The organism is Bacillus altaicus (genome assembly GCF_042136375.2).
Lineage (GTDB): Bacteria > Bacillota > Bacilli > Bacillales > Bacillaceae_G > Bacillus_A > Bacillus_A cereus_U.
The window spans coordinates 352,672-410,342 of the sequence record NZ_CM143394.1 but is presented as its reverse complement, the minus strand read 5'-3'; the positions used below and the strand labels follow the sequence as shown (position 1 = coordinate 410,342).

The window sequence follows — 57,671 nt, the reverse complement described above, 5'->3', positions numbered from 1 at the left end:
CATCTTAATTCCCCTTTTTTACCTTTATCATAAGCAATTTTTACATATAAGCCAAACGATTTTACTTTTAAAAGTCAAATAAAGATTTACCGTTTGCATCCTTTTCTTTTATATATACTTTTTCTCCAGAAACCGGCATAACTGGTTGAACTGTCGTCATAGGCTGAGACCCAATTACTTGTGTTTGAACTTGTGGTTCTCTATACGTAGAAAGCTCCACTTGTTCATCCAATAATAAATCACATAAAGCACGTACAACTAATAAGTGTTCTTTTGATTGTTGTCCTTCACTACTTTTTGCCTTTGCAATTTCATTCGCCATTTTATTTAAAATCTTATCACTAGATACTTGCATTCCTTGTCACCTCTTACTTTGTAGTTCTTTCTCAAATTGCCCCAGTTTCTCCACCGAACCAAATACTATTATCATATCATGTTCTTGTAGTTTTTCCTGCCCCGTTGGATTATGGATAATATCTCCATCCCTTAAAAACGCTAAAATTGTTACATCAAATTGATTTCTCACATTACTCTCTAGTAACGATTTACTAGCTAAGGTAGAATCTTTACCTACTTTAATTTCTTCAATTACAAAGGATTGTTCTATTCCATACAATACTGTATCAATATAATGAACTGTTAGTGGATTCGCAATACCCAAACGTTAATACAGTAATCATCGTCATCCAAAATGCTTGAAACAAGCTAATTTCTTCAATTGTCATAAATCCTAGCGTTCCTAGAATTACAACAAAGGTCATACATATAACTGCTATCCATAATTGCTTACGTGCATTCATATTATATTTCAACTCTTTTCTCTATCTACAATCTTTGCCAAAGGAAATGAAATACCTATATACTAGAAATGGAATCTATGAAAGAGGTTGATATAATGAAGCTATTTCTTTCTGCCTTACAATGGGCACTATTTATTTTAGCTGGAAGTCTTATTGTACCAATTAGTGTCGCAACTAGTTACGGCCTCGACGGCGCTGAGGCTATCGCGTTTGTACAAAGGACACTATTTGTTCTCGGTTTTGCCGGCCTACTGCAAGCTATATTCGGTCATAAACTTCCTATTCAAGAAGGTCCCGCAGGCCTTTGGTGGGGAATTTTCTCCCTGTATGCAAGTTTAGGCGTCGTATTATTTGGATCAAGCAATGAAACACTTAAGGTCCTTCAGTACGCTTTCCTACTAAGCGGAATTATTTGTATTATTCTTAGTGTTTTTGGACTAATCGATAAACTAGTTCGCTACTTTACACCTACAGTAATTGGAACGTATTTATTCCTTCTTGTCGCACAACTGAGTGGCTCCTTCTTAAAAGGCATGTTTGGCCTTGATGGACAACATACAGAAGTACAGCCAAAGGTATTTATTCTTTCACTCATTGTTATTTTACTATCTTTTTTCATTATGAAGCTACCTATTATTGGACAATATTCCGTTCTTTTCAGTATCGTCTGCGGCTGGATATTATTCGCGTGCTTCGGATTATCTAAACCAGTAACACCTGTGACAGATATAATTCGTCTTCCATCTCTATTTGTTTTCGGAATGCCCCGCATTGAATGGAACATGGCAATTACGGTAGTTTTCGTCACACTATTACTTCTAACAAATATGTTAGCAAGTATTCGCGTTGTACAAAAGGTTGTTTCTAAGTATGAAGAAGGTGCCGCGGAGAATCGCTTCAAACAAGCTGGCATTATAACAGGAATAAATCAATTGCTAGGCGGTCTATTTTCAGCCATTGGTCCTGTTGCCATTTCTGGATCAGCAGGATTCATTGCAACGACAAATATTTATAAGCGCCTTCCATTTATGTTAGGGTCAAGCTTTATCATTCTTGTTAGTATATTCCCAAAGATTACTTCATTCTTTGCAGCAATCCCCGTTGCAGTTGGGTATGCTGCGATTTATCCTGTATTTGCAAGCATGATTGGCCTCGCTTTTCGTGAATATGACACTGTACAAAATAAAGAACAATTATTTAAAGTAGCAGGTCTTTCAATCTTTACAGGAGTCGGAGTTATGTTCGTTCCAGCCGGAGCATTTTCTACGCTGCCGCCATTTTTAGCATCATTTTTAAGTAACGGTCTCGTTCTTGGATCTGTCATGGCTATCTTGCTGGAAATACTATTTTCTCGTTCGCACGAAAAACCACTATCGTAAATTGGAAAACTTCCATTATTGCACTCTACCTTTAGAGTTGTTACGATAATGATAAAGTGAAACTTTAATCAGTGGGGGTTTTGTTCATCCCCACCGATTATTAGCCCACACCAATCGGGCGGTTACAGGCAGCAGGGCTCCCACCTAACTTCTTTGCTCTAGCTAAATTTTGAGGTGGGAGTCTTACTGCCCGCAAATAGCGGGATAAATTGTCATGGGCAACACGCTCATGATAATTTATACTAACAATGCAGAACTTCTCCTAATTTCACATAAAGAGGTTCGATGTCTTACTATATATTCCCTCAATATCTTCATAAAAATTTATTTCTATTCCAACAAAGAAAGGAATTTTCTATATGACTTATAAAATGATTGTTTTAGATTTAGATGATACTTTATTACGCGATGACCATACAATTTCACCTCGTACGAAAGAGGCTTTAATGACCGCACAAGAGCAAGGAGTTAAAGTTGTACTTGCTTCTGGGCGCCCAACGTTTGGTATGCGCAATGTTGCAAAAGAACTTCGTTTAGAAGAATACGGTAGCTTCATTCTATCTTTTAACGGTGCAAAAATTATTAACTGTAAAACAAATGAAGAAATCTTCAGTAGCACGCTATCTCCTGAAATCGTTCACAACCTATTTGAAATTAGTAAAACTGAAGATGTATGGATTCATACTTATATTGGCGATGATATCGTAACAGAAGAAAATAATCCTTATACTAAAATTGAGGGCGAAATTACTGGTATGCCGATTATTGAAGTAGATGATTTTAAAACTGCTGTTAAAGAGCCTGTAGTAAAAGTATTAATGAATAAAGAAGCTGAACGCCTTGTTGAAGTAGAAAAGAAACTACAAAAACAGCTAGAAGGTCAATTAAGCGTTATGCGCTCTAAACCATTCTTCTTAGAATTTACTGAACATGGTGTTACAAAAGGAACGAGCTTAAACCAATTAATCCAAAAACTTGGTATTAAACGCGAAGAAGTTATCGCAATGGGCGATAGCTATAACGATCAAGCGATGATTGAATTTGCCGGTCTTGGCGTTGCGATGGGCAATGCACCAGATGATATTAAAGAAATTGCAAACTATGTAACAGATACAAATATGAACGATGGTGTTGCTAAAGTTGTAGAGAAATTTGTACTAAAAAGCGAAGTGCTTGTTTAATATTTTCATTCATAAAACCTATTTGAAGTCAAATACTTCAAATAGGTTTTTATTTAAATTGCATTGCTTTTGTGACCATATTTTGAACTTTGCACTATTCTCGTAGTGTAAAGTTTCTTTTTGTATATAATGAAACAAAATAGACTATTTTATTTTGAAAAAGAATACAAATTTACTATATACAAGCATACATTAAAGGAGGCTACTTCATGTTATCTACACCAATCGGACGATTAAGAGCAATCGGCTTAGTTGAGGGTATTTCTTTCCTATTACTATTATTTGTAGCAATGCCGTTAAAATATTTTGCAGGGTTTGCAACAGCTGTTAAAATTACAGGTATGGCTCATGGCGTTTTATTCGTACTATTCATCTTTGCGGTAATTCAAGTAACAATCGTACACCGTAAAACAATTTTATGGGCACTTGGTGCACTTGGTGCATCAGTTATTCCATTTGGTACTTTTGTACTAGATGCAAAACTAAAAAATGAACAGTAATAGTAAAAAGGTAGTTAACAATTGTTAGCTACCTTTTTTGCGTTTATATATTCGAAATTTGCCAATCGATTTCTTTTTCATCCATGTTAGATAAAATCTCATTTACTTTAGAGTACGGCTTACTTCCAAAGAAACCACGTCTTGCTGATAATGGGCTTGGATGTACGGACTCGATAATATGATGATTCGTATTCGTAATTAACTTTTTCTTCGCTTGAGCATGGCGTCCCCATAATATGAAAATAACTGGCTTTTCACGTTCATTTAATAGCTCAATCGCGCGATCTGTGAAATGCTCCCATCCTTTTCCTTTATGAGAATTTGCTTCAGCTTGACGAACCGTCAATACAGCGTTTAATAATAAGACTCCTTGCTCCGCCCATTTTACTAAATAACCGTTATTCGGAATTTCATAACCGTATTCATCTCGCAGTTCTTTATACATATTTAACAAAGATGGCGGCGTTTTAATACCCGGTTGTACCGAAAAACTTAAACCATGTGCTTGATTCGGTCCATGATATGGGTCTTGTCCTAAAATAACGACCTTTGTATTTTCATAACTTGTATACTGAAGAGCGTTAAAAATATCTTCTTTCTTTGGATAAATCACATGCTCCTCATACTCTTCTTTTAAAAAGTTAGCTAAAGCTTGATAGTATTCTTTCTCAAATTCTGGCCCCAGTAATGGTCCCCAATCATTCTGCAAAATGTTTTCCATGCCTTCACTTCCTATCCAATTAATTCACCATATCCTGCCTTGTAAATACTAAAAATGAAATGATAAGAGATACTACTGCCCAAACCGTTAAATTCATTAAAGAAAATCCCATTGATAATCCTTGCAATGCAGGCAGTTTTCCTGATAAATAATCCGTTAACGATAAGTTGACACTAAAAATGTATTTCGCACCTTCCCAAGACGTTGCGAATGAACTTAAAATGCCGCCTGCGATTAACGCAGCTAACATAACGCCCATTCCAGCTGGTGTATTTCGAATTAAAACAGAAACCATAAATGATATAGTTCCAACCACAATGGCAACAAACCAAGCTAGTCCGTACGCCATTAAAATGTATTGCCACTGCGGGATAAGATGAACAAAGTTCGTATTTAATGTTTCCTTATCAGTAACAAATCCAGTTAAAACAGGTAAATTCCATCCAGAGTATCCAAATACAAGCCCTGATAACGCGTAAGCAAACAAACCGACAAGAAGCAATATGAGCGAAATGAAAAATAACATCGTCACATATTTACTAAGGAGTATTTTCCAGCGCCGAATTGGCCTCGTCAGAAGCATTTTCATCGTACCATCGCTTCGTTCTCCTGAAACAATATCAATGGCGACAATCATAACGAGCAATGGAATAAATAATGTTATTCCTTGTTCAATAAATGCCCTCACAAATGTTGGTGCCCCTGGCGCAGTCGGATTAATATTATGATCTAAATAATATTGTTGCTGTTCCACTCTTACTTTTAACCAATCACGCCATTCTTCTGGCAATCTAGAATTGTTCAAGCGGTTTTGTGAATCAACAATTTGTTGCTGTAATGATACTTTCCAATCGGTCGTACCAAGCCTTTTTTGCGTTGTTTCTATTTCACGATACTGAGCATACACAAAAAGCGGAATCAAGATTGCTAAAATAAGCATGACAACAACAATCCGTTTCTTACGATAAATCTTTTCTGATTCATTTAAAACTAGATTCGCAAATTCACGCATGTTGCTCACCCCTTGTGAGTTCAATAAATAAATCTTCTAGCGTAAATACAAGCTCTTTGACGCTATGTACATCTATCTCGTTTTCTACAAAGTGCTTATTCCAAACATTAATAGACGCAACATCCATACGACATAGTAACCGCTCATCTTCTATACTAACTTCCTCTACCTCTTCAGCAGCGTCTAACATGTCTTTCGCTTTGGAAATCGGTGTAACGACCCATTCCACACGATCACTCGCTGTTTTGATCAAATCTTCAATAGGTGCAACTGTTATCATTTTTCCTTTATGGATAATAGCAACACGGTCACATATCAGTTGCACTTCACTTAATAAGTGACTCGAAATAAATACACTCATATTTTCTTCTTTTACAAGCTTATGTATAAATTCCCTAAGTTCTCTAATCCCAGCTGGATCTAAACCATTCGTCGGTTCATCTAATATGAGCAATTTCGGGTTTCCAAGTAGCGCCTGTGCAATTCCAAGGCGCTGCTTCATACCAAGGGAATATGTTTTTACCTTATCGTGAATACGCTCATCTAAATGAACCATTTTTGCAATTTCAATAATACGTTCATCTGATATATCACCAAGCATGCGCGCAAATTGCTTTAAGTTTTCCCATCCCGTTAAATATGTATAAAGCTCTGGGTTTTCAACGATACTTCCAATTTGACGCATCGCTTCTCTGAAATTTTCCTTAATAGAATAACCACCAATAGAAATAGTACCTTCTGTCGCTTTAATCAGTCCGACTAACATTCGAATTGTTGTCGTTTTCCCGGCTCCGTTCGGCCCTAAGAAGCCGAATACTTCTCCTTGTTCTACATCAAATGAAATGTCTTCTACAAGTGTCTTCTTTCCAATTACCTTCTTCACGTCTCGTACGGAAAGTATCATCGTCATTTTATCCCTCCTTGTTCTAGTTTTAGTTTACTTACGACGTTTTGGACTAATCGCTCTGCCATATATGTGTAGCCTACTTCATTCGGATGAAAATGATCGGAGTATAATAAATCTTTTCCGCGATTTTGGAATAAATCAAATGTCGGTGTAATATATACATTTTTATCATTTAATGCTAACTTCTCTAAAGAAGCATTCCAATCAACAACAATATTTGATGAACCTCTTAAATCTTCCACATCCTCAAAAGGATTGTATAAACCTAGCCAAAAAATAGGGCTATCTGTATTTAATTTACGAATTTCTTCTATAATTTTCTTTGCCTCATTTTGAAATGTTTCCGTATCAGGACGATATGTCTCTAAATCTATTTTTCCGAGCGATTCCCATCCTGGGAATAAATCATTTCCTCCAATTGTTAAAACAATTACATCTGCTTGCTTAATTGAATATTGAGCTCCGCTACCCTCTAGTTGTTTTAATAAATCCGGCATTTTTGCGCCACTAACTGCCAAATTGGTTAGTGCAACTTTTTGTTTATAATCTTTTTGTAAATCCTCTTTCATTCGTCCAATATAGCCAATTCCTTCTTTATCACCAACGCCGCGCGTTAATGAATCACCTAAACTAACTATTTGTAACGTTCCCGTTTTCTTTTTCCCTTTTTCCACTACGTCAGTCTTCGTAATTAATTTTGAAGCTTTCGGATTTAATACATCATTCACACCCGAAACAAAGCCGTATGCAAATAAACAGAAAGATGCAATTGTAATGAGTAGAATTACTTTTACTAATTTTGATCTCATATCAAAACCCCTTTTAGCCCCTATAGATTGTCCATAATTATACCAAACGAATTTTCGAAAAGCGATTTTCACACCTTCTCTATTATGTCGTTTCCCTATCTACCAAATTTGGTAATAATTCTACATGTTTCACATCTATTTCCTCATCATTAATCTTTTCATATAATAATTCAAATGCCTTTACACCAACATTTTTACTAGAATGCGAAATCGTCGTAATACCTAATATATTTGCCACTTCTTGATCATCACATCCGATAATCGTAATATCCTCCGGGATACGAATTCCTTGTTTTTTCGCCTCCGTTACCATTCCTGCAGCAATATGATTGCAAGATACAAGAAACGCCGTCGGTTTTACAGACATACTAGCCCATTCCCTGACTACATTACGCCCATCTTCCACCGTAAAACAGCCTTTAAACTTCCAGGCATCTAAAGGTGTTACAACAATCTGTTGAAGTGAATCCTCATACGCCTTTTTTCGCCTTTGGCTATTAATACTATTACTTCTTCCAATGCAATATCCGATACGTGTATGACCAGCATCTATTAAGCTTTTCATCCCGCGCAAAAATACTTTGTAGTAATCAATATGTACACTCGAAATGAAATTCGAATCTATTTCTTCACACATCACAATTGGACCAAACTTCGTATACTCTTCAAGTTTTTCCTTACTATTTGCCCGTGAACATATAATTACTCCATCAAGCTTTTTCATTTTTAACATATGTAAAATTTCAAGCTCTTTTTCTTCGCTATAATTTGTCTGGCAAAGCATCATATTATAATTGTTCTTTGCGGTTTCCTTTGATATCCCTCCAATAATGGCACTGTAATATTGATCATTTACGTGCGGCAATAAAACGCCAATTACATTCGTCTTTCCTTTCACTAAATGAATCGCATTCACATTTTGCGTATAATTTAATTCTTCTATAATCGCTAAAATCTCTTTTCGTTTCTGTTCATTCACGTACGGATGATTATTGAGTACACGCGAAACAGTTGAAACAGATACCCCAGCAAGTTCAGCAATCTTTCTTATATTCGTCATCTCATTCTCCCTTTCCCCTCAAAAATTCTCACTTGACCTGGTAAGCTTTCCACAATATATCCTTTCCTAGCAAATACATTTTGAAAGGATATACAACTATGCTTCGATTCAAACTAGAATATATATTTTTCATTGGTGGTTTACTCATTCTCTCCATCGGTATTAATATGATGACGACAATTACTTCCTTTGGACTTAGCCCTTATGATTCCTTCTTTATTGCACTATATCAAAATTTTGGGATAAGTATTGGTTTTTGGATTTTCATGATTAACCTTGTTTTTACCCTAATCGTACTCTTTTGGGACAAAAAACAAATTACAATCGGCACAATTGTCACAATGATTCTTATTTCTCTTTTTGTTGATTGGATTGGTTCTATTACAACTATTATGGACGCTATCCGCTCTCTTCCAAAATATATAACACTTATTTGCGGAAATCTATTCGTCGGAGCTGGAATTGGTCTTTACGTTTCTACAAACCTTTGCGCAGCACCTCAAGAGGCTTTTGTTTTAACGGTTGCTGAGAAAAAGAAATGGACATTTAGAAGAACAGAAATTTCATTAGCTTTTTTATTTTTAACATTAAGCTTCTTGTTAGATGGACCAATCTATTTTGGAACAATTATCTTATCCTTTACAACAGGTTGGATTATTCAAGCTTTTATTCAAGTTGGTACGCAGATTTTAAATAGAAAAAACCCTATTAAGCAAGCCGCTTAATAGGGTTTTTCGTTTTATTAGAAAAGATACTACTTAGCATCTCCTTCAATTCGATAATTTGCTTTCACACAATCTATTTCTTCATACGATTGCAATGTATGTAGAATGTACTCGTAATCTGCAAGAGAAGCACGATGCGTTACAATTACGATTTCTGCTTTCCCTTTCTCTTCAAGTGGCATTTGAATAATCTTTTCAAAACTAACACCGCGTTCAGAGAACAATGATGTAATTTTTGCAAATACACCAATTTCGTCTTTCACATGAAGTCTTAAAAACTTTTTCACAATAATTTCATCTGGCTCTTTTAGTACCTTTTGATATTGCGGGACTACAGCACTCTTTCCTGTTACACCTAACCTAATATTTTGCATTACAGCAACTAGGTCAGAAACAACAGCTGTCGCTGTCGGTAAGCTTCCTGCTCCCGGACCATAAAACATCGTTTCTCCTACCGCTTCACCATACACATAGACAGCATTATATTCATTTTGCACCGCCGCAAGAGGGTGTGCATTTGGAAGTAAAGTCGGCTCAACTGTAACCTCTAATTTCTCGCCATCTCGCTTTGCAAGACCAATTAATTTAATTGTATAACCTAAGCTCTTACTATATTCAATATCTTCTGCTGTAATAGAAGTAATTCCTTTTACCTTCACATCTCCAAGCTCTACATTTGTAGAGAAACCGAGAGTAGCCAAAATCGTCATTTTTCTTGCTGCATCTAAACCTTCTACGTCTGATGTTGGATCTGCTTCTGCAAATCCAAGCTGCTGAGCTTCTTTTAACACGTCGTTATATGCTCTCCCTTCGTCTGACATTTTCGTCAAAATAAAATTTGTCGTTCCATTTACAATTCCCATTACTTTCGTAATAAGATCTGAAGAAAGTCCTTCTACGATGCTTCGTAAAATTGGAATTCCTCCAGCTACACTTGCTTCATAAAATAAATCAGCCTTGTTATCTTTTGCCACCGCTAAGAGTTCCGCTCCGTGTAACGCCATTAAATCTTTATTTGCAGTCACAACGTGCTTCCCTCCTTTTAAAGCTTGTAAAATATATGCTTTCGCATCATCAATGCCGCCCATTACTTCGATGACAACATCAATATTAGGATTATCTAAAATTTCATTCACATCTTGTGTTAATAGAGTAGAAGGTACCTCTACCTCTCTCTCTTTCTCAATATTTTGCACCAACACTTTCGTTACTTTCACCGGACAACCGACTTGATGTATAAGTCGTTCTTGATGATCTGTAATAATACGAACTACACCACTACCAACTGTCCCAAGACCTAATAAGCCCACTTGAATTTCTTTCATAATACTGTCCACCCCTCAAAAATTGTGTTTAGATGCCATTATATAGACAAAAAATCTGAAAAACAATGTATTTTGAACATTCTGAAAAATAAGGGTTAATCTTTACAAATAAAACGCTACCACGTGTTACACAATCATTATTTACAATATATAAGGGGTTTCTTGATACACGTAATAATTCAGCCAATTAGAGAATAATAAATTCCCATGACTCTTCCACCTAACAAGTGGCTTCTCATCTGGATTATTATGTTTAAAATAATTTTTTGGCACATCAATATTTAACCCTTTTTGGCGGTCCCGTTCGTATTCTTGCTTTAACGTATCACAACTATATTCACTGTGTCCGAGTGCGAAAACTTGCCTTCCCTCTTGCCCAATAACAAGATGAACACCCGCTTCTTCAGAATTGGCTAATAACGTTAATTCTTTCACTTTTTCAATATCGTTCTCTCGTACTTCTGTATGACGAGAATGCGGAGCAAAAAACACGTCATCAAACCCTTGTAACAATTTCACATGTTGCTCGCGAACCTCATGTTCAAATACACCAAACATTTTTTCAGCAAGAGGATACTTCGGCACACCATAGTGATAATACAAACCTGCTTGTGCCCCCCAGCAAATATGAAGCGTAGATGTTACATTCGTTTTTGAATACTCCATAATACGTTCAAGCTCTTCCCAATAATCTACTTCTTCAAAAGAAAGAGTTTCAACTGGTGCTCCTGTAATAATGAGTCCATCAAATTTTTCATTCTCAATATCACGGAATGTTTTATAGAAGCTCATTAAATGGTCCTGCGCTACATTGCGAGACAGATGCGATTCCATATGAAGTAAATGAACATCTAATTGCAACGGTGTATTTCCAATTAAACGAAGTAATTGCGCCTCTGTTTCTTGTTTTGTAGGCATTAAATTTAATATAGCAATTTTCAAAGCGCGTATATCTTGTGTTGCTGCTCGCTCCTTCGTCATTACAAAAATATTTTCCTTCTGCAATACTTTGCGAGCTGGTAAATCTTTATCAATTATGATCGGCATGTTGTTTGCCTCCGACTAGCGCCGCTTCTAAATCTGCAATAATATCAGAAACATCTTCTATACCGACCGATAAACGGATTAAATCAGATGTAACGCCAGCTAAACGCTGATTTTCTGCGCTTAATTGTCTGTGCGTCGTACTAGCAGGATGTATTACACAAGTTCTTGCATCAGCTACATGTGTTACAAGAGTTGCAAGTTTTACATTTGCGATAAATTCTTTTGCTGCTTCTAATCCGCCCTTAATACCAAATGTTAAAACTCCACTAGCACCTTTTTTCAAATACTTTTGTGCTAACGAGTAATTTTCATTACTATCTAACCCTGGATAATTCACCCATTCAATGCGATCATGATTAGCAAGCCACTTAGCAACTTCGAGAGCATTTTCACTATGACGCTCCATTCGTAAATGCAATGTTTCCAGGCCAATGTTGCTAATATATGCATTGAATGGGCTCATACAGTTTCCGTAGTCTCTTAATAACTGAACTCGTGCCTTCACAATATACGCTGCTGCTCCAAAATTTTGAACATAGCTTACACCGTGATAACTCGGATCAGGTTCGACAAGCTCAGGGTATTTTCCACTTGTCCAATCGAAGTTCCCTCCGTCTATTACAATGCCGCCTAGAGAACTTGCATGGCCATCAATATACTTCGTTGTGGAATGGACAATGATATTTGCCCCATATTCAAATGCCTGGCATAAATAAGGCGTCGCCAATGTATTATCAACGATAAAAGGTACTTCTAATTCTTTTGCTGCCGCTGAAAGTTCTTTGAAATTCAAAACGTTCATTGCTGGATTTCCTAACGATTCTGCATAAACGAGTTTTGTCTTATCATTAGCAAGTGCCGCAATTTCATCTGCCGTTAAATTAGGATTAAAGAACGTAACATCGATGCCAAGCTTACGCAAACTCACCCCGAATAAATTAAACGTTCCTCCGTAAACAGTTGAAGAACAAAGTAAATGGTCTCCACTACTGCAAATATTTAAAACTGCAAGCATAATAGCTGCCTGCCCAGAAGCTGTTGCAACAGCCCCTACACCGCCTTCTAAATCTGATAACTTCTGCTCAAATGCAGCTAGAGTAGGATTTCCAATACGCGTATATATATATCCTTCTGCCTCTAAATTAAATAGTGCTGCTAAATCATCTGACGTATCGTATTTATACGTTGTACTTTGATAAAGTGGCAAAACACGCGGCTCACCATTTTTTGGCGTATAGCCACCTTGCACACAAATCGTTCCTTTCCCCCATGATTCTCCCATCTCTCATTCTCCTTTCTTTTAATGCAAAATAAAAAACTGCCCCTTCCCTGAAAACAAGAAAGGAGCAGTTTGAAAACACGCTCTAAAGGATCTTTCTTATCTCTCAGGATTATTACCTGCAGGATTTGGCACAATTCCGTTATACGGCTGTTGCCAAGGTTTCATCGGGCCTGTCCCTCCACCTTTTCTTGATAAGACTATGCAATTACCGTTGATTTTATAGCAATAATTTCCTAATGTCAAATAGTTTTTCTGAATGTTCTAAATTAATTGTAAGGAATTTAATTTAAACAATAAAAGAAATATATTCCATATTCATTTGAAAAAGACCTTTTAAAAACTCCGATCAATATATAGAATTAAATAAGTGGTTTAACCGCGTGGGTTTCAAATTTTTATGAGACCCTAATATATTGAATAAGCCAACCACTCAAAAAGATACTATATATATTCAATTCATTTCACACTAGCATATTTAATCCTTTCTACATTAAAACTTACATAACGGAGGTACAACATGACAAATAAAAAGGACATGCACTATATACTCGTCCTATATGGCATTCTTTTAGGCGCTATGGTAGGAGCTACAGTCTGGTTATTTTTAGTTACAATAAATATTGGAATTCACTTTATTTGGGGATACTTACCTACTATTTTCTCTTCTCCTCCTTATTACACCATTTGTGTAACAATCATCGGTGGTATCCTCGTTGGTTTAACACAAAAATACTTCGGTACATATCCACGTCTTATGCCGGAAGTGATGGCTGAATATAAAAAAACAGGTAGAATTGAATACAGTTTTGTACATAAAGCTACTTTAACTGCGATTATCGTTTTAATATTTGGAGCTAGTTTAGGACCAGAAGCTGCACTTGTTGGAATTATCGGTGGACTTTGTACATGGGTAGGAGATCGCTTTAAATTTGCTTTAAAGGGAATGAATGAACTAACAGAGGTTGGAATTGGTGCTACTTTAAGTGTCATTTTTAATGCACCATTATTCGGTTACTTAGCTCCGAATGAAAATGAGGGTGAACAAATTAATGAATTTTCGAAAGGAAAAAAGGCAATTGTATATTTAGCTACCACTTTTGCCGGTTTTTCAGTTTACTTATTACTTAGTAAACTCGATAATCGTGGATCCTTTATTGTTGATTTCGGGGAAGGGTCTCTTGCTCTTAATGAATGGATCGCCTTTCTACCACTTGCTAGCATTGGTGCTATAGTTGGTTTCTTTTATTTCAAATTAGAATTCGCATTAGAAAAATTAATCTACCCCTTCAGGGAATACAAAGTATCACTTGGAATTATAGGTGGTATTTTACTCGGGGTTACTGGAACTTTTCTTCCGTACACGTTATTTTCAGGGGAACATCAATTAAAAGATTTAGTCGTTGAATGGAGCCATTTATCTTTCTGGGTACTACTTCTTTCAGGAGTTTTAAAATTATGTATTACTGCCGTTTGTTTAAATACGGGTTGGCGCGGCGGACATATTTTCCCCATTATATTTGCTGGATCAAGTATCGGATATGCTATAGCTTCTATTCTGCCTATAGATCCAATATCTTCTGTAGCCATCGTCACGACAGCTATTTCAAGCTATGCATTAAGAAAACCAATAGCTATAACATTACTATTACTCATGTTTTTCCCGCTCAATTTATTATTACCGATGCTCGGGGCTGCTGCAATTGGCAATGCATTTCCGCTTCCTAAACATAACGAAACTACAAATTAATATAAAAAAAGCAGCATTAACATGTAAATGTTAATGCTGTTTTTTCGAGTGACGATTATGTTTTTAATTAAAATTCACTTGCTACTTTAGCCGCTTCTTCAAGACCTGCTGCAATGATTTCTTCTGCTTTATCTGGGAATTGGTTATGTCCTTCGATAACTACTGTTTCCATGTTTGTTGCGCCGAAGAAGCCCATCATGCTTGCTACGTATTTAACAGCCATTTCTACTTCAGCTGCTGGTCCTTCAGAATATACGCCGCCGCGTGCATTTAATAACGCAATCTTCTTATCTCCAATAAGTCCAACCGGACCTTCTGGTGTATATTTAAACGTTTTACCAGCACGGTTTAAATAATCAATATACGTGTGTAATACAGCTGGAATCGTTAAGTTCCATAATGGGAAACCGAAAATTACTTTATCCGCTTCTAGGAATTGATTTAAGTACTTATCAGCAACTGCTACCACTTTTGCTTCTTCTTCTGTTAAATCAAATCCTCTACTTGCTTTGAATGTACCATTAATCATATCTACGCCTACATATGGTAATTCTTCTTTATATAAATCAAGTTCTACTACTGTATCATTTAGATGTGCTTCTTTATAGTTTGCTAAAAATGCCTCGTATAATTTCACACTAACTGCTTGTTCCGCTGGGCGGTTGTTTGCTTTTACAAATAAAACTGTTGCCATTGTTTTTCCTCCTACTACTCACTCTTATGTTGTTATATATCACTTACGAAAAAGGGTACTCCCTTGTAATTGTTGTTGCTTACAAATATATTCTATCTTTATATCAAGACAATTACGTCCTCACATAGACGTATTTTTCCATAAAAAAAGTCCACCTTCTAAAGGCGAACTAGGTCTTACGACTTTTGTCTTATACAATTCCATTTTTCACTGCATATAATGCTGCTTGTGTGCGATCGGATAAATGTAACTTACTCAAAATACTACTCATATGAGCTTTTACCGTTTTTTCTGTAATAACTAAAACAGAAGCGATTTGTTTATTACTCATCCCTTTCGCCAATAGCTGCAATACTTCATTTTCTCTCGCTGTTAACACATCCACTTGAACGGAAGGTTCTTCTTCTTTTTCTTCCTGTGGTAAAGTTTGAGAAAGAAGGGCATTTGCTATATCTGGATGTAATTGAATATTACCTTTATACGCGCTTCGAATAGCTTCAACAAGCTGATCTGGTTCTATATCTTTTAAAATATAACCGCTCGCCCCAGCTTTTAGTGCCGGCAATACATGAGCTTGATCAGAAAAACTAGTTAATACAATTACTTTCACGTTTGGATATTCTTTTTTGATACAAGCTGTTGCCTCAATTCCATCCATCTCAGGCATATATAAATCCATTAATACGACATCTGGACTCGTTTCGCCTACTTTCACCAACGCTTCTTTCCCATTGTTTGCTTCCCCAACTAATTCAAAATCTTCCTGTGTGCTTAGAAAAAATGCCAATCCTTTTAAAACAACTGTATGATCATCAACTAACAATACTTTTATTTTCACAAACTTCCCTCATTTTCACATCATAATGGTACATTTACTTTTATACTCGTCCGTTTCTTTCTACTTACAATTTTAATTGTTCCACCAACTAATTCTACTCTTTCACGCATCGTAGTCATACCGAGTGATTTCTTCCCTTTTATATCCTTTTCTACAAACCCATTTCCTTGATCAACTATTTCTAATGATACATTTTTCTCCGTCACTTTGAAATAAATCGTCGCTTCTCCTACATTCGCATGCTTACTTACGTTATTTAAAGCTTCTTGTCCAATTCGCCATAGCGCTTCTTCTACTACGCGCGGCAAATCACGCACACCTGTAACTTGTTCCCGAATTTTCAACCCTAAACTTTCACCATATTGCTTTAAAGCTGGTAATAACCCTTTCTCTAATCCAGCCGGACGGAGCTGCCAAATTAATGTCCTCATTTCTTTTAAGGCACCTTGTGCTAATTCACGCATCTCATACAAAGGCTGATCTACCTTTTCATTTTGCCCCTTTAAGACAGCTTCAGCGCCTTTCGTCATAAACGTTAATGAAAACAACTTTTGTGAAACAGAATCATGTAAATCTCTAGCTAAACGATTACGCTCTTCCATTCGTACAAGTTCGCGGCGTTTTTCATTTAATCTTAAGTTCTCTATCATTAATGAAATATGATTTGCTAACGCTTGTACTACATCTATCGTATTTATATCAAATTCTCCATTATTAGAACTTACACTTAATACTCCAAATATATGATCTTGAATATGTATCGGAATAGCGATAACTGCCCTATTGGGATGCTCTATATTACCAACCTGACGCTTCAACAAGACAGACTCTTCTTTTTCCAACGCTTCCTGTGCTGCTGCCCTCAGATCATCTTGTAGTTCACCCTTCTTATAAGAAGCTCTCACAGCTAGTTCATTTTCTTCTCTAATAAAGAATGCAACTTGCTCCCATAGAAATAAGCTCCCTATTTGCTTTACAATCTCTTCTGGTAATGCATTAAATTTATGAATTGTCCTTAAAGCTTGAATAAAGCGTTCTAGCTTTACATAATAATAAGCTCTTCTCTTTTCATTTTCATACAGTTTTGTACGCTTTAATGCCGTTCCAATTTGAAAGGCAACTGATTGTAATAGTACTAATTCTTCTTCAGAAAAATGCGTTTTACCTGGGCTAGCTACATTTAATACGCCAAATTCGTCTCCACCCGCTTTGAGCGGTACTGTCGCATGATGTACAATCCCTTCTGTATCTCCCCAGTTGTATTCAATTGCATTATTAATTCTCTTACATTCAATAATATTAACTGCTCGCTCTAATTTACCTTCCACAAAGCTGTGTAGGCACCAGCAATTCCCTTCACACATCGGTCGTTTATTTTCGAATCTCAATCCCTCTGGTAATTGGTAATCAATTAATTTCGTATACCTACCATTTTCATCCGCAAGGAAAATCCATCCTGTCGTTAAACCAGTTACATTCAATAGCTTTTCCAGCACAGCTTGAAGTACGTGATATGTATCATTTGAGGTATTCAACGTTTCTGCAATCTCTTTTAATATAACTAATTCATTTGTACGATTCTCTTGAAACATAATTCGTCTCCTACATACAAGATTTTAAATAGTACTTAACATAAATCATCTACTTTTCACTTTGTACTTATTCGTAACATTGATATAATGGTGAAAACATAGTTTTCATTATATCACTTGAGGGGGCTTTCATAATGACATTAAATAAGGCACTTACAATCGCTGGTTCTGACACAAGTGGCGGTGCTGGTATACAAGCAGATTTAAAAACATTCCAAGAACTTGGCGTATATGGAATGACATCTCTTACAACAATCGTAACAATGGACCCACATAACGGTTGGGCGCATAACGTATTCCCAATTGCGGCTTCTACATTAAAACCACAATTAGAAACAACAATTGAAGGCGTTGGCGTAGATGCTTTAAAAACGGGTATGCTTGGATCAGTAGAAATTATCGAAATGGTTGCGGAAACAATTGAAAAGCACAATTTCGAAAATGTAGTAGTTGATCCTGTTATGGTATGTAAAGGAGCAGACGAAGCATTACATCCTGAAACAAATGATTGCTTACGTGACGTTCTTGTTCCAAAAGCATTAGTTGTAACGCCAAACCTATTTGAAGCATATCAATTAAGTGGTGTGAAAATTAATTCTCCTGAGGACATGAAAGAAGCTGCAAAAAAAATTCACGCTTTAGGTGCTAAATACGTACTGATTAAAGGTGGTAGCAAACTAGGCACAGAAACCGCTATTGATGTATTATATGACGGAGAAACATTCGATCTTCTAGAATCAGAAAAGATCGATACGACAAATACACACGGTGCAGGTTGTACATATTCTGCTGCAATTACAGCAGAACTTGCAAAAGGAAAAACGGTGAAAGAAGCAGTACAAACTGCGAAAGAATTCATCACAGCTGCAATTCGTCATTCATTTAAGATTAACGAATATGTAGGACCAACACATCACGGTGCATACCGTAAATTCGTTGCACCGAAAGAACTTGTCTAACATAAAGCTTTTTATTAATACATTTAAAAATAGATTAAAACCCACAGAACATTTATTGTTCTGTGGGTTTTAATTACTTTGCAGAAATGTTTTAAAGTACTCCTCGAATTCCTATGATGCTGAACTAACCTTGTTTCTACCATTTCTTTTTGAATAATATAACGCATCATCCGCTGATTGAATAAATTGCTCAGGTGATTTTTTATACTCTGAAAGCCCCACAGAAACTGTAATTTTAATTTTTTTCCCATTTTGCAGTTGGAATGAATGCTTTTCAACAGCTAGTCGAATTTGTTCCCCTATGCGAGTTCCAAATGCTACTCTCTTTTTTGGTAACAACAGAGCAAACTCTTCGCCACCCTTTCGAAAGACTAGATTTGGGAATGGTGCATTCTCTAACAAAATACGCCCTAGTTGTTTTAACACTTCATCTCCAGCAGGATGACCATACGTATCATTTACATACTTAAAGTGATCAATATCGATAAGTAATAAACAAAGTGAATCATTTTTCATATGCTTGCTACCAATATGACGATTCATCTCGAAATCAAACTGTCTTACATTTCCTAGATTCGTTAATGCATCTATCGTTGCATAATGCTTCATCGTTTGAAATAATTCATTAGATTGCAATACGTAACTTGCACTTACAAATGTAATGTATGCCGCTACAATACAACAAACTAAATATAATACCACTACATATATATCCTTAAATAAAATATAAATTGGTAGTATTAAAATAGACAAACTGTACACATTAAACCATATCCATTTTGTAAATATAGAAATCTTCATCCGCCAAATGAGAGTAATGCCAATCCCTATTGCCACGATAGTATAGCAGGCCAATTCAGAGGCTAAAGAATACTCAGTAAAAAATACCCGTGTTATTAAAATGATCATAACTGTTATACTACTAGCTATTGGACCACCAACTATAATCGCCAAAACAACAGCTAAATAACGTAAATCCAACATACTATCTTCAATATGCACACCAAAATGCATCAATAATATACTTAATATTCCAGTTAAAATACCGACCAAACATTTCTGCCAAAAAGAGAATCCTTCTTTTAATGGCTTATCTCTTAAAATCTGAGCACCTACAAAGATAAAGGACAGAATGATTGTCATATTTACAAATAGATCTCTAAACATAAAATAATCTCCCTACTTTTTCTTTTCCATCTATCCCTTTCTATATGTTATTGTATTATGAAATACCTATAATTCCCAAACTTTTTTATTTTATTGTTCCACGTGGAACAGCAAAAAGCAAAATAAAAAAGGAGACGAAATTTCGTCCCCTCCATTAACAACATCGCGATATCTTTCCGCCTTTTGCATTAAATCTAGCTTCTTGTGCCTCAGCAAAAAATTGCTTTTGACATAGAATTTTCTCTTCTGGATGATGTACTTTCATGTGATTTACATACGTTTCATAACTTGGAACTCCGACAAGTAAACTAATAAATTGCTTTCTCTTTCCCCATACGTTCCGTAAAATTTTAAGCATAGTTCCTCGACTCACTTTCATCTCTTGGAATATATGGTGCCTCTTTTAACGGCATCGGCTTATTTCTTAATACTTGAATCCAAATTCGAAGTGCAGAAATTAATACAGCAATTACAACTATCATAAAAATTCCACAAAGCGCCGCATCAATATAGTCATTCAAAATAATTTGTTTCATTTGTGTAATATTTTTAGCCGGAGCTAATACCTTCCCATCATCTAATGCTCCCTGGAATACTTTCGCATGTGATAGAAATCCTATTTTGGGATTTTCATGAAATAGCTTTTGATAACCTGCTGTCATTGTTACAATAAGCAATCCGACAGTTGGAATAAGTGTTACCCAAACGTATGCCTTTTTTCCCATTTTGAACAAGATTGTCGTTCCAAGTAATAATGCAATACCTGCTAACATTTGGTTTGCAATACCGAAAAGTGGCCATAATGTATTAATTCCACCAAGCGGATCTATTACCCCTTGGTATAAGAAATACCCCCATCCTAGTACACATAGTGTTGTAGCTATCACATTTGCTAATGTTGAATCTGTTTTCGCAAACGGCTTATATACATGACCTAAAATGTCTTGAATCATAAATCGCCCTACGCGTGTTCCCGCATCAATCGTTGTTAAAATAAATAGTGCTTCAAAAAGAATAGCAAAATGGTACCAAAATGCCATCATCGCCGTTCCGCCCATTACTTGCGAAAATATATACGCCATACCAATTGCTAATGTTGGTGCACCACCTGTACGTGATAAAATGGTCTGTTCTCCGACATTAACAGCAAGATCTTTTAATTCATTCGGTGTAATAGCAAATCCCCATGAAGAAATAACTTGAGCTGCCTGCGATACATCCGTACCGATAAGTGCTGCAGGACTATTAATTGCAAAATAAGTTCCTGGTGTTAATACACAAGCCGCAATCATTGCCATCGCTGCTACAAACGATTCCATTAACATTGCTCCATAACCGATTGGCTTTGCGTGGCCTTCTTCCTCAATCATTTTCGGCGTCGTGCCTGATGAAACGAGAGCGTGGAATCCTGACACAGCACCACAAGCTATTGTAATAAATAAGAACGGGAATAAGTTACCGGAGAAAACAGGACCTGTCCCATCGATAAATTGTGAAACTGCTGGCATTTTTAAATCTGGTGCTACAACTAAAATACCGATTGCTAACCCAAGTATCGTCCCTATTTTTAAAAATGTACTTAAATAATCACGTGGCGCAAGAAGCATCCAAACCGGTAATGCCGATGCAATAAATCCATATACGATAAGCATAATAGCAATTGTCTCACCACTAAAAGTAAACATACTTGCAAGTGTCGGATTTTCCGCCACATATTGTCCTCCAATAAGAGATAAGATTAGTAGAACAATACCGATTACTGATCCTTCTCCTACTCGCCCTGGCCTAATGTAACGCATGTAAACTCCCATTAAAATAGCAATTGGAATCGTTGCTGCGATTGTAAACATTCCCCATGGGCTTCCAACAAGCGCCTTCACAACTACTAAAGCTAATACCGCTAATAAAATGATCATAATACCTAAAATACCAATCATTGCAATTAATCCTGTAACAGGACCAATCTCATCTTTAATCATTTCTCCTAATGATTTACCATTACGTCTCATTGAAGCAAATAAAATTACAAAATCCTGTACAGCTCCAGCAATAACTACCCCAACAATAATCCAAATTGTCCCAGGTAAATACCCCATCTGCGCCGCCAAAATCGGTCCCACTAAAGGACCTGCCCCTGCAATCGCTGCAAAGTGATGTCCGAATAAAACCCATTTATTTGTCGGAACATAATCCTTGCCATCATTTAACGTATGAGCAGGTGTTTGTCTATTATTATCTAGGCCAAAAACTTTCCTCGCTATAAATCTACTATAAAAACGATACGCAATCGCATACACTGATACAGCAGCAACTAATAGCCATACAGCATTAATTGTCTCACCTTGCGATAACGCTATTACACCAAAAGCAGATGCTCCTAGCGCTGCAATAACTCCCCAAAGTAAAATTGACTTCAATGTTTTCACATACAATCCCCCCATTACTACTTCTTAGTGGAGATTGTACTAAATCTTCTGAATACTTTACTTAAATCCTCCTTATCATGAAGGATTTTTAGATTATCATGTTAAAATTCTCTCATTACTTGTCACAGTTCAATTTTATTTCGAAGTCGTTTTACATAATTCCGGCTTACTGGAATCGGTTGCTCATCGTACCTGTCTAAATGCAAATTATACGTGCCATTATAATAAGGTTTAAGTTCTTGTACATATGACATATTAATTAAATAGCTTTTATGTACACGTAAAAAATCATATGCATTTAGTTTATTTTCTAATTCCTGGAGTGTGTATGTTGAAATATAATGATTATTCGTTGTATAAATTGAAACGGTTTTGTTTTCCTTATTTTTACTTACATATACAATATCCTCCGGGAAAATATATCTAATCCCTTCATGGCCTTCTATCGGCAGTTTACGCAGATGACTCTTTGCTTTCTCACTTTGTTCTTTTCCCATTTTATATAAAATGAATTGTAAATCTTCTTCACGAAATGGTCGTAATAAATAATAAAACGCTTGGAAACGAAAAGCCGTAATTGCCTCTTCTATATCCTCACCAATAAAAATAAATTTCGTATAACAATTCACTTCTCGTAACAAACTCGAATATTCAAAACCAGTACCATCCATTAATTGCGAATTTAAAAAAACAAAATCAGGTGTATGTTTTTTCATTATTAGCAAAGATTCTGTTCCAGTTTCCGCTTCAAAACATTCTACATTTCGAATGTTTTCAGTAAAGTTCTCAACTAATTTTCTTCGCTCTTCTGTCTCTTCCATGATAAGTAAGATCTTCATTTATCCAGCCACCTAATTCCTTTGTCCATATTTCTTGTTGTATACATTCGCTTTAGTAAGAAACAATCCCTTTTTCTTACTATACCATTATTTATCTAAAAAAACAGAAAAAAGGAAACCACCTTGGTTTCCCTTTTCTTTTATCCCGATTGGTGCGGGCTAATAATCAGTCATTGATGGACAAAACACCCACTGATTAAAGTTTCACTTTATACTAATTCCCTCTGTTTCGTTTCTTGACCAAGTATAACTACAGCAAGTGCCCCAATTAAAATTGATCCACAGAAAATCGTAAATATTAGCGATAGTGAAGCTTGTGAAGCAACTAAATACCCTACTAATAGTGGTCCAAGAATACCACCAATACGTCCAAAGGCCGCTGCCATTCCTGCACCTGTACCGCGAATAGTTGTTGGATACTGTTCCGGTGTATAAGCGTATAATGCACCCCAAGCACCTAAATTAAAGAAGGATAGTAACATACCCGCCACTATTAATGCTGTTAATGAATCCGCAATTCCGAACACATAAGCACTACATGCTGTACCAATTAAATACGTAACCAATACAAATTTACGACCAAGACGTTCAATAAACCATGCAGCTGTGAAATATCCTGGAAGTTGAGCTAAAGTCATAATGAGTACGTACTGAAAACTTTTTATTAAACTAAAGCCTTTCAGTACCATTACACTAGGTAACCAAAGGAACATTCCATAATAGGAAAAGACAACACAAAACCATAGAATCCATAACATAATTGTTGCTTTACGATATTCTCCAGACCAAACCGATTTTATATTTTCAATAACAGATGGCCTTTTTTCAACCTTTTGGAACCTTGGAGAATCGGGTAAATTCCATCTTAAATATAAAGCATATAACGCTGGAACTGCACTTAATACCATCGCAACTTCCCAACCGTATTTAGGAATAACAAAATATGAGATAAGAGCTGCGATTAACCAACCACCAGCCCAAAAGCTTTCTAATAGTACAACTATTTTCCCACGTTCGTGCGCTTCAACACTCTCTGATACAAGAGTAGATGCAACTGGAAGTTCCCCGCCAAGTCCCATACCAATTAAAAAGCGTAAAACGAGGAACATCGCGAGTGTCGTCGTTAAAGCTGTTAAGCCACTACCAATAGAAAATAGTAATAATGTAATAATAAAGACCGATTTCCGTCCTATTTTATCTGATAGTATCCCAAAAACGAGCGCCCCTACAGCCATACCAATTGAGTTAACACTACCTATCCAACCCATCTCTTGAGTACTTAATCCCCACTCTTTTTGCAATGCCACCATTACAAATGAAAGCATTCCAACATCCATTGCGTCAAATAGCCAGCCAAGCCCAGCTATACCAAGTAGCTTTCGCTTCGAAATTTCTTTTACCTTGCTCACAAGAAGTCCTCCTTACACAGGTGTCTTTACACATCATTTTACATGTGTGTATTGTATAAGTAAAATACTTTCGTATAAAAAATTCTCCTTCATCATTCCCAAAAAGTAAAATGTTTATCCCGATTGGTGAGGGCTGATAATCAGTGTGGGATGAACCCCCCCCCCACTGATTAAAGTTTCACTTTATCAAAAATAAACGAATAAAAAAAAGGTAGCGATGTTCCGCTACCTTTTTGAACGCATTACTTCTTTTAAAAACTCGGCTAGTACTAACTGACGACGCCAGCGTGTTGGATTACTACATAATCTGTAAAACCACTCTAAATGAACAGCTTGTATCCATTTTGGCGCACGCTTTACCTCTCCAGCCCACACATCTAAACTACCGCCTACTCCAACAGCGATTTTCGTTTCTAAACGATGCTTATTGTTTTGGATAAAGTTTTCTTGCCTTGGGAAGCCAAGTGCAACAAGTAATAGGTCTGGTTTTGCCTCTTGAATACGTGAAACAATATTCTCTTCTTCTTCTTGTTTAAAATATCCATCTTGTGTACCCACGATAGATGCAGCCGAATATGTCTTCGTTAAATGATTAGCCGCGGCTTGTACAACATGTGGTTTTGCACCTAATAAGAAAACAGATACTGATTTATTCTCTTCTGATAACTTTGCAAATAAATTGCTCATTAAATCAAATCCCGCTACCCGCTCTTTTAAAGGTGTACCAAGCATACCACTTGCTTTTACAACCCCAATACCATCAGGTGTAATTAAATCTGTATTTAATAATGTTTTATGGAATTTTTCATCCTTTTTTGCGCACATAACAATTTCAGGATTTGCTGTTACCACCTGAAAAGTATGAGCTTGCTCTAATTCTAGTTGCTTCTTTAAATGTTGGATCGTTTCATCCATTGTCATTGTAGAGAAAGGAACACCTAGAATATCAACCGTTTGTACTGCCATATTTAACTATCCTCTCTATCATTAAAGGTTTTTTGCTATTAATTGCTTATATGTTTCTTTCGTATCTTCATATAATTTTTGAAGTGAGAAGTTCATAGTAGCATGCTCATAAATATGCTTGCCCATTACTGATAACTCTCCAGTTTTCCACTTATCATACGCCTCTTCTAATGCCGATGCCAATGCTTTTCCATCACCAGTTGGTACAATCCACCCATAAGTTTCATCTGCAATTAACGGTTCGATTTCTCCTGATCTAGTCACAATTGATGGTACACGTTGATTTGCCGCTTCTAATAAAACTAATGGAAATCCTTCGCTATGGGAAGTTAACAAATTGACATGTGATGAAGCAAATAATTGTTTCACATCTTGACGATGCCCTAAAAATTCAACTTTATCATTAATCCCTTTTTCAGTAGCTAACGCCTTTAGTTCTCCTTCTAACGGTCCGTCACCAACTAATAACACTTTAATCTTCTCCAATTTTGTTTGTTGTAACGCATCGAATAAAACTTCATGTCCTTTAACAGGATGCAGACGTGCTACTTGGATTGCCGTAAACACATCTTCATCAATATTAAACATTTCCTTTTTATTATAGCCATCTGCTTTTTCCCGATCATATTCAATCCCGTTATAAATAACATGCATCTTTTCATTTGAAATACCTAATGCGGCTAAGCTTTTTTTCAACCTATTCGTTACAACAAAAAATAAATCTATATTTTTTAAAGCTTTCAAATTTAACTTAGTAAAAATCCAGCCTTTTAAGCCTTGTTTAGTAAAGTCTTGAAATGGATCACTATGAATTGTCGTTACCCATTTTGCCGCGAATTTCTTCTTCATTAGAGAAACAAAGAAATTCGCCCTAGGACCGTGTGTATGAACTACATCAAATTTTTCTTTATTAATGAATTCACTTATGTTCTTTAAAATGGATAAATCATAGCGAGATTTTTGTGAAAACACATGAACTTTTATTCCTAGCTCTCTTGCTTCTTTCGCAACAATTCCATCTTCAAATACAGCTAATTCTACTTCACCATCCGGAAACTGATCGAGCAGTGAAATAATATGTGTTTTTCCTCCACCATCTTCTGCTCCTGCATTCATATGCAATATCCTCATATTTTTTCCTCCTTTAAATCCTCGCTACATTTCCATCTATCTTTATTTTACTGTACTAAAAAATAAAAGCTAACAAAAGTTAGCTTTTATTTTTATCATTCAATTTCTAAATCTACAATTAGACAAGCTAACACCACTACAAAGTAAATCCCGACTCCTGGTGCTGTCAAAATATGCCCTGCAATATACGCAATACCTAGTGCTAATACTAAGCTTGCTGAAATCATTCCATATTTCACATTGAATATTTCCTTAAATCTTGTAACAAATGCTATTAAGATTCTTAAGCCGTAATAAATAAATGGAATCATCATTAACGCAAAACCAATAATTCCGAAATCATAAAACCAATCATGGAAGTCCATTTCAATTAACTTCGGATCTGGCTGCTTTTGTTCATTATACTTAAAGTTACCTGCGTAACCCATTCCAAATAATTTTTGTGACATTGGCGCTTCTTTAAAGAACTGCTTATGTCTTTCTTCATATACTTGACGTCCACTGAAAATAAGATTATCTTGATTTTCTTTCTTTTGCTCTTTCTCAAGCTCTTTCTTAACTTCCGCTTCTATCTTTGCCTTTTCTTCCGGCTTTTCAACTTTATGTTGTTGTTGTTCTTCTTTTTTAATTTTCTCTTTAATTTCTTTTTCTTTCTGACCTTGCTGCGCTACATTTTGTTCTGATAAATAGTTATTATGAATGCCCATATTTTGTGCTAATGGTGTCTTTTTAAACGTTCCAACTACACCAGCTAATAGGACAAAAGCAATTAATGCATTAATTGCAAGAGATTTTTTGTTCGGGTTTTTTCTATCAAATAATAATTGTAGTACAATAATCCCGATTGCTGCCGCTAACGTAGCACCAATTGAGCCCATCCCTACTTTTGTACCAACTTGAATTAAAGAGTAGATCATTAACAGCGATGGAATCCAATATAAAACGTGTTTCACGCTCTTTGTTTTTTGAATAGAATATAGTACCACAATAGGGAAAATAATAGCTAAGATTGACCCTAGTTCATTACCTGCATAGAACCATCCTCGGGAACCAACTTTCATCCACTCATAACTTCCAAAGTCTGTAGAAGTTGTAATAGAAATAACCATAATAGCATTAATAATTAATGTTGAATACACAATGTTATTTCTAACTTTATCGCTAATATTTACTGTCTTCTTCAGTGATTTTAAAGCTAAAATGTATGAGCCAAGCATAATATATATATACAATGCTTTTCCAATGAATTTAACTTCTTCTGCGATTACAATAGGACTCTTGATTAACTTGTTATTAATAAATCCTATTCCTAATATAGCTCCTAGTAATACAAGATAAATCAAAAACTTCCTATTTTCTCTTTCTTTTGCCTGAATTAAAATATAAATACCACCCATTGCCATAATGAGGAATCTCACCATAATTCCAACTGTCGCACTTACTTTTAATAACTCAATGCTAAGAGAGGTTAATAAATCCAAAACGGGCTGTAAAATAATAAAAAAGAGCAAAAAATGCTCAAATCTAACCCTAGCTTGATTTGCTAACATTCCAAGACCTCCATACAAAATCTTTACATTATCTTTTAATCATAGTTTTCTACTGTTTAAACACACCCAGCAATTATAACATAACTCATATTTAAATTGAGAACTATTTTTCATGCTGAAACTAGTCAAATCCAACATTATTAGTAACCGAAAATATTGTCCTTTAGCTATCCTTCCCTATCCCTATAAAAGCTATCTAACACCTGTGCACTTATTTTCGACCGTACGGAAATATTTTTTTATCATTTTATACAAATGTAAAAAGCGGACTTCTCTTATTGTACCATTCCTCCAACTAAGCTACATCAAAAAACTATACAATTAATCTTCCCACACTTTTTCGCCTTACTTTATTGCTACTTATCAAGCATTTTCAAACGCTTTCTTTAGCTATTTCATCCGTTTTTCTACATGTAGCGAAAAGTAATTGTTATTTCCAAAACTTTAGTGTATATTTTTTCTCTGGAACATCTTTAAGAGGAAGGAATTAAAGCCATGTTATTAATCGATATATTTACGTTTCTTGGCATTATCGCCGCTGCCATTTCTGGTACATTAGTTGGTTTGAAAAAAGATCTAGATTTATTTGGTGTCCTTTGTTTAGCTGTAGCTACTGCGCTCGGCGGCGGTATTATTCGTGATATTATGATTGGTAACCTGCCTCCTGTCGCATTTGTAAAACCAATTTACTTTTTCGTAAGTGTACTATCAGCATTATTCACATGTATGTTTTTTGAGCGCATTAATAAACTTCAAGTTGTTATTATGCTTTCTGATGCTGTTGGTTTAGGTGTATTTACAGCTATTGGTGCAAATGCAGCAATGTCACATCACGTTGACGCCTCGTTTTTAGTCGTTTCAATGGGAGTTATTACAGGTATTGGGGGCGGTATTTTACGCGACATTTGTGCTCAAGATATCCCGTATGTATTCCGAAAAGAGATATATGCAATTGCTTCTATTTTAGGAGCAGTTAGTTTCCTAATTACACATGCAATGGGGGCACACGTATTGGCTTTCTATGTTTGTTTATTAATAACATTCGTTATTCGTGTAGTCACCGTAATATATAATGTACATTTCCCAGTTTTCTTTAAAACACATGCAAAAATTAATAAAGGCCACTAAGAGAATTCTACATAGAATTCTCTTAATTTATGTACAATTTCACACACTATAGAGTAATTGTATATAAAAATATATAATTATATAAGGACCAAAAATGAAAACGTTTTATAAACAGGGGGAAGAATGATGCTTGGGGTTTTTAAAAAAAATAAAACAAACACCAGTATAATCGAATTAAGTAAAGGCCAACAAATCATATTTAACGTGCCTGCCAATTCTGAACTAAAAACTCAAATGGACATGCTACATATTTCAAAGGAAGATTTACAAATTGTGAAAGTATTACAGCCATTTATTTATGAGGAAATAGATTGGATAACAGAAAAATTCTACACCAACATCACAAAACAACCTAATTTAATTGCTGTTATTGAACGCTACAGCTCTATTCCAAAATTAAAACAAACTTTAAAGACACATATTAAAGAATTGTTCAGCGGGAATATGAATGAAGATTTTATTGAACAACGTGTTAGAATTGCGAAAAGGCACGTACAAATTGGTTTACATAGAAAATGGTATACTGCTGCTTATCAAGAATTATTCCGCTCCGTCATGAAGATTTTGCAAACGAAAATTTCAACGATAGACGACTTTTCATATTCTATAAATGTAATAAATAAATTATTCACATTAGAACAAGAACTTGTTATTGCAGCTTACGAATCCGAATATGAAAGAATTCAAAAAGAACATGAAAAAGAAAAAGAACTGACCGCTATGACGATTACACATATTGCAACAGAACTAGCGGCAGTGTCTGAAAAAACAAGCTCTTCTATTCAACAATTAACATCTAAATCAGAAAATATCGTAGGAATTGCAAAAACAGGTACATCATTAGCTACGACATCAGAAGAAAAGGCCAACAAAGGAAAAGAACAATTAAACCTGCAAAACAAACGAATGGAAAGCATTCAAACAAATATGGAAACTATTATTACTGATACTCGTGAACTTCTTGATATTTCTAAAAAAATTAACGAAATCATTGATATTGTAAAATCAATCGCCGAGCAAACAAATTTACTAGCATTAAATGCCGCTATTGAATCTGCACGTGCTGGCGAATTTGGTAAAGGTTTTTCAGTCGTAGCGGGAGAAATCCGAAAATTATCAGAGCAAACGAAAGAATCCATATTCAACGTTACAAAACTCGTTGAAAAAACTAATGAACAAATTATACACGTCTCTTCTTCCGTGGAACAAATTAGCTTTCTCGTATCTGAAGGGACTGATAGTATGCATGCGACAGATCAATATTTCCAAGAAATAGTAAAAGATATGTCTAACTCTAAAGAACAAAATAAAAAAATTGAAAATGAATTAGAAACTATTTCACAAGTAATGAAGAGTATTCAAGACGATTCCTCGAAAATGGCCTTAACAGCGGATAGTTTACAACTAGAACTAAACCGGTAAGGCAAATCGATACAAAGTGGAGATTCTTCATCTCCACCTTGTATTCATCCTTATCATCCATCTACAAAAAAAGAATCCAAAATGGATTCTTTTATTTTCTGAAAAATATTTTTTGGCAATAAAAATAACTCATATAAACACCGAAGCTCTGTAAAATAAACAAAGCTGGCATAATAATATTATAATATGCCATATCTACTTGAAAGAGCCTTAACAATACATATCCGGTAATTAATAATACAAACAACATATATCCTTCGTTTTGCTGTTTCTTAATTAGAAAATGTAATAAAGCTATGGCCATAAATAGTGTCACCACTATATATATAAGCTTTTCACATTTAAAAATAATAGAATTTATTCCCTCATCTGAAAACTGGTTAATAACTGGTTTTAACAGTTTAAATCTTTCAACTTCCATTTCTTTTAACTCTTGATCAATGTGCTCTTTTACACTTTGATTTTTGGATGTTTTTTCTTCATTTTGACTTTTCCCAATTAAAACAGATTGAACATAAGTCTGATTAGAAATCGTATACTGTGACATTCCCATCATCTTGATACCATAGCTCACACCAAAATGAGTACTATAAAACAGAATAAGTATTCCTATCATTTTTAATAGTAATTTTTGTTTCGTTGCTGATTGAAATAATTCAATTAACAGCACATATACAGCTATACAGATAGGTAAAAATAATCCCATTGGGAAAATCATATTGCTAAGCGCAAATAAAATGGCTGAAATTACCCACGTATAAGGATGATCTAATCCCTTATATAAAAATATGTAACAAGCACAATAAAATAAAAATATTGCGAGTGATTCCGCCGTTAATACAGAACTCATAAATATATTTGGAATATATAAAGCGTAAAATATTGATGCAATACGACCACACTCTTCTCCAAAGACCATTGACGCAATGCGATAAATGAAAAATGCAGTTCCTGTACAAAATAAAATATTAAATAGTTGTAAAGCGAATACCGTATCACCAAATATACGAATGATGACCGATTCATAAATAATAAAAGGTAACTGTGCTATATTCTCTATATTATTGCCAATTGCAATCTGCTTTGCAGACTCATACATAGCCTTCATATCACCTATCATTGGACTATCTACAAATAGAACTGTGATAAGTCTTACAACTATAGACATGCTTATAAGAAAAATAAGAAATTGTTTATCTGTAAAACGATATTGCAAAATTGATGCTACTAACAAAATAAGAATAACAAAAATCACTAATACGATTGTTATACTTGTTGTACTTCCTCCAAAAAATTGCTTACTTGTTTCAAAAGCCGACCAACAACTATAGACAAAAAATGCGAGCATCGCACCAATCATTATTTTACTAAAGAAAGAAGAAAAATTTGTTTGTATATGATTCATATGTCCATTGCACCTCTATTTCCATTCATAACAAAACGATTCTATCATGAATAGGCACAAGGTTAATAGGGAATTTCTATGACAAATACATGGTCATTACTTTTTCACTTGCAATGTAAGCGAATCCTCTTTTACACTACATTTTATATACGATAAATTTTCTTTCAGTTACATGAATACAAATACAGAAATTTCAATAAAGTGAAACTTTAATCCGCGGGGGTTTTGTTCATCCTCCACTGACTATTATCCCGCAAATAGCGGGATAATCCTCTTTTGGAACACTTTACTTCATTAAATATCTAATATGAGTACTCCACTTACACATGTCACTCTGATTGAAAACAGAAAATAGGGGCTGAATATATGGAAAAGAAATTCATGCGAGAATCAAAAGCAATTAAAACAACACGTGTTTTTCCTAACGATTTAAATAATCACCAAACACTTTTCGGGGGGAAATTATTAGCAGAAATTGATAGTATCGCTTCAATTGCAGCTGCAAGACACAGCCGCAAACATTGCGTAACAGCATCTATCGATTCCGTTGATTTTTTAACTCCAATTCACCAAGCGGATTCTGTTTGTTATGAAGCATTCGTATGTTATACAGGAAAGTCTTCAATGGAAGTTTTCGTAAAAGTAATCGCAGAGGATCTACTAGCAGGCGAGCGTAGAATGGCCGCAACGTGTTTCATTACATTTGTTGCATTAAAAGACGGAAAACCTTCATCTGTACCACAAGTAATTCCTGAAACAGAGGAAGAACATTGGCTACATACAACTGGTTCAGAGCGTGCAGAAAATAGAAAAAAAGGGCGTTTGAAGAGTAAAGAAATGGCTGAAGTATTAACTTTAAGTAAGCCTTGGAATATGTAACATTAGGATTTTATCTTATACATGCACAGGTTTTTTCTTCCTTGCATGTATTTTTTATTATAATAAAGTGTTGCCTTAGCATTTTTATTCGATGCCTATTCCCTAAAATCACCCATCAGCTTTTCCTTTATTTTGTTATACTATTAATGGTATATTAAATAATGTTCGTTTAAAAATAACCATAATATGATTAAGTATATAAGGGATGGTGCGGTAATGTCTATTGAGGTACCAATTTCAATACCAAAAACGTTAATTATTATTCCAGCGTATAACGAGGAAGAAGCAATTGCAGATACATTAACAAGATTATTAGAACTAAAACAGCATTTTACAGCATTAAGCATTTGCGTTATTAATGATGGATCAAAAGATAAAACAGCTCAAATCGTAAAAGATTTCCCTGTTCATCTTGTTAATTTACCATATAATCTAGGCATTGGTTCAGCTGTACAAACTGGATATAAATACGCTTATGAAAACGGATATGATATTGCGATTCAGTTCGATGCTGATGGACAACATAATCCTGATGATTTATACAAAATTATACAGCCTATCGCCGAGGATCAATGCGATATGGTGCTGGGTTCACGTTTTACAGAAAAAACAGCATATAAAGGTAGTATTTCCCGAAGAATCGGTATTTTTTATTTTACTGCTCTATTGAAAGTACTAACAAAACAAACATTTATGGATCCAACTTCTGGGTATCGTGCTATCAATCGAGAAGTAATTAAGATTTTTGCACACAATTATCCAAAAGATTATCCAGAACCAGAAGTCCTTATTCATTTAAAAAAGAAAAAACTTCGCATTAATGAAATATCTGTAAATATGCAAGAGCGACAAGGTGGACAATCTTCCATCACTCCCCTTAAATCTGCATATTACATGGTTAAGGTGAGTCTTGCTATATTGATGCAAAAAATCGTGAAAGGTTGATAATGAATGCATATAATTACCTTTTCATTTATCTTTATTTTATTACTATTCTTCTTAATTATTAATTCCATTCGTCGTGGGACTTTAGAAACAAAATATGCTATTTTATGGATTTTCGTTTGTATTGCAATGGCTATTTTAAGTTCTACGGATAAAATTATAAATTGGATTGGAAAACTATTAAAAGTAGAATATCCTCCGTCCATTTTATTCTTATTCGGACTATTATTCTGTTTTATCTTAATTTTTGACCTGACGAGAAAAATATCCAAATTACACCATCAACTTGTAACATTAACGCAAGATTATGCATTATTAAAACAAAAATTAAAGATAACAGATAAAGAATAACTTCCTAACTAAATACTAATATATAAAAGCTCCTGAATTTTGCTTGAAAAATTCAGGAGCTTTTATCATTTCAAATTATTTCTTTCTAATTATACGAGATACCACAATAGAAAGTTGATTTACAAAGTTTATATGCGTTAAACTTATACAGATGTTCTTGTAGTCTTCTTCCTTTCAAAAGGCTTGTATATATGGTACAAAACATAAAAAATTTGAGGAGATAAAAACTCTATGATAGAACAAAAACAACTCGTTTCCGTTGTCATACCTCTGTATAATACGGAAAAATATATTGAAGAAACGATGCAATCAATACTAGATCAAACATATAAAAACATTGAAATTGTAATTGTTGATGATGGAAGCAAAGATCAATCACCTTCCATCGTAAAAAACCTTGTACAAAAGTACCCAGGACAAATAAAATACGTCCCTCAAGAAAATCAAGGTGTTTCTGTTGCTCGTAATACGGGAATTGAAAATGCTAGCGGAGAATATGTTGCTTTTCTTGATAGTGATGATTTATGGCATCCAACAAAAATCGAAAAACAAGTTGAAAGCATGCATAAAAACAACATGAACGCTTGTTATTGTGGCTATATGAACTTTTACGAAGAGACTGGTGAAAAAGTTGAGCACACGACAAACTTTATTAAAGGTGATATGACAAAAGCTTTCTTAACGCATCAAGTTGTTGCGCAAACAAGTACTTGGATTTTCAAAAGGTCTATCGTGATGGATCATAACATTCGTTTCACACCAGGATGTAGCTGGGGAGAAGACTTAGAATTTCTATTTAAATTAATGAGTGTAACAAATGTATGCTATGTAGATGAATATTTAACATATTACCGAATCTTATCAGAAGGAAATCTTTCTTCAAAGTATAAGGATTATGAATTAAAAACAACAAAAGAATTAGAAGTATTTAATCGCATGAAGGATTGGTTTCATAATAAATCAAAAGACTTGATCGTGAATGATTCTACAGAACTTATTGAAATCCTTGAAACTTATCTATTCCCATATACAGTCATTAACAATGCTTGTATATACATTAAAGGAAGCTCTAAGTTAGATAAATCACAAGTTCAATTAATCAAGGGCGATATAAATAAATATTGTCGCAAAATTTATTCAAAAAATGGAAAACGAAGCAAAAAGCTATACGCGATGCTTTGGTTTGTACGAATAAAGTTTATGTTTTCTTAAATAAAGAATACGCTTTTAAACATACTTTCCGTAAACAAATCAAATTTACAAATAGGACGAAGTGCGTCCTGAAAAATAGAAAGGTCTTGTTCCATGAAAACAAATAAAATCCTTAAAAACGCCTCCTACCTATTTGTAGGAAATATTACTGTTCGATTTGTACTTGCTATTGCGACGATTTTCTTTGCAAGATATGTTTCACCAAAAGATTATGGGATGTTTACAACTGCTTTAGCAGTTTCCGCTGTTATTTGTTATTTTACAGATGCAGGTTTGACACATACATTTATGCGTGAAGGAACGAGAAGCAACGCTAACATTAGCGTACTAATTAGTAGTTATTTACGTATTCGTTTAGTATTAGCTATCGTAATTTCTGTGCTCTTCGCTATTTTCGCTCAGTTCTTCTATCCTGATGCTTACTTACGTGCGATGGTATATTGGGTTGTACTGCCGACAATGTTTGGAGCAACTTTACAAGGTGTTGGGATGGCTTACTTCCAAGTAACAGAACGCATGCAATTTACAGCGATTATTTCTGTAATACAAGGTGTAACAGCCGCAGCTGCTCTTCTACTAGGAATGTCCTTTAAATGGTCACTTATGATGGTTGCTGCCATGTACGGGATATCCAGTCTCGTAACAGGACTCATCGCCTTTATAATGGTAATTCGCCATACAACAGTTCATAAGGGCTGGGATAAAGGTATTTTAGATCAATTGCTCATTTTCACAATCAATGGCATTATCATTATGCTCTTACCACAGTTAGGGCCCATTATATTAGAAAAAGTTTCAACGTATGAGCAAGTTGGATTCTTTGGAGCTGCTTCTAAAATACCTGCTGTCCTTTATCAAATACCTGGTGTAATTGCAGCAGCTTTTTATCCAAAGTTATTTGCTTTTGGAAATGAAAAGAATATTGATGAACATAGAAAACTATCTCAGTTCGAATTAAAGCTTATGTCTTTCTTAGGAATGGGAATCTCCATTCCATTTATCGCTGATCCAAGCTTTTGGATTGTTACTTTATTAGGTGAAAAATATGCACCAGCCGGTGATGCTCTTGCAATTTTAGCCTTTATGGTCATTTTACAATCTATCAACTATCCACTTGCTGATAATTTAACAACTATTGGTCAACAGTGGAAGCGTGCGACAACGATGGGAATTGGATTAGCTGTCGCTATCGTAAGTTACATCGTATTAGGTAGCCAATTTGGAATGATGGGAGCTGCGGTAGCTGCTATCATTACTGAGGTTACTTTATTAATCGGATTTACTTTATTCGTTCGTAAAGGATTTACATTACTATTCAAAGGGATTGCATTTAATACACTAGCATTTATAATCAGTTACGCCCTATACCGCACAGTATTAATTAACTTACCACCACTGGTAGCCCTAACACTTACTGGTATATTGTACGGTATTATTGGCCTTGCAATTGATCCACAAATACGCGGGTTAATTTTAGGATTTGTAAATAAAAAATTAGTTCGTAAAAACGCTTAAAAGCCAAAAGCTTTTCCTATTAAGAATGGAAAAGCTTTTGGCTTTTTATATACTATCATTTACAGAACATAAACTCTGAAGACTGCACTTCATTATTCTCGACTTTTCAGTAGTTAAAAAATGCTATATATTCCATGTCAAATTGACTTACTTTCTGAGAATGCTTTATACTAAATTACAAGTAAACTATGAAATTCACTGCTTGTAAAATATATATGATACAACAAAAATATATATTTTTTTATACTAAAACTAAAAAACACACCTTTATAATCGGTGTGTTTTTATATGTAACAACTTTCAAAGGAGGATTATAAATTTTTATGAGCATTAAGCCGGGCAATAAGATTTTCTCAAAGAAAACTATAATGATTATTCCGATATTATTATTGTGTGCTTTTGCTTTTCATTATTTCTTTTTAACATCTAATCAAATCTTTTCTGGTACAGGTGATGCATTAAGCCAATTTGGCTTCTTTACATTTCTCCTGCAACATGCCTTTAAAGATGGTAATCTTTTTTGGTCTTTTGATTATGGATTAGGTGGAGATTTATTTGGAGAGTTTAGTTATTATTACAGTACAGCGCCGTTCTTCTGGATTACGCTGTTACTTCCTAAATTAAATATTGAACAAATCTATGATATGAAATTATACATGAGTATTTTAAAAAACTTTTTAGCTATGTTATTCATGTATGGTTCTTTACGTTATCATAATAAAACAGTCTTCTCATCTTTTATTGCTGCTATTATGTATGGTGGATGTATTACTTTTATGCGCCATTCATTACTTTGGGATTTCATGGCTGATGCCATCGTATTTTTACCATTAGTAATATGGGGACTTGATAAATATATTATAGAAAAGAAACGTGGACTTTTCCTAGTAGCTGCTACTTTAATGTTAGCATCGAACTTTTATTTTGCTTTTATCACAAGTATTTTCATTTTCATTTATGCATTTTTCCAATACTTTGCCACACAGCAAAATAAAACAATCGTCTCTTTTCTAGCTTATTATATTAAAATTGGATTATTATACGGTCTATCACTTGGCTTGGCTGCAGTTTGCTTTATTCCATCAGTCAATGCGGTATTTAGTGCGGATCGGTTAACGAAGAAATTTGATATACCTTTATTCTTTGAAGATAAATTTTATAAAGATCTAATGGAAACTATCTTCTTCGTATATGATGCTGAAAATCATCAATTAGCTTTACCAGCTTTAATTTTATTCCTAATCATATTTGGAATGTTTATACGTGATAAACTTGTTAAAAATAAAGTACTCTTTACATTTTTCATGTTCATTCTGTTTATGCTTCCGTATACATACTCTGTATTTAATGGTTTCTCAGCAATGCAATATAGATGGCTTTATTTATTTGTATTTGTAATTGCTCAAACTATAGCATACATCTTAGATTGGATGATTGTTCATAAGAAAGAACATAAATTACCTTATATAATGAGTTCATTAGTATCAATAGGATTATTCATTTATGCATTTTATAGAAAAGTAAATATAAATGTAAGTGATAAACCTTTACAGGCGGTTGACAATATTTTAATCGGAACTATCGTTCTTTCTGTCATTACAGTATGTTTATGGCGTTATCTTTCTAAACCTTTCATACAATTTTTAGTTGTAGTGAACGTACTCGTTAGTACAATTTCCATGAATTACATGTATGCTAATAATATACTTAGTACAGCTTTCGGACAAAGCAATGCTACAAAAGAAGCTTTACATGTATCTGGCTATGATAACAAAGATGAGATTGCTGCCATTCGTTATATACAAGAATATGATAAAGACTTTTATCGTATTCTTAACCCAGGTAGCGCCCATAACACACCAATGCTACAAGGTTATCATGGTACAAGTACGTACCAAAGCTTGATTAATTATTATGTTCATGACTTTATGAAAAATAAATACAACGTATTCCAAGGGTTCGACACTCCTTCGATGTTCTTCCAAGTTGATAGTCGACTACTACTTGAAAATATGTTAGGTATAAAATATCGCGTACTAAGCGCTGATACAGATCAAAAAAATATCCCATATGGATATAAACTATTAAAACAAGTAGGACCCTATAATATTTACAAAAATGACTATGCTTTACCGTTAGGGTATGTATATGATTCTAGTATAAGTGAAGAAGAATTTTCTAAATTAAACTTCGCTCAGCGTGACCAATTATTATTACATGCTGTAGTCGTTAATAATGGAAAAGACTTTTCATTAACTCATTTTGATAAAAAGAACCTTAATTCAAAAGCGGTACCTATCAAAATGGAAAAAGTACAACTAGAAAATATGGAAAAAGAGAATAATAAACTCATTGTCCATGGCAATGGAAATATGATCGTACCTATAAATTATCCTAATACTCCTGGAGATTTAATTGTAGAATTAAAGATACAAAATAAAGGTTCATTCCATGCAGTAGTTAACGGGAAAGATATGGGGAAAGGTGAAGACACTGGTGCATACTCATATCCTTTAGAAAGATTTGTTTATAATTTAGGTAAAGACGATCGTCCAGACCAACTAACTATTTCTATTGATGCACCAGGTGAATACGAACTTGAAGACTTACAAGCAAATATCGTAAATTACGAAGGTGTACAAAAAGAAACAGAAAAACTAACTGAAAATAGACTTCAAAATATTTATTATAAAAACAACTATTTAAAAGGTGAAATCAACTCAAAAAAAGATGGATTACTATATTTATCTGTTCCATATAGTAAAGGTTGGACTATAAAAGTTGATGGAAAAGAAACAGAATTCACGAAAGCAAATTCTGCCTTTATTGGTGTCCCGATTACAAAAGGAGCACATGTAATCGAAATGACTTATGTTACACCTTACTTTAAATTAGGTATGATTATATCAATTATTTCACTAATTATTTGTGTAGCCTTACTAGTCTTTACAAATCAAAAAGGACGAAGAAAATTACCTTTTAAAAAGCAGCAATGAGCACTCAATAAATCATGAAGCTATCTAAAGCGGATAGCTTCATAAAAAATATTAAATAACGTTTTAACTATTATAAACAAGGAGGGTCAAAAATGACTCTTTCAATAATCGTACCATGCTACAATGAAGAAAAGATGCTTCGAGCCTTTTATTCAGAGACTTCTCTAGAAATTCATAAATTAACTACCGATTATGAATTTGTTTTTGTAAATGATGGTAGTAAAGATGATACATTAAATATTCTACGTGATTTGGCAAATTCAGATTCAGCTGTTCATTATATATCATTTAGTCGGAATTTCGGCAAAGAAGCCGCTATGTTAGCTGGTTTAAAATACGCTACAGGTGATGCAGTTGTTATTATGGACGCCGATTTGCAACATCCTCCTACATTAATAAAAGAAATGTTAGAAGGATATAACGAAGGTTACGACCAAGTTATTGCAAAAAGAACAAGAACAGGTGATTCACCCGTTCGCTCTTTCGTTTCTCGTCTATACTATAGAGTGATGAATAAGTTTGTAGATATTGAACTAGTAGACGGCATTGGAGATTTTAGACTTTTAAGTAGAAGAGCTGTTGATTCTCTATTATCTTTAAGCGAATACAATCGCTTCTCAAAAGGTTTATTCTCCTGGATTGGATTTAATGAACTAATTATTGGATATGAAAATGTCTTACGTTCTGATGGAGAAAGTAAGTGGACTTTTTCTAAATTGTTAAATTACGGAATTGATGGTGTTATCTCCTTCAATAATAAACCATTAAGACTATCTATATATCTTGGATTATTAACAACTATTTTAGGGGTTTTATACGTAATTACTACATTTATTCAAATTATTGTTGGTGGTGTTGAAGTCCCGGGATACTTCACTTTAATTTCTGCTATATTATTTATTGGTGGTATTCAACTCATTTTCCTAGGTGTTATGGGTGAATACATCGGTCGCATTTATTATGAAACGAAACGTAGACCACATTTTATTGTAGCTGAAAAGAAGGTTAGTGAAGTCAAACAAAAAGCGTAATATAAAAAAAGTTATTTCTATCTACAGAAATAACTTTTTTATATACTAACATTTACACACCTTTATTTTGCATAGATATAATCGTTTCCTTTAGCCCATTATAATAAGAAGTTTTTGGTATATTCCCAATACACCTCTCATATTTCTCTCCGCTTAATACAACAGGATTTTCTGTCAAATATAGCATTTCCACAAATTCTTTCATCTGCTTATCAAATAGTCCGATTAAATTTATCATACCTTTTTTTACTGTCATTACTGGTTTTGTATATCCCGTTAATTCTTGTATATGTTGAATCATCTCTTCACCTGTAATGACACCACAACCCGGTATGTTCCAATTTTGTCCATAGGCCTCATCACGTAAAGCTAATTCAACCATTGCTTTTGCACCGTCTGGTGTGAAAATATATTCACGAGCAATCTTTTTATCTCCAACAAAGCTTGATAACTTATTTGCAAGTACCCCATTTAAAGTATGATGAACAAGTGTACTTTCTGCATTTGGACCATAAAAATCAGGGAAATGTGCAATAAACATTTGTACACGAGCCTGTTTTGCCATCATTTCTAGCTGTAACCGAATTTTCCCTTTCTTCGTATGTGGTGCCTTTTTAACTTCTTCCACTACAGGTTCTTCCCCTTGCCTCCCATACGCATAAATATTATCAACTATCCCTAACTTACTGTCGTAATACATTGCTACTTCTAATATATTTTTTAATAATTTTGGTTGCTTCTTCTCCCAATCTGAATATGGAATGTTTACAGCATGAAATATAATATCAACGCCTTTCGCAGCTTCCATTATATCCTCCTGTATAAATACATCTCCCGCTACAATTTTCACATTTTCTTCTCCAGAAAATAATATCTCTAATTTCTCTTTATTCCTCGCAAAGGCCACTACATGAATTCCTCTGCTACATAATTCTTTTACAATTGCATACCCCATTGATCCAGATGCTCCTAGCACTAAAGCTTTTTTCATTATATATCCCCCCTAAATTAATTAACCGCTGTTCAATTAATATTAAAAATAAAATCACTTACATAAGAAGTGATTTTGAAATAAACTCCACGTGTACTTTAGCTAATCCTTTTACTTCTTCAAATGTTTGATCATTCCCACAATAGTGTGCCACAAACCCATGTAATGATAGAAAAACAGACCATATTGTCATTACATTTACCTTCTCATTACACAAAGAAGATACAACAGTAGCAAATTTTTCGTAACTAACATTTGGGCCATCTGCTAAACATTCTTTTAACTCATCATCTCTAATTAAAAACATGATTTCATAATGACTTTGATTTTGCAAACCAAATTCAATAAAACCAAATAAAACAGCTTTCAATTGTTCCTCTTGTAGTAAATTTTGATCATTAATCTTATCTAATTTTTGATTTAGCAATTGAAAATCTTGCTCTACCATCGCATAGAAAAGCTCTGCTTTATTTTTAAAATGATAATAGATGGCACCATGGCTATATCCTAGTTCTGTTGCAATTTTACGCATTGAAGTATGCTGATAACCTAATTTTATAAATAAGTCTCTTGCTACATTCATAATCATTTCTCTCGTTAATTCTTGTTTAACTGCCCTTCTTGGCGACATTTTTCATACCTCACAATTTAATTGACCACTGTTCAATTAATATTATAACCTTTTCCCAAAAAAATACAATGAGTTTCTTACAAAAAGATACATTTTGAAAGGATAGCATTATACTCAATAATTTAGTATCATGATTCAAGGTACTATTTCAAGTTGGACGGAGGATACTATGAGCTTATTAACAGTAGAAAAACTAGGCCATACATTTGGCGATCGCACATTATTTAAAGATGTATCCATGCGTTTACTAGCAGGAGAACATGTCGGATTAGTCGGTGCAAACGGTGTTGGTAAATCAACATTTATGAATATTATTACTGGTCAACTTATCCATGATGAGGGCCGTGTAGAATGGATACCTGGTACAAATTACGGTTACTTAGACCAGCATACAATTTTAACACCTGGTCGCACAATTCGTGATGTATTAGCTGACGCGTTTTTACCTTTATTTGAAAAAGAAAAAGCTTTAAATGAAGTTGCAGAAAAAATGGGAACTGCAACACCTGAAGAATTAGAGGCACTTCTTGAGGAGATGGCGGAAATACAAGATGCTCTCGAAGCAGGTGGTTTCTATTTACTAGATATGAAAATCGAAGAGGCAGCAAGAGGTCTTGGAATTGATGCAATCGGTTTAGATCGTGATGTTTCAGCACTAAGTGGTGGACAACGTACAAAAGTATTACTTGCAAAGCTATTACTTGAACAACCAGAAGTGTTATTACTCGATGAGCCTACCAACTATCTAGACGTTGAACATATTCATTGGTTAACGAATTATTTAAAAGAATATCCACATGCATTCTTATTAATTTCCCATGATACGGAATTTATGAACAAATGCGTTGATGTTATTTTCCATCTAGAATTCACAAAAATGACGCGCTATACAGCGACATACGAAAAATTCCTAGAGTTAGCCGAAATTAATAAAAATCAACATATAAATGCTTATGAAAAACAGAAAGAGTTTATTAAAAAGCAGGAAGACTTTATTGCAAAGAACAAAGCTCGTTATTCAACGACAGGTCGTGCAAAAAGTCGTCAAAAACAACTTGATCGCATGGAGCGTATTGATCGCCCAGAAACAGCAATTAAGCCAGAATTCTCATTTAAAGAGTGTCGTGCAAGTAGCCGTTTCGTCTTTGAAGGCGAAGATGTAGAAATCGGATATACACATCCATTACTACCAAAGCTATCAATGACAATTGAACGCGGTGAGAAAATTGCTATCGTTGGATGTAACGGTGTTGGTAAATCAACATTACTAAAAACAATTTTAGGCAAGATTAAACCATTAAAAGGTAAAACAAGCCTTGGTGATTTCCTAGAGCCAGCATACTTCGAACAGGAAGTAAAAGCTGATAACATAACACCAATTGATGACGTTTGGAACACATTCCCTAGCATGGACCAACATCAAATTCGTGCAATGTTAGCGAAATGCGGATTAAAAAATGAACATATCTCTCGCCCACTAAATCAATTAAGTGGTGGCGAACAAGCAAAAGTACGTTTATGTAAGCTAATGGGTGAAGAAAGTAACTGGCTACTATTCGATGAGCCAACAAACCATCTTGATGTTAAGGCAAAAGAAGAACTCCAAAAAGCCCTGAAAGCGTATAAGGGAACAATCCTTCTTGTATGTCACGAACCAGACTTTTATGAAGGCTGGATAACAAAGATTTGGAATGTTGAAGAATGGTCACAAAATAATTCTTGATTATAATAAAAATCCTTGCGTCCTGTTCTATATGCAAGGATTTTTATTATTATGTTATTTTTATCTTATAGTATGCCATAAGCCTTAATCGAAACTCATTTAAATCAGGATATACCGCTAAATTAGCAAGCATACCTCTAATAACTGGAATCCTTGGGTTTTGCAATCTCATTTCTGCTTCTAAAACATCTAAAGTCACCAGCAATTCATCATTTTCTAATTGATCAGCTAATGTTCGTTTAAATATAATAATTTCACTTAGAAAATGTTCCTTCACCTGTTCCTTGATGAGCCCGGAACTACAAAGAAATTCTCCAAGCCTCTCTTCATGTAGAACAGGTTCCTCTGAAGATTCTAGAAGTCCCTCTACCAAACTGTCTATCCTCTTTAAAATGAAAGCAGAGACATAGGATAAATCAATTTCTGGTGCATTTAAAATAATTACTTCTAAATATCCACGGCATGTCCCCTCTACCATAATTACTAAATCTAACAAGTATGGAATGACCTTTTCACCATAAATGGACAGTAAGCTATTCCGATAAAACGCATGAGACTCTAATTTCATCCGCATCATAAACTCTTCTACTTCTTTATTAAATGGAATAGCATTTTCTCTCGCGTGCATAATAATAAATTCCTTATGCTTCTGTACATCAGTAAACTGGTAACACAATTGTTTTTCAAATTTTTCACGTGGCAATAAAGATTCTCTATCAATATCCAGCATTTTCTTTTGGATTTTGTCATAATAATATCGAAGTGTCGCTAATAACAACTCATCTTTCGATTTAAAATATAAATAAAAAGCCCCTTTTGATATACCACAGGCTGTGACAATTTCCTGTACTGACGTTGCATTCACACCCTTAGTCGCAAATAATTTCATAGCCGATTCTATAATTAAACGCTCTTTTTCTTTCATATCTTCTCTCCTAAATTTAATCTCGCATCATATTATAAATTTAATTTTATCCCGCTATTTACGGACGGTAAGACAACCACTTCAAAATTCTGTGGAAACAAAGAATTTTAGGTGACTGTAAAAGCCCTCTGGTTATAATTTCACTTTATTATACCATCCCTTTTCATTGACGACTGACCGAACAGTCAGTTATATTATGTATTAGACTGACCAGTTGGTCAATACAATAAAAAGGAGCGCAAACATGAACAAACTCATCAATTTCTCGTTAAAAAATAAGTTCGCGGTTTGGCTACTAACCATTATTGTTACCATTGCAGGCATTTATTCTGGGATGAATATGAAGTTAGAAACAATTCCTGATATTACAACGCCTATTGTAACAGTAACTACGGTTTATCCTGGTGCTACACCAGAAGAAGTAGCTGATAAAATTTCAAAACCAATGGAAGAGCAACTCCAAAATTTAAGCGGTGTAAACGTCGTTAGTTCATCATCTTATCAAAACGCATCTTCTATTCAGGTAGAATATGATTTTGATAAAGATATGGAAAAAGCCGAAACAGAAATTAAAGAAGCGCTCGCAAACGTGAAACTGCCAGAAGGTGTGAAAGACCCGAAAGTCTCACGAGTAAACTTTAACGCCTTTCCTGTTATTTCATTAAGCGTAGCGAGTAAAACTGAATCTTTAGCTGCCTTAACAGAAAATGTAGAAAAAAATGTTGTTCCTGGATTAAAAGGACTTGATGGTGTCGCATCTGTTCAAATCGCAGGTCAACAAGTAGACGAAGTACAGCTTGTCTTCAAAAAAGAGAAGATGAAAGAATTAGGTTTAAGTGAAGATACCGTAAAAAATATGATTAAAGGTTCGGACGTATCGTTACCACTTGGCTTATATACATTTAAAGATACGGAAAAATCAGTTGTTGTAGATGGTAACATTACAACGATTAAGGCATTAAAAGAATTAAAAATCCCAGCTATCCCTTCATCACCGAATGGTCAAGGCAATCAAAACACTGGTGCTGGAACACAACCATCACAGATGAATCCAGCCGCTATGAACGGTATACCAACGGTTACATTAGAAGAAATTGCTGATATTAAAGAAGTCGGAAAAGCAGAGTCTATTTCTCGAACAAATGGAAAAGAAGCAATCGGAATTCAAATTGTGAAGGCTGCTGATGCGAATACAGTTGATGTTGTAAATGCAGTTAAAGATAAAGTAAAAGACCTTGAGAAAAAATATAAAGACTTAGAGATTATTTCAACATTCGATCAAGGTGCGCCTATTGAAAAATCGGTCGAAACAATGCTTAGCAAAGCTATTTTCGGTGCTATCTTTGCGATTGTTATTATTATGTTGTTCCTGCGAAACATTCGAACAACGCTAATCTCTGTCGTTTCTATACCACTTTCTTTATTAATTGCTGTCTTAGTCATAAAACAAATGGATATTACGCTTAACATCATGACACTTGGAGCAATGACAGTCGCTATCGGACGTGTCGTCGATGACTCCATTGTTGTTATTGAAAATATTTATCGACGTATGTCGTTATCAGAAGAAAAATTACGTGGAAAAGATTTAATTCGTGAAGCTACGAAAGAAATGTTTATCCCAATTATGTCTTCTACAATTGTAACAATCGCTGTATTCTTACCTCTTGGGCTTGTAAAAGGTATGATTGGTGAAATGTTCTTACCATTTGCTTTAACAATTGTTTTTGCCCTACTCGCTTCCTTACTTGTGGCAGTTACAATTGTACCGATGCTAGCACATTCCTTATTCAAGAAGGAAAGCATGAGAGAAAAAGAAGTACATCATGAGGAAAAACCAAGCAAACTAGCAAACGGATATAAACGTATACTTGAATGGGCGTTAAACCATAAAATTATTACATCAAGTATCGCTGTCCTTCTATTAGTTGGTAGTCTTGCACTTGTGCCAATTATCGGTGTAAGCTTCTTACCATCTGAAGAAGAAAAAATGATCATTGCAACATACAATCCTGAGCCAGGTCAAACATTAGAAGACGTTGAAAAAATCGCAACGAAAGCTGAGAAGCATTTCCAAGATAAAAAAGACGTCAAAACAATTCAATTCTCATTAGGTGGCGAAAACCCAATGAGCCCTGGTCAATCAAATCAAGCAATGTTCTTCGTTCAATATGATAACGATACGAAAAACTTTGAAAAAGAGAAAGAACAAGTCGTTAAAGATTTACAAAAGATGTCTGGAAAAGGTGAATGGAAAAACCAAGATTTCGGAGCAAGTGGCGGTAGTAACGAAATTAAGCTATACGTTTATGGAGATAGCTCTGAAGAAATTAAGCCTGTCGTGAAAGACATTCAAAATATCATGAAGAAAAATAAAGATTTAAAAGACGTAGACTCTAGTGTTGCAAAAACATATGCAGAATATACTTTAGTCGCTGATCAAGAAAAGTTAAGTAAAATGGGGCTAACTGCTGCTCAAATTGGAATGGGACTTTCAAATCAACATGATCGCCCTGTTCTAACAACAATTAAAAAAGACAGTAAAGATATAAATGTATATGTAGAAACTGAAAAACAAAACTATGAAACGATCGATGACTTAACAAATCGCAAAATTACAACGCCACTTGGTAATGAAGTTGCTGTTAAAGATGTTATGACTGTAAAAGAAGGTGAAACTTCTAACACAGTAACACATCGTGATGGCCGTGTTTATGCGGCGGTTAGTGCGAAATTAGCATCTGATGATGTTTCAAAAGCATCTGCCGCTGTTCAAAAAGAAGTAGATAAAATGGATCTTCCTTCTGGTGTAGACGTTTCTATGGGCGGTGTTACACAAGATATTCAAGAATCATTCAAACAACTTGGCTTAGCGATGTTAGCTGCGATTGCCATTGTATACTTCGTTCTTGTTGTTACATTTGGCGGTGCCCTTGCACCATTCGCAATTTTATTCTCACTACCATTCACAATCATTGGTGCACTTGTTGCCTTATTAATCTCTGGCGAAACGTTAAGTGTATCTGCGATGATTGGGGCTCTTATGCTAATTGGTATCGTTGTAACGAACGCAATCGTGCTCATTGACCGTGTTATTCATAAAGAAAATGACGGCCTATCAACACGTGAAGCATTATTAGAAGCTGGTGCAACACGCCTGCGTCCTATCTTAATGACTGCAATTGCAACAATCGGGGCTCTTATCCCGCTTGCATTAGGATTTGAAGGTAGCGGCTTAATTTCTAAAGGACTTGGCGTAACAGTAATTGGTGGATTAACAAGTTCAACGTTATTAACACTTCTTATTGTTCCAATCGTTTATGAAGCACTAAGCAAATTTAAAAAGAAAAAAGCAAAATAAAAAAATAACCTCGCTGACTGCGAGGTTATTTTTTATTTCTAAACAAGATTAGAAAATCACCATATCCTTCTTTTTCTAAATCTTCTTTTTGAATAAAGCGTAGCGCTGCTGAATTAATACAATAACGAAGGCCGTTTGGTCCTGGGCCGTCTGGAAATACATGCCCTAGATGTGAATCTCCTTCCTTACTTCTCACTTCCGTACGCGTCATATTATGGCTAACATCCATTTTTTCTTTCACACTAGCTGACATAACTGGTTTCGTAAAACTCGGCCATCCACAGCCGCTATCGAACTTATCGAAAGAAGTAAATAATGGATCCCCCGAAATAATATCTACATAAAGCCCTTCTTCTTTATGATTCCAATATTCATTTTGAAAGGGCGGTTCAGTTCCATTTTCCTGTGTTACATAAAACTGCATCTCGTTTAATCTTTCTTTTAAATGAGCATTATTCTTTGGCCAATGTTGTTTAATAAAAGCATCTCGCCCTGATCCTTTACGGTATAACTCATAGCGGAACGTGTTTTTCTTATGATAGCCTTGATGATATTCTTCAGCCAGATAAAACGTAGTAGCTGGCAATATTTTTGTAGCAACCGGCTTCGAAAAACGTCCACTCTTCTCAAGCTCTTCTTTTGAAATCTCTGCCTTTTTATGTTGTTCTTCATTATGATAAAAAATCACTGTTTCATAAGACTGTCCACGATCGTGGAATTGTCCCTCCATATCAGTCGGGTCAATTTGTTTCCAATATATATTTAACAACTCTTCATACGGCATTTTATTTGCATCAAATGTAATTTGTACTGCTTCATAATGCCCAGTTGTTTCCGAGCACACTTCTTTATAAGTTGGATTCTCTTTATGGCCACCTGTATAGCCTGAAACAACCTGTATAATCCCTTCCATCTCTTCAAACGGCGAAACCATGCACCAGAAACACCCACCAGCAAATGTAGCTAATTCCTTCTTTTCATTTATAGCCATTATTTCACCCCAATTGTATATTCTTCTTACAGTATGGCATAGAATACCATACTTTATAAAAGAAAAAGCATCGAATATCGATGCTTTTTCTTACTTTATTTTTTTGAAAAATCCTTCTCAGTTTCATCACTTGTCACATCTAAAACATCTAATAGGAATATGAAGATTGGGATACCGATAATAAGCCCCCATACACCTAAGAAATGCTCAGAAAAAATTAACACCATAAATGTGTAGAAGATTGGTAAATTTGTTTTTTGTGACATAAACTTCGGATTTAATACATAACTTTCAAGCGCATGAATTACTGTTACGATAACTACAATATAAACGACATACATAATACCGCCGATATTGTAAGCAATCATACAGAGTGGGAATAACGAGATAATAACACCCGCCACTGGAATTAAACCAAGCAAGAAAATCATTAACGCTAAACCTAGTAATTGCGGGAATCCTAATATCCATAATGCGATAACAGATAAAACACAGTTAACAATTGCAATTAAAAATTGTGCTTCGATTACTTTCCCGAATGAACGTGCAAATTTCTTTCCGAAATACTCTATTTCGTTATAGAAAATTGCAAGTCGACTTTCTTTAAATTTCGAAGTAAAAGCAACGATACGTGCTTTTTCAAGTAAGAAAAATAAGCTCAAAATTACAGAAAGTAAAACTTGAAGGCCAAATTTCCCAACATTCGTAATGGATTTATACAAAATGTCTACGCCTTGCCCTACATATTTAGAAAGCTCCATATGATTCACAGCATTAACTGCATACTTAATTAATTCACTATCAGGTGGATTTCTTAAAAATACATTGAATTGATAAATCAATTGTGAAATTTGTATTGTTAATACCGGTAAATATTTAAATAGCGTAATGGCAATTCCCGCCACTAACATTACATATAAAAGCGCTATAATAATTTTCCGATTAATTGGCATAAAATGATCTAATTTACGAGAAATAAACTTTTGGAATCGATCCATTAAATACGTCAACATAAACGTAATTAAAATTAAATTTAACATACTTTGCATCCCATACAATATGAGAGCAAGTAATACTAATACGATTAACCTCTGAAATCCTTTGCTTTGAAACAGGTTTTTTATTTGCATAATCGACGAGTACTCTCTCCTGTCCTATAAAGTAAAACGTTAACAAGTAGCTCTCTCTCTATTCTCTACTTATAATTATCCTTGAATATTAAAGCCATTGCGAGCAATTTATCTTCAACCCTAACCGCCCGTTAATTGTGCTAATATATTATGTTACTTCTTATTTTACAATACAATGACCTATTTCAAAACGCATTATGCAAAGTATTAATGAAGATTTAAGGAAACTTTTATTCCCCTAAGAATAGGTCTTACCATTACTGTAACATAAAAAGCAAGCTATCAGTAGAAATCCGTCCTACAAATAGCTTGCTTTTATATTTTTTTAAGTAAGTTTTATCATCCAATAAACGGCATGAACATTGGAATAACCACCACCGTTACGACACCAACTACTGCCACATCGATACTTAAAAAGCTGCTTCTTAAATACGAAGCAGCTTTTTAAGTTCTTTTGCATATGTACGGCTAACCGGGACTTTGGATCCCTCTTTCATAATTAAGTTATAAGTCGAATTAAACCACGGCTGTATCTCAGAAATATGATTAATATTAGCAACGAAACTACGATGAACACGCATAAAAATTGTTTGTGGTAATTTCTTTTCCAAAATGACAAGCGTATCATGTGTTACATATGTTTCTTTCATTGTTTTTACAGTTACTTTCCCATCTAAAAGCCCTACGTAAATAATATCCTCAATGTTAACAAGTACAATTGATTCCTCAATTGGTAATGCTAATTTATGCATCTCGGTCGTTACATCTACACCCTTTACATCTTGCTTTGTTTCTAATTTTATTTGCTTTTGTTTTTTATATTTCTTTAATGTCTGTAAGATACGTTCTTCATCAAATGGCTTTAAAATGTAATCTAATGCATCTACTTCAAATGCTTGCAGCGCATATTGATCATATGCAGTAGCAAACACAATTGAAGGTGGATTTTTCATTTTCTTTAATATATTTGCGATTTCAAATCCGTTATCATCAGATAATTGAATATCTAGAAAAATAATATCTGGTTTGTTTTTCATTAATTCTTCTAATGCATCCTCTACACAATCCGCCTCACCAATTATCTCTATTTCTTTTGTCTGCTCTAATAAATATTTCAATTCATCCCGTGCTAACATTTCATCATCAACTACTAATACTTTTAACACTCCGTTTTTCCTCCTCTACTTTTTTCGGAATTACAAAGAGGATCTTTGTCCCTTGCTCTAACTCACTTTCAATTTGAAGCATTGTCTCTTTCCCAAATAACCCGATAAGTCGTTCATTAATATTATATAAAGCTGTTCCCGTCCCTTTCTTTGATGGAACTACCATTTTTCCTAATTGCTCTAGACGTTCACTCTCAATCCCTTGTCCATTATCCTTTACTTCAAAGTGAACCATCCCTTCTTTTTCAAACACATGTACCTCGACTTGGCACACTGGCTGCTTTTTCGGAAAAGCATGGCGCAATGCATTTTCAACTAATAGCTGAAGCACAAATGGTGGAACTAAAGTCACCTTTAGTGCCTCTTCAATGTACATCTTCACTTCATACTTATTCGGAAATCTCGCTTGCTCTAACGATAAATATGCATGTACATGATTCAACTCTTGTTCTAATGGAATAAGTAATTGTCGTGCCCCTTGCAAATTACAACGAAAATACACGCTAAGCTGCAATAATAATTTTCTCGCTTTCTCTACATCTGTTCGGCATAAAGCGGATACTGTATTAATTGCATTAAATAAAAAATGCGGATTGATTTGTGCTTGCAGCGCTTTTATTTCGGCATCTTGCAATAACTTACTTTGTAACTCAGCTTCACCTAACTCAAGCTGTGTGGAGAATATTTTCGCTAGCCCTTCCGCTAACTCTTCTTCAACACGACTTAATTGATTAGAGTTTTTAAAATAAAGCTTTAATGTTCCTATCGTATTTCCATGTGAAGTTAATGGAATAACAACTGCCGCTTGTAATGGACACCCTTCATGTTGACAATTAATAATCTCACGTGATTTCGCCTTCATTATTTCCCCTGTTTTCAATACTTCTTTTGACAAACCTGTTATTAAACTGTGTGAAGGAATATGATGATTTGATGCTAATCCAACGTGAGCTAAGATTTTCTCTGTATCTGTTAAGGATACCGCATCCGTTCCCGTAAAGCGGTGAATAATTTGTGCCACATGTTTACAAGACTCTTCTGTTAACCCTTGGCGGAAATATGGTAACGTCTTATCAGCAATTCGTAATACTTTATGCGTTTGCAAAGCTTTTGCGTTTTCTTCTTGTCGTAAAATAGCTAGTATCATCGAAAGTAAAATAAAACTGCCAAAACTATTTACAAGAATCATCGGTAGCGCAATTGTTTTCACAACACTAAGTCCATCTTCTATCATTAATAGAATCATAAGCATTTCTAAAGTAACGATAAAAACACTTAAAATCGCAGAAAATTTAGGTGTAATAGTACGGTTATATTTTTTGAAGATGTATCCAATATAACCTGTTATAATCCCAGCCAAAATTGATGAGATTGCACAACTTACTGCCGTCGTCCCGCCAAGCATATAACGATGAATACCCGCAATAGAACCTACTCCAATTCCAACGATAGGCCCACCTAGCAACCCACTAATTCCAACACCCATGATTCGTGTATTCGCAATTGTGCTGGATGATGAAACACCTTGTAACCAATTTTCATTCATAATAGTATTTCCTGCTATTTCAATCCCTGTGTAATTGCTTACAATTGTAAACACTGAAAAAATACAAATAAGCTTAAACTTATCTACATATCCGTCTTGCTTATGAAGAAGACGCCGGAACGTTTTAATATGAGAAAGTAAAAATCCTAAAATAACAATAAGTCCGACGCGTTCAATCATCATTAATACTAAATTTAGCATCTGTGATTCATTCCTTTTTATATTAGTTAGTTTTATTATGGGAAAATAATGAAGCGTGCGTCAAGAAGAATGAAATGTTTTTTGAAATATTTTACACATAACAACCTCCCCTTTATTTGACAATCTAACAGAAGAGTGCTAAAAATAAAGTAATATAATACAGTCCTTTAACCCAACCCCGTGAGGTTGAGAAGGAAGTCGGAATATAATATACGTATGTTCTTTTTTAGGGATACGTATGCTTTTTTGGCCTTCTCATCATATCAGGTGAGAAGGCCTTTTGTTATTCTTCCATAGCGACTGTAGAAGAAAATAAGGAGGAGTAATAATGAACATTACTACTAATGTACAATCATCAACAGAGGAGACGAAAGAGAAAAGATATAAAACATTATTTGGTTCTGCGCTAGGATATGCAGCAGAAGGATTAGATATGTTGCTCTTATCTTTCGTACTTGTCTACATTCTAAAAGAATTTCATCTTAGCCCTGTCGAGGGAGGGAACTTAACATTAGCCACAACAATTGGGATGTTAATTGGCTCCTATTTATTTGGATTTATTGCTGATTTATTCGGTCGTATTCGTACAATGGCCTTTACAATCTTACTATTTTCACTAGCAACTGCACTTATTTATTTCGCAACAGATTATTGGCAATTATTAATTCTTCGCTTTTTAGTTGGAATGGGCGTTGGTGGTGAATTCGGGATTGGAATGGCCATCGTAACAGAAACATGGTCTAAAGAAATGCGTGCTAAAGCGACATCAGTTGTTGCACTTGGCTGGCAATTTGGTGTCTTGGTTGCTTCACTCCTTCCAGCATTTATCGTCCCGCATTTTGGATGGAGAGCTGTTTTCTTATTTGGATTAATTCCCGCCTTATTAGCTGTTTATGTCCGTAAAAGTTTAAGCGAACCGAAAATATGGGAACAAAAACAACGATACAAAAAGGAATTGTTAAAAAAAGAAGATGAAGGTAATTTAACGACTACTGAAGCAGAACAACTAAAACAAATGAAAAAGTTCCCACTTCGAAAGTTATTTGCAAGTAAAAAAGTAACAATCACAACAATTGGTCTTATTATCATGTCATTTATCCAGAACTTCGGATATTATGGAATTTTCACATGGATGCCAACTATTTTAGCGAATAAATATAACTATACATTAGCAAAAGCAAGCGGTTGGATGTTCATTTCTACTATTGGTATGCTAATTGGGATTGCGACTTTTGGGATTCTAGCCGATAAAATTGGCCGCCGCAAAACATTTTCATTATATTATATCGGTGGTACTATATACTGCCTCATTTACTTCTTCCTATTCACAGATGCGACATCACTGTTATGGGGAAGTGCATTGCTTGGATTCTTTGCAAATGGAATGATGGGAGGATTCGGGGCAATTTTAGCTGAAAACTATCCTGCCGAAGCTCGCTCCACAGCGGAAAACTTTATTTTCGGCACAGGGCGTGGATTAGCTGGATTTGGACCGGTTATTATCGGATTACTCGCTACGGGCGGCAATCTACTTGGAGCATTGTCCCTAATTTTTATCATTTATCCAATCGGATTGATTACGATGCTATTATGTGTACCAGAAACAAAGGGAAAAGTGTTGGATTAAGCATAAAAGAGGAAGCATCTCACTTAAGATGCTTCCTCTTTTCAATGTTTGTTTATTATTTACTTTGATTTACTAGCTTTCTGGAATAAGAAAGCTGTTTTATCTTTTTCCTCTACAATTCCTTGCTTCAATGCTAATTCCCCTGCAACTTTAGGAGCTAACCATAGCATTGGGAATAATAAAATTGATACAGGAACAGCCGTCACTACAATAAAGGATTGTAGTGCATTAATACTTCCCTCACCCATATATAAAAGAATTGCTGCAACTGCTCCCATAATAAGCGACCAAAAAATTCGCAAGCTAATTCTAGGATCTCCATCTCCAGTCACTGCCATTGAAATGGAATAGGCCATTGAATCTCCTGTTGTTACTACAAATAAAATTGTTAATAAAAGAAATGCCGGTCCGATAATATTAGAAAGTGGTAATTGTTGCGTAATTGCAATCATAGCTGCTGGCATACCAGATTCACTTAATGCCACCGAGATAGAGCCTGGCTTCATTAACTCATAAAACACACCAGATCCGCCCAGTATAGTAAACCAAAACGTTGTAATAATAGGTGCGATAATTCCAATTGCAACGATGATTTCTCGGATTGTTCTTCCTCTTGAAATTCGGCTCACTAAAATTGCCATCATCGGTCCATATCCAATAAACCATCCCCAGAAAAAGATTGTCCACGATCCTAACCAACCTGTATCACCACGATATGTACTCATTGGAATAAATTCATTTATATAAAATCCAAACGAAGAAACAAATGAATCGATAATAAATCCACCTGGTCCAAATAGTAATACAAATACCATTAATAAAACTGCTAACCTAACATTTAAATCACTTATAATTTGAATCCCTTTATCAATTCCTGTTACCGCAGATATAGTAGAAACAGCTACTACACAAACAATAATGGCTAATTGAGTAGTAAACACATCAGGAATGGCAAACAATGCTTGTAACCCATAACTTGCTTGTAGTCCTAAAAATCCAATTGGACCAATTGTACCTGCAGCTACCGCAATAATGGCAAACACATCGATCATTGTTCCAAGCCAACTCTTTCGCAATTTCTCTCCAAAAATAGGATATAAAAGTGTTCGAGGTTTTAACGGCATACCTTTATGATAATGTCCGTACATCATAACTACCGCACTAATTGTACCTAAAATCGTCCAAGCCAGGAAACCCCAGTGCATATAACTTTGTGCTAAAGCAGGCATTACCGCTTCTTTCGTTCCAGCAGTTATACCTTCATGTATTGGTGGCACCGTCATCAAATGGTACATCGGCTCTGCGGCTGCCCAAAAAACGCCACCTCCGGCAAGTAATGTAGACATAATAATAGCGAGCCATTTTGTCGTACTAATCTCAGGTTTTTCTAGCCCCCCAAGTTTAACTCTCCCATATTTCGAAAACGCCATACACATTGCAACAACAAATGTACCAATTAATAAAACTTGCCAAAAGGCACCAAAATATTTAATTGAAGCTGTAAAACTGCTATTAATGACTCCCTCTACGTAACTTTTATTTAAAATAACTGCAATTACAAATAATAAAAGTGAGCCACCACTAATAAGAAATACAGGCCAATCAGTTTTTTGACTCTTCATTCTCATTTACCTTCCTCCTTCCTCAGCAATCTAAAAAAACAACTTCATTATGTTTTATTGTTTATATTCCACACACAATAATTATATAAGTATAATGCTTTAGTGATTTCACACACACTTATGTTGTCCCTAAAAATATGCTAAATCCTTTTTATTTTAAAAGAATATTTTATTCCTCTTACATAAAAACGCAAAACAAAAGACCTTATATTTCTATAAGGTCTTCGAAACAGAAATTTGATTATAACACAAGGAACTGACCGTTTCAAAAAAGGTCGTGCTAAAAGAGCTAGAAGTAAAGGCTTCCAACTGCTATTTAATAGGAATGAAAAAAAATTCAAATTTCACGATTGATACCTTTATATTACAAACTACTTATGGAAGAAATTAGGTGAAACAATGTCATTCGGATACGGTTTATGATAAATATGAGTTGTAGCAGGTGATAACGGAGGAATTAACCATACCCAGTTGCCAGTTACAACCCGTCCACAAGCAACTTCTTGCTTCTCAAACTGCTGAAATTGCTGGGCGGCAGTATGGTGATCTACAATGCTAACCCCTTGTTTTTTGAAAGAATGTAAAACAGCTATATTTAACTCAATTAACGCTTTGTCTTTCCATAACGTACTATTTCTGGAAGTATCTAAATTCATCATCTCTGCAACTACTGGAAGCAAATTATAACGGTCATGATCCGCTAAATTACGAGCACCAATTTCAGTCCCCATATACCATCCATTAAACGGGGCTGCTGTATAAGAAATACCACCAATCTCTAAGCGCATATCTGAAATCATCGGTACC

General features: G+C 34.8%; 49 protein-coding genes, 3 pseudogenes and 1 riboswitch (2 of these 53 only partly in view). Of the genes and pseudogenes, 19 read left to right on the top strand and 33 right to left on the bottom strand.

Annotated features, from left to right (window positions below; genetic code table 11):
- The 3 genes and pseudogenes from ACE38F_RS02155 to ACE38F_RS02145 all read right to left on the bottom strand — a co-directional run.
- On the bottom strand, nucleotides 1-3 hold the 5' end (the start) of the coding sequence (locus tag ACE38F_RS02155) for a DUF423 domain-containing protein (protein WP_002016371.1). 366 nt of this gene lie to the left of the window's left edge; the window shows 3 of its 369 coding nt (coding positions 1-3); it begins with the start codon at nucleotides 1-3; the stop codon falls past the left edge of the window.
- Between the two features lie 64 nt (nucleotides 4-67).
- A complete protein-coding gene (locus tag ACE38F_RS02150; RefSeq protein WP_341308194.1) occupies nucleotides 68-355 on the bottom strand; it encodes a YwdI family protein in 288 nt (95 codons plus the stop codon).
- Nucleotides 356-361: 6 nt separating this feature from the next.
- Nucleotides 362-800 (bottom strand): annotated as a pseudogene (locus ACE38F_RS02145) (cation:proton antiporter regulatory subunit).
- A 95-nt stretch (nucleotides 801-895) separates the two neighbouring features.
- Between ACE38F_RS02145 and ACE38F_RS02140 the strand changes: the two are divergent.
- The 3 genes from ACE38F_RS02140 (at nucleotide 896) to ACE38F_RS02130 (ending at nucleotide 3,860) form a co-directional block, all read left to right on the top strand.
- Nucleotides 896-2,179: a purine/pyrimidine permease gene (locus ACE38F_RS02140; protein WP_375371080.1), complete on the top strand. Its 1,284-nt coding sequence runs from the start codon at nucleotides 896-898 to the stop codon at nucleotides 2,177-2,179.
- Between the two features lie 359 nt (nucleotides 2,180-2,538).
- The gene (locus tag ACE38F_RS02135) at nucleotides 2,539-3,360 is read left to right on the top strand and encodes a Cof-type HAD-IIB family hydrolase (RefSeq protein WP_375371079.1); all 822 of its coding nucleotides are present in this window, start codon (nucleotides 2,539-2,541) and stop codon (nucleotides 3,358-3,360) included.
- A gap of 209 nt (nucleotides 3,361-3,569) precedes the next feature.
- Nucleotides 3,570-3,860: a DUF3817 domain-containing protein gene (locus ACE38F_RS02130; protein WP_375371078.1), complete on the top strand. Its 291-nt coding sequence runs from the start codon at nucleotides 3,570-3,572 to the stop codon at nucleotides 3,858-3,860.
- A 43-nt stretch (nucleotides 3,861-3,903) separates the two neighbouring features.
- Here ACE38F_RS02130 and ACE38F_RS02125 read toward each other — a convergent pair whose 3' ends face one another.
- Genes ACE38F_RS02125 through ACE38F_RS02105 form a run of 5 tightly spaced genes read right to left on the bottom strand, consistent with a single transcriptional unit; the run spans nucleotide 3,904 to nucleotide 8,369 of the window.
- Nucleotides 3,904-4,581 (bottom strand): uracil-DNA glycosylase, encoded by a 678-nt coding sequence (locus ACE38F_RS02125; protein WP_341308196.1) that lies wholly within the window; start codon nucleotides 4,579-4,581, stop codon nucleotides 3,904-3,906.
- A gap of 19 nt (nucleotides 4,582-4,600) precedes the next feature.
- Nucleotides 4,601-5,593: an ABC transporter permease gene (locus tag ACE38F_RS02120; RefSeq protein ID WP_341308197.1), complete on the bottom strand. Its 993-nt coding sequence runs from the start codon at nucleotides 5,591-5,593 to the stop codon at nucleotides 4,601-4,603.
- Nucleotides 5,586-6,503 (bottom strand): ABC transporter ATP-binding protein, encoded by a 918-nt coding sequence (locus ACE38F_RS02115; protein WP_341308198.1) that lies wholly within the window; start codon nucleotides 6,501-6,503, stop codon nucleotides 5,586-5,588. The genes ACE38F_RS02120 and ACE38F_RS02115 overlap by 8 nt, the downstream gene beginning before the upstream one ends.
- Nucleotides 6,500-7,381, bottom strand: a complete 882-nt coding sequence (locus tag ACE38F_RS02110; protein WP_341308199.1) for an SGNH/GDSL hydrolase family protein — start codon at nucleotides 7,379-7,381, stop codon at nucleotides 6,500-6,502. The genes ACE38F_RS02115 and ACE38F_RS02110 overlap by 4 nt, the downstream gene beginning before the upstream one ends.
- Before the next feature lie 10 nt (nucleotides 7,382-7,391).
- On the bottom strand, nucleotides 7,392-8,369 hold the full coding sequence (locus tag ACE38F_RS02105; RefSeq protein WP_341308200.1) for a LacI family DNA-binding transcriptional regulator: 978 nt from the start codon (nucleotides 8,367-8,369) through the stop codon (nucleotides 7,392-7,394).
- A 98-nt stretch (nucleotides 8,370-8,467) separates the two neighbouring features.
- On the opposite strand from ACE38F_RS02105, the gene ACE38F_RS02100 reads away from it, so the two are divergent.
- A complete protein-coding gene (locus ACE38F_RS02100) occupies nucleotides 8,468-9,094 on the top strand; it encodes a YczE/YyaS/YitT family protein (protein WP_375371077.1) in 627 nt (208 codons plus the stop codon).
- 29 nt (nucleotides 9,095-9,123) lie between these two features.
- On the opposite strand, the gene ACE38F_RS02095 is transcribed toward ACE38F_RS02100, so the two are convergent.
- The 3 genes from ACE38F_RS02095 to ACE38F_RS02085 all read right to left on the bottom strand — a co-directional run bounded on the left by ACE38F_RS02095 (nucleotide 9,124) and on the right by ACE38F_RS02085 (nucleotide 12,748).
- Entirely contained in the window at nucleotides 9,124-10,419 is a 1,296-nt protein-coding gene (locus ACE38F_RS02095) for a homoserine dehydrogenase (RefSeq protein ID WP_375371076.1), read from the bottom strand.
- Between the two features lie 141 nt (nucleotides 10,420-10,560).
- On the bottom strand, nucleotides 10,561-11,466 hold the full coding sequence (gene metA, locus ACE38F_RS02090) for a homoserine O-acetyltransferase MetA (RefSeq protein ID WP_341308203.1): 906 nt from the start codon (nucleotides 11,464-11,466) through the stop codon (nucleotides 10,561-10,563).
- Nucleotides 11,450-12,748 (bottom strand): bifunctional O-acetylhomoserine aminocarboxypropyltransferase/cysteine synthase, encoded by a 1,299-nt coding sequence (locus tag ACE38F_RS02085; protein ID WP_215554865.1) that lies wholly within the window; start codon nucleotides 12,746-12,748, stop codon nucleotides 11,450-11,452. The genes metA and ACE38F_RS02085 overlap by 17 nt, the downstream gene beginning before the upstream one ends.
- A gap of 93 nt (nucleotides 12,749-12,841) precedes the next feature.
- Nucleotides 12,842-12,946: riboswitch (SAM riboswitch) on the bottom strand.
- 319 nt (nucleotides 12,947-13,265) lie between these two features.
- Here ACE38F_RS02085 and ACE38F_RS02080 point away from each other — a divergent pair.
- Nucleotides 13,266-14,495, top strand: a complete 1,230-nt coding sequence (locus ACE38F_RS02080) for a chloride channel protein (RefSeq protein WP_375371075.1) — start codon at nucleotides 13,266-13,268, stop codon at nucleotides 14,493-14,495.
- A 67-nt stretch (nucleotides 14,496-14,562) separates the two neighbouring features.
- Here ACE38F_RS02080 and ACE38F_RS02075 read toward each other — a convergent pair whose 3' ends face one another.
- From ACE38F_RS02075 to ACE38F_RS02065, 3 genes are all read right to left on the bottom strand, one after another.
- The gene (locus tag ACE38F_RS02075; RefSeq protein WP_375371074.1) at nucleotides 14,563-15,189 is read right to left on the bottom strand and encodes an FMN-dependent NADH-azoreductase; all 627 of its coding nucleotides are present in this window, start codon (nucleotides 15,187-15,189) and stop codon (nucleotides 14,563-14,565) included.
- A gap of 190 nt (nucleotides 15,190-15,379) precedes the next feature.
- Nucleotides 15,380-16,027, bottom strand: coding sequence for a response regulator (locus ACE38F_RS02070; RefSeq protein ID WP_375371073.1), 648 nt, complete (start codon nucleotides 16,025-16,027; stop codon nucleotides 15,380-15,382).
- A 20-nt stretch (nucleotides 16,028-16,047) separates the two neighbouring features.
- Nucleotides 16,048-17,619, bottom strand: coding sequence for a GAF domain-containing sensor histidine kinase (locus ACE38F_RS02065; protein ID WP_375371072.1), 1,572 nt, complete (start codon nucleotides 17,617-17,619; stop codon nucleotides 16,048-16,050).
- Between the two features lie 134 nt (nucleotides 17,620-17,753).
- Here ACE38F_RS02065 and pdxK point away from each other — a divergent pair, with 134 nt between their 5' ends.
- Complete coding sequence (gene pdxK, locus ACE38F_RS02060; RefSeq protein ID WP_375371071.1) at nucleotides 17,754-18,578, top strand: pyridoxine/pyridoxal/pyridoxamine kinase; 825 nt, start codon at nucleotides 17,754-17,756, stop codon at nucleotides 18,576-18,578.
- Nucleotides 18,579-18,689: 111 nt separating this feature from the next.
- Here the strand turns inward: pdxK and ACE38F_RS02055 are convergent, their stop codons facing one another.
- From ACE38F_RS02055 to ACE38F_RS02020, 8 genes are all read right to left on the bottom strand, one after another.
- Nucleotides 18,690-19,745 (bottom strand): diguanylate cyclase, encoded by a 1,056-nt coding sequence (locus tag ACE38F_RS02055; RefSeq protein WP_215554870.1) that lies wholly within the window; start codon nucleotides 19,743-19,745, stop codon nucleotides 18,690-18,692.
- 154 nt (nucleotides 19,746-19,899) lie between these two features.
- On the bottom strand, nucleotides 19,900-20,103 hold the full coding sequence (locus ACE38F_RS02050; protein WP_215554871.1) for a YbdD/YjiX family protein: 204 nt from the start codon (nucleotides 20,101-20,103) through the stop codon (nucleotides 19,900-19,902).
- Entirely contained in the window at nucleotides 20,096-22,171 is a 2,076-nt protein-coding gene (gene cstA / locus ACE38F_RS02045) for a carbon starvation protein CstA (protein WP_341308210.1), read from the bottom strand. Before cstA ends, ACE38F_RS02050 begins: the two co-directional genes overlap by 8 nt.
- A 122-nt stretch (nucleotides 22,172-22,293) precedes the next feature.
- Nucleotides 22,294-23,010: a LytR/AlgR family response regulator transcription factor gene (locus tag ACE38F_RS02040; RefSeq protein WP_375371070.1), complete on the bottom strand. Its 717-nt coding sequence runs from the start codon at nucleotides 23,008-23,010 to the stop codon at nucleotides 22,294-22,296.
- Nucleotides 23,011-23,219: 209 nt separating this feature from the next.
- Entirely contained in the window at nucleotides 23,220-24,419 is a 1,200-nt protein-coding gene (locus tag ACE38F_RS02035; protein ID WP_215554874.1) for an MFS transporter, read from the bottom strand.
- Nucleotides 24,420-24,644: 225 nt separating this feature from the next.
- Nucleotides 24,645-25,385 (bottom strand): WecB/TagA/CpsF family glycosyltransferase, encoded by a 741-nt coding sequence (locus tag ACE38F_RS02030; protein WP_215554875.1) that lies wholly within the window; start codon nucleotides 25,383-25,385, stop codon nucleotides 24,645-24,647.
- 21 nt (nucleotides 25,386-25,406) lie between these two features.
- On the bottom strand, nucleotides 25,407-26,516 hold the full coding sequence (locus tag ACE38F_RS02025) for a glycosyltransferase family 4 protein (RefSeq protein ID WP_375371069.1): 1,110 nt from the start codon (nucleotides 26,514-26,516) through the stop codon (nucleotides 25,407-25,409).
- A 95-nt stretch (nucleotides 26,517-26,611) separates the two neighbouring features.
- Complete coding sequence (locus ACE38F_RS02020; RefSeq protein WP_375371068.1) at nucleotides 26,612-28,066, bottom strand: O-antigen ligase family protein; 1,455 nt, start codon at nucleotides 28,064-28,066, stop codon at nucleotides 26,612-26,614.
- A 495-nt stretch (nucleotides 28,067-28,561) separates the two neighbouring features.
- Here ACE38F_RS02020 and ACE38F_RS02015 point away from each other — a divergent pair, with 495 nt between their 5' ends.
- From ACE38F_RS02015 to ACE38F_RS02005, 3 genes and pseudogenes are all read left to right on the top strand, one after another.
- Nucleotides 28,562-29,194, top strand: a complete 633-nt coding sequence (locus ACE38F_RS02015) for a trimeric intracellular cation channel family protein (RefSeq protein ID WP_000924380.1) — start codon at nucleotides 28,562-28,564, stop codon at nucleotides 29,192-29,194.
- 123 nt (nucleotides 29,195-29,317) lie between these two features.
- A pseudogene (locus ACE38F_RS02010) lies at nucleotides 29,318-29,812 on the top strand (protoglobin family protein); the annotation flags it as partial.
- A gap of 102 nt (nucleotides 29,813-29,914) precedes the next feature.
- A complete protein-coding gene (locus ACE38F_RS02005) occupies nucleotides 29,915-30,616 on the top strand; it encodes a methyl-accepting chemotaxis protein (protein WP_375371094.1) in 702 nt (233 codons plus the stop codon).
- Nucleotides 30,617-30,707: 91 nt separating this feature from the next.
- On the opposite strand, the gene ACE38F_RS02000 is transcribed toward ACE38F_RS02005, so the two are convergent.
- Complete coding sequence (locus ACE38F_RS02000) at nucleotides 30,708-32,021, bottom strand: ArnT family glycosyltransferase (protein ID WP_375371067.1); 1,314 nt, start codon at nucleotides 32,019-32,021, stop codon at nucleotides 30,708-30,710.
- A gap of 366 nt (nucleotides 32,022-32,387) precedes the next feature.
- Here ACE38F_RS02000 and ACE38F_RS01995 point away from each other — a divergent pair, with 366 nt between their 5' ends.
- The 7 genes from ACE38F_RS01995 to ACE38F_RS01965 all read left to right on the top strand — a co-directional run bounded on the left by ACE38F_RS01995 (nucleotide 32,388) and on the right by ACE38F_RS01965 (nucleotide 40,950).
- Nucleotides 32,388-32,900, top strand: a complete 513-nt coding sequence (locus tag ACE38F_RS01995; protein WP_000412118.1) for an acyl-CoA thioesterase — start codon at nucleotides 32,388-32,390, stop codon at nucleotides 32,898-32,900.
- A 216-nt stretch (nucleotides 32,901-33,116) separates the two neighbouring features.
- Entirely contained in the window at nucleotides 33,117-33,845 is a 729-nt protein-coding gene (locus ACE38F_RS01990; protein ID WP_000021472.1) for a glycosyltransferase family 2 protein, read from the top strand.
- 6 nt (nucleotides 33,846-33,851) lie between these two features.
- Nucleotides 33,852-34,196 carry a DUF2304 domain-containing protein gene (locus tag ACE38F_RS01985; protein WP_002174456.1) on the top strand — a complete coding sequence of 115 codons (345 nt, stop codon included), beginning with the start codon at nucleotides 33,852-33,854 and terminating at the stop codon, nucleotides 34,194-34,196.
- A 231-nt stretch (nucleotides 34,197-34,427) separates the two neighbouring features.
- Nucleotides 34,428-35,408 (top strand): glycosyltransferase family 2 protein, encoded by a 981-nt coding sequence (locus tag ACE38F_RS01980; protein ID WP_375371066.1) that lies wholly within the window; start codon nucleotides 34,428-34,430, stop codon nucleotides 35,406-35,408.
- Between the two features lie 93 nt (nucleotides 35,409-35,501).
- Complete coding sequence (locus tag ACE38F_RS01975; protein ID WP_215554881.1) at nucleotides 35,502-36,923, top strand: flippase; 1,422 nt, start codon at nucleotides 35,502-35,504, stop codon at nucleotides 36,921-36,923.
- A gap of 323 nt (nucleotides 36,924-37,246) precedes the next feature.
- Complete coding sequence (locus tag ACE38F_RS01970) at nucleotides 37,247-39,919, top strand: YfhO family protein (RefSeq protein WP_375371065.1); 2,673 nt, start codon at nucleotides 37,247-37,249, stop codon at nucleotides 39,917-39,919.
- 92 nt (nucleotides 39,920-40,011) lie between these two features.
- Complete coding sequence (locus ACE38F_RS01965; protein WP_215554883.1) at nucleotides 40,012-40,950, top strand: glycosyltransferase family 2 protein; 939 nt, start codon at nucleotides 40,012-40,014, stop codon at nucleotides 40,948-40,950.
- Nucleotides 40,951-41,002: 52 nt separating this feature from the next.
- Here the strand turns inward: ACE38F_RS01965 and ACE38F_RS01960 are convergent, their stop codons facing one another.
- The gene (locus ACE38F_RS01960) at nucleotides 41,003-41,941 is read right to left on the bottom strand and encodes an SDR family NAD(P)-dependent oxidoreductase (protein ID WP_375371064.1); all 939 of its coding nucleotides are present in this window, start codon (nucleotides 41,939-41,941) and stop codon (nucleotides 41,003-41,005) included.
- Nucleotides 41,942-41,999: 58 nt separating this feature from the next.
- Entirely contained in the window at nucleotides 42,000-42,572 is a 573-nt protein-coding gene (locus tag ACE38F_RS01955) for a TetR/AcrR family transcriptional regulator (protein WP_375371063.1), read from the bottom strand.
- A 169-nt stretch (nucleotides 42,573-42,741) separates the two neighbouring features.
- Between ACE38F_RS01955 and ACE38F_RS01950 the strand changes: the two genes are divergently transcribed.
- Nucleotides 42,742-44,295 carry an ABC-F family ATP-binding cassette domain-containing protein gene (locus tag ACE38F_RS01950; protein ID WP_375371062.1) on the top strand — a complete coding sequence of 518 codons (1,554 nt, stop codon included), beginning with the start codon at nucleotides 42,742-42,744 and terminating at the stop codon, nucleotides 44,293-44,295.
- Between the two features lie 49 nt (nucleotides 44,296-44,344).
- Here the strand turns inward: ACE38F_RS01950 and ACE38F_RS01945 are convergent, their stop codons facing one another.
- Entirely contained in the window at nucleotides 44,345-45,220 is an 876-nt protein-coding gene (locus tag ACE38F_RS01945) for a TetR/AcrR family transcriptional regulator (RefSeq protein ID WP_375371061.1), read from the bottom strand.
- Between the two features lie 244 nt (nucleotides 45,221-45,464).
- Here ACE38F_RS01945 and ACE38F_RS01940 point away from each other — a divergent pair, with 244 nt between their 5' ends.
- On the top strand, nucleotides 45,465-48,581 hold the full coding sequence (locus ACE38F_RS01940; protein WP_215554888.1) for an efflux RND transporter permease subunit: 3,117 nt from the start codon (nucleotides 45,465-45,467) through the stop codon (nucleotides 48,579-48,581).
- A gap of 25 nt (nucleotides 48,582-48,606) precedes the next feature.
- On the opposite strand, the gene msrB is transcribed toward ACE38F_RS01940, so the two are convergent.
- The 5 genes and pseudogenes from msrB to lytS form a co-directional block, all read right to left on the bottom strand.
- Entirely contained in the window at nucleotides 48,607-49,059 is a 453-nt protein-coding gene (msrB, locus tag ACE38F_RS01935) for a peptide-methionine (R)-S-oxide reductase MsrB (protein WP_375371093.1), read from the bottom strand.
- A 45-nt stretch (nucleotides 49,060-49,104) separates the two neighbouring features.
- Nucleotides 49,105-49,572, bottom strand: a pseudogene (gene msrA, locus ACE38F_RS01930) (peptide-methionine (S)-S-oxide reductase MsrA); the annotation flags it as partial.
- A 95-nt stretch (nucleotides 49,573-49,667) separates the two neighbouring features.
- Nucleotides 49,668-50,702: an AI-2E family transporter gene (locus ACE38F_RS01925; RefSeq protein WP_002198704.1), complete on the bottom strand. Its 1,035-nt coding sequence runs from the start codon at nucleotides 50,700-50,702 to the stop codon at nucleotides 49,668-49,670.
- 425 nt (nucleotides 50,703-51,127) lie between these two features.
- Complete coding sequence (locus ACE38F_RS01920; RefSeq protein ID WP_375371060.1) at nucleotides 51,128-51,868, bottom strand: LytR/AlgR family response regulator transcription factor; 741 nt, start codon at nucleotides 51,866-51,868, stop codon at nucleotides 51,128-51,130.
- Nucleotides 51,846-53,615 (bottom strand): two-component system sensor histidine kinase LytS, encoded by a 1,770-nt coding sequence (gene lytS / locus ACE38F_RS01915; protein WP_215554891.1) that lies wholly within the window; start codon nucleotides 53,613-53,615, stop codon nucleotides 51,846-51,848. The genes ACE38F_RS01920 and lytS overlap by 23 nt, the downstream gene beginning before the upstream one ends.
- A 328-nt stretch (nucleotides 53,616-53,943) precedes the next feature.
- On the opposite strand from lytS, the gene ACE38F_RS01910 reads away from it, so the two are divergent.
- On the top strand, nucleotides 53,944-55,242 hold the full coding sequence (locus ACE38F_RS01910) for an MFS transporter (protein ID WP_375371059.1): 1,299 nt from the start codon (nucleotides 53,944-53,946) through the stop codon (nucleotides 55,240-55,242).
- 59 nt (nucleotides 55,243-55,301) lie between these two features.
- Here the strand turns inward: ACE38F_RS01910 and ACE38F_RS01905 are convergent, their stop codons facing one another.
- The gene (locus ACE38F_RS01905; RefSeq protein WP_375371058.1) at nucleotides 55,302-56,870 is read right to left on the bottom strand and encodes a BCCT family transporter; all 1,569 of its coding nucleotides are present in this window, start codon (nucleotides 56,868-56,870) and stop codon (nucleotides 55,302-55,304) included.
- Nucleotides 56,871-57,235: 365 nt separating this feature from the next.
- Nucleotides 57,236-57,671, bottom strand: the final stretch of a protein-coding gene (locus tag ACE38F_RS01900; RefSeq protein WP_375371057.1) for a nitric oxide synthase oxygenase. It continues 635 nt past the right edge of the window; only the last 436 of its 1,071 coding nucleotides appear in the window; its start codon lies off the right edge, out of view; the stop codon is at nucleotides 57,236-57,238.

What these genes read in the sequence shown, in the direction of transcription:
- ACE38F_RS02150 (WP_341308194.1), bottom strand. Translation starts at nt 355, where the DNA reads ATGCAAGTATCTAGTGATAAGATTTTAAATAAAATGGCGAATGAAATT.
- ACE38F_RS02140 (WP_375371080.1), top strand. Translation starts at nt 896, where the DNA reads ATGAAGCTATTTCTTTCTGCCTTACAATGGGCACTATTTATTTTAGCT.
- ACE38F_RS02135 (WP_375371079.1), top strand. Translation starts at nt 2,539, where the DNA reads ATGACTTATAAAATGATTGTTTTAGATTTAGATGATACTTTATTACGC.
- ACE38F_RS02130 (WP_375371078.1), top strand. Translation starts at nt 3,570, where the DNA reads ATGTTATCTACACCAATCGGACGATTAAGAGCAATCGGCTTAGTTGAG.
- ACE38F_RS02125 (WP_341308196.1), bottom strand. Translation starts at nt 4,581, where the DNA reads ATGGAAAACATTTTGCAGAATGATTGGGGACCATTACTGGGGCCAGAA.
- ACE38F_RS02120 (WP_341308197.1), bottom strand. Translation starts at nt 5,593, where the DNA reads ATGCGTGAATTTGCGAATCTAGTTTTAAATGAATCAGAAAAGATTTAT.
- ACE38F_RS02115 (WP_341308198.1), bottom strand. Translation starts at nt 6,503, where the DNA reads ATGACGATGATACTTTCCGTACGAGACGTGAAGAAGGTAATTGGAAAG.
- ACE38F_RS02105 (WP_341308200.1), bottom strand. Translation starts at nt 8,369, where the DNA reads ATGACGAATATAAGAAAGATTGCTGAACTTGCTGGGGTATCTGTTTCA.
- ACE38F_RS02100 (WP_375371077.1), top strand. Translation starts at nt 8,468, where the DNA reads ATGCTTCGATTCAAACTAGAATATATATTTTTCATTGGTGGTTTACTC.
- ACE38F_RS02095 (WP_375371076.1), bottom strand. Translation starts at nt 10,419, where the DNA reads ATGAAAGAAATTCAAGTGGGCTTATTAGGTCTTGGGACAGTTGGTAGT.
- metA (WP_341308203.1), bottom strand. Translation starts at nt 11,466, where the DNA reads ATGCCGATCATAATTGATAAAGATTTACCAGCTCGCAAAGTATTGCAG.
- ACE38F_RS02085 (WP_215554865.1), bottom strand. Translation starts at nt 12,748, where the DNA reads ATGGGAGAATCATGGGGGAAAGGAACGATTTGTGTGCAAGGTGGCTAT.
- ACE38F_RS02080 (WP_375371075.1), top strand. Translation starts at nt 13,266, where the DNA reads ATGACAAATAAAAAGGACATGCACTATATACTCGTCCTATATGGCATT.
- ACE38F_RS02075 (WP_375371074.1), bottom strand. Translation starts at nt 15,189, where the DNA reads ATGGCAACAGTTTTATTTGTAAAAGCAAACAACCGCCCAGCGGAACAA.
- ACE38F_RS02065 (WP_375371072.1), bottom strand. Translation starts at nt 17,619, where the DNA reads ATGTTTCAAGAGAATCGTACAAATGAATTAGTTATATTAAAAGAGATT.
- pdxK (WP_375371071.1), top strand. Translation starts at nt 17,754, where the DNA reads ATGACATTAAATAAGGCACTTACAATCGCTGGTTCTGACACAAGTGGC.
- ACE38F_RS02055 (WP_215554870.1), bottom strand. Translation starts at nt 19,745, where the DNA reads ATGTTTAGAGATCTATTTGTAAATATGACAATCATTCTGTCCTTTATC.
- ACE38F_RS02050 (WP_215554871.1), bottom strand. Translation starts at nt 20,103, where the DNA reads ATGCTTAAAATTTTACGGAACGTATGGGGAAAGAGAAAGCAATTTATT.
- ACE38F_RS02040 (WP_375371070.1), bottom strand. Translation starts at nt 23,010, where the DNA reads ATGAAGATCTTACTTATCATGGAAGAGACAGAAGAGCGAAGAAAATTA.
- ACE38F_RS02030 (WP_215554875.1), bottom strand. Translation starts at nt 25,385, where the DNA reads ATGGCAGTACAAACGGTTGATATTCTAGGTGTTCCTTTCTCTACAATG.
- ACE38F_RS02025 (WP_375371069.1), bottom strand. Translation starts at nt 26,516, where the DNA reads ATGAGGATATTGCATATGAATGCAGGAGCAGAAGATGGTGGAGGAAAA.
- ACE38F_RS02020 (WP_375371068.1), bottom strand. Translation starts at nt 28,066, where the DNA reads ATGTTAGCAAATCAAGCTAGGGTTAGATTTGAGCATTTTTTGCTCTTT.
- ACE38F_RS02015 (WP_000924380.1), top strand. Translation starts at nt 28,562, where the DNA reads ATGTTATTAATCGATATATTTACGTTTCTTGGCATTATCGCCGCTGCC.
- ACE38F_RS02005 (WP_375371094.1), top strand. Translation starts at nt 29,915, where the DNA reads ATGACGATTACACATATTGCAACAGAACTAGCGGCAGTGTCTGAAAAA.
- ACE38F_RS02000 (WP_375371067.1), bottom strand. Translation starts at nt 32,021, where the DNA reads ATGAATCATATACAAACAAATTTTTCTTCTTTCTTTAGTAAAATAATG.
- ACE38F_RS01995 (WP_000412118.1), top strand. Translation starts at nt 32,388, where the DNA reads ATGGAAAAGAAATTCATGCGAGAATCAAAAGCAATTAAAACAACACGT.
- ACE38F_RS01990 (WP_000021472.1), top strand. Translation starts at nt 33,117, where the DNA reads ATGTCTATTGAGGTACCAATTTCAATACCAAAAACGTTAATTATTATT.
- ACE38F_RS01985 (WP_002174456.1), top strand. Translation starts at nt 33,852, where the DNA reads ATGCATATAATTACCTTTTCATTTATCTTTATTTTATTACTATTCTTC.
- ACE38F_RS01980 (WP_375371066.1), top strand. Translation starts at nt 34,428, where the DNA reads ATGATAGAACAAAAACAACTCGTTTCCGTTGTCATACCTCTGTATAAT.
- ACE38F_RS01975 (WP_215554881.1), top strand. Translation starts at nt 35,502, where the DNA reads ATGAAAACAAATAAAATCCTTAAAAACGCCTCCTACCTATTTGTAGGA.
- ACE38F_RS01970 (WP_375371065.1), top strand. Translation starts at nt 37,247, where the DNA reads ATGAGCATTAAGCCGGGCAATAAGATTTTCTCAAAGAAAACTATAATG.
- ACE38F_RS01965 (WP_215554883.1), top strand. Translation starts at nt 40,012, where the DNA reads ATGACTCTTTCAATAATCGTACCATGCTACAATGAAGAAAAGATGCTT.
- ACE38F_RS01960 (WP_375371064.1), bottom strand. Translation starts at nt 41,941, where the DNA reads ATGAAAAAAGCTTTAGTGCTAGGAGCATCTGGATCAATGGGGTATGCA.
- ACE38F_RS01955 (WP_375371063.1), bottom strand. Translation starts at nt 42,572, where the DNA reads ATGTCGCCAAGAAGGGCAGTTAAACAAGAATTAACGAGAGAAATGATT.
- ACE38F_RS01950 (WP_375371062.1), top strand. Translation starts at nt 42,742, where the DNA reads ATGAGCTTATTAACAGTAGAAAAACTAGGCCATACATTTGGCGATCGC.
- ACE38F_RS01945 (WP_375371061.1), bottom strand. Translation starts at nt 45,220, where the DNA reads ATGAAAGAAAAAGAGCGTTTAATTATAGAATCGGCTATGAAATTATTT.
- ACE38F_RS01940 (WP_215554888.1), top strand. Translation starts at nt 45,465, where the DNA reads ATGAACAAACTCATCAATTTCTCGTTAAAAAATAAGTTCGCGGTTTGG.
- ACE38F_RS01925 (WP_002198704.1), bottom strand. Translation starts at nt 50,702, where the DNA reads ATGCAAATAAAAAACCTGTTTCAAAGCAAAGGATTTCAGAGGTTAATC.
- lytS (WP_215554891.1), bottom strand. Translation starts at nt 53,615, where the DNA reads ATGCTAAATTTAGTATTAATGATGATTGAACGCGTCGGACTTATTGTT.
- ACE38F_RS01910 (WP_375371059.1), top strand. Translation starts at nt 53,944, where the DNA reads ATGAACATTACTACTAATGTACAATCATCAACAGAGGAGACGAAAGAG.
- ACE38F_RS01905 (WP_375371058.1), bottom strand. Translation starts at nt 56,870, where the DNA reads ATGAGAATGAAGAGTCAAAAAACTGATTGGCCTGTATTTCTTATTAGT.